At 70.2% G+C, this 40,400-nt stretch carries 32 protein-coding genes; 20 read left to right on the top strand and 12 right to left on the bottom strand.

Annotated features, from left to right (window positions below; translation table 11 throughout):
• Positions 1–177 precede the first annotated feature (177 nt).
• The 13 genes from ACFWY5_RS54060 (at position 178) to ACFWY5_RS54000 (ending at position 15,970) form a co-directional block, all read left to right on the top strand.
• Positions 178–765, top strand: a complete 588-nt coding sequence (locus tag ACFWY5_RS54060; RefSeq protein WP_379639757.1) for a hypothetical protein — start codon at positions 178–180, stop codon at positions 763–765.
• 11 nt (positions 766–776) lie between these two features.
• Entirely contained in the window at positions 777–1,853 is a 1,077-nt protein-coding gene (ychF, locus tag ACFWY5_RS54055) for a redox-regulated ATPase YchF (protein ID WP_379610664.1), read from the top strand.
• Between the two features lie 73 nt (positions 1,854–1,926).
• Entirely contained in the window at positions 1,927–2,283 is a 357-nt protein-coding gene (locus tag ACFWY5_RS54050; RefSeq protein ID WP_379610663.1) for a hypothetical protein, read from the top strand.
• A 548-nt stretch (positions 2,284–2,831) separates the two neighbouring features.
• Positions 2,832–3,656 carry a conjugal transfer protein gene (locus ACFWY5_RS54045; protein ID WP_379610662.1) on the top strand — a complete coding sequence of 275 codons (825 nt, stop codon included), beginning with the start codon at positions 2,832–2,834 and terminating at the stop codon, positions 3,654–3,656.
• 47 nt (positions 3,657–3,703) lie between these two features.
• Entirely contained in the window at positions 3,704–3,997 is a 294-nt protein-coding gene (locus ACFWY5_RS54040) for a hypothetical protein (RefSeq protein ID WP_379610661.1), read from the top strand.
• Between the two features lie 59 nt (positions 3,998–4,056).
• On the top strand, positions 4,057–6,588 hold the full coding sequence (locus ACFWY5_RS54035) for a TcpE family conjugal transfer membrane protein (protein WP_379639756.1): 2,532 nt from the start codon (positions 4,057–4,059) through the stop codon (positions 6,586–6,588).
• A 47-nt stretch (positions 6,589–6,635) separates the two neighbouring features.
• The gene (locus ACFWY5_RS54030; RefSeq protein WP_379610659.1) at positions 6,636–9,113 is read left to right on the top strand and encodes an ATP-binding protein; all 2,478 of its coding nucleotides are present in this window, start codon (positions 6,636–6,638) and stop codon (positions 9,111–9,113) included.
• Positions 9,110–11,338, top strand: a complete 2,229-nt coding sequence (locus ACFWY5_RS54025) for a type IV secretion system protein (protein WP_379639755.1) — start codon at positions 9,110–9,112, stop codon at positions 11,336–11,338. Before ACFWY5_RS54030 ends, ACFWY5_RS54025 begins: the two co-directional genes overlap by 4 nt.
• A gap of 1 nt (position 11,339) precedes the next feature.
• Positions 11,340–11,966: a hypothetical protein gene (locus ACFWY5_RS54020; RefSeq protein WP_379639753.1), complete on the top strand. Its 627-nt coding sequence runs from the start codon at positions 11,340–11,342 to the stop codon at positions 11,964–11,966.
• Complete coding sequence (locus tag ACFWY5_RS54015; RefSeq protein ID WP_379610656.1) at positions 11,963–13,060, top strand: NlpC/P60 family protein; 1,098 nt, start codon at positions 11,963–11,965, stop codon at positions 13,058–13,060. Before ACFWY5_RS54020 ends, ACFWY5_RS54015 begins: the two co-directional genes overlap by 4 nt.
• A complete protein-coding gene (locus tag ACFWY5_RS54010) occupies positions 13,057–13,446 on the top strand; it encodes a (deoxy)nucleoside triphosphate pyrophosphohydrolase (protein ID WP_379610655.1) in 390 nt (129 codons plus the stop codon). Before ACFWY5_RS54015 ends, ACFWY5_RS54010 begins: the two co-directional genes overlap by 4 nt.
• A 59-nt stretch (positions 13,447–13,505) precedes the next feature.
• Entirely contained in the window at positions 13,506–14,750 is a 1,245-nt protein-coding gene (locus ACFWY5_RS54005) for a hypothetical protein (protein WP_379639752.1), read from the top strand.
• 113 nt (positions 14,751–14,863) lie between these two features.
• On the top strand, positions 14,864–15,970 hold the full coding sequence (locus ACFWY5_RS54000; RefSeq protein WP_379610653.1) for a hypothetical protein: 1,107 nt from the start codon (positions 14,864–14,866) through the stop codon (positions 15,968–15,970).
• A gap of 364 nt (positions 15,971–16,334) precedes the next feature.
• Here ACFWY5_RS54000 and ACFWY5_RS53995 read toward each other — a convergent pair whose 3' ends face one another.
• The 7 genes from ACFWY5_RS53995 to ACFWY5_RS53965 all read right to left on the bottom strand — a co-directional run bounded on the left by ACFWY5_RS53995 (position 16,335) and on the right by ACFWY5_RS53965 (position 23,642).
• The gene (locus ACFWY5_RS53995; protein ID WP_379610652.1) at positions 16,335–17,090 is read right to left on the bottom strand and encodes a succinate dehydrogenase/fumarate reductase iron-sulfur subunit; all 756 of its coding nucleotides are present in this window, start codon (positions 17,088–17,090) and stop codon (positions 16,335–16,337) included.
• Positions 17,087–18,961 carry a fumarate reductase/succinate dehydrogenase flavoprotein subunit gene (locus ACFWY5_RS53990; RefSeq protein WP_379639751.1) on the bottom strand — a complete coding sequence of 625 codons (1,875 nt, stop codon included), beginning with the start codon at positions 18,959–18,961 and terminating at the stop codon, positions 17,087–17,089. The genes ACFWY5_RS53995 and ACFWY5_RS53990 overlap by 4 nt, the downstream gene beginning before the upstream one ends.
• Positions 18,962–18,970: 9 nt before the next feature.
• Positions 18,971–19,762 (bottom strand): hypothetical protein, encoded by a 792-nt coding sequence (locus ACFWY5_RS53985; protein ID WP_379610650.1) that lies wholly within the window; start codon positions 19,760–19,762, stop codon positions 18,971–18,973.
• Positions 19,763–19,947: 185 nt separating this feature from the next.
• Positions 19,948–20,388: a response regulator gene (locus tag ACFWY5_RS53980; RefSeq protein ID WP_379610649.1), complete on the bottom strand. Its 441-nt coding sequence runs from the start codon at positions 20,386–20,388 to the stop codon at positions 19,948–19,950.
• The gene (locus ACFWY5_RS53975) at positions 20,385–21,530 is read right to left on the bottom strand and encodes an ATP-binding protein (RefSeq protein WP_379639749.1); all 1,146 of its coding nucleotides are present in this window, start codon (positions 21,528–21,530) and stop codon (positions 20,385–20,387) included. The genes ACFWY5_RS53980 and ACFWY5_RS53975 overlap by 4 nt, the downstream gene beginning before the upstream one ends.
• A complete protein-coding gene (locus tag ACFWY5_RS53970) occupies positions 21,527–22,648 on the bottom strand; it encodes a PP2C family protein-serine/threonine phosphatase (RefSeq protein WP_379639748.1) in 1,122 nt (373 codons plus the stop codon). The genes ACFWY5_RS53975 and ACFWY5_RS53970 overlap by 4 nt, the downstream gene beginning before the upstream one ends.
• Before the next feature lie 37 nt (positions 22,649–22,685).
• A complete protein-coding gene (locus ACFWY5_RS53965) occupies positions 22,686–23,642 on the bottom strand; it encodes a LysR family transcriptional regulator (protein WP_379610646.1) in 957 nt (318 codons plus the stop codon).
• Positions 23,643–23,807: 165 nt separating this feature from the next.
• On the opposite strand from ACFWY5_RS53965, the gene ACFWY5_RS53960 reads away from it, so the two are divergent.
• The 4 genes from ACFWY5_RS53960 to ACFWY5_RS53945 all read left to right on the top strand — a co-directional run bounded on the left by ACFWY5_RS53960 (position 23,808) and on the right by ACFWY5_RS53945 (position 28,487).
• Complete coding sequence (locus ACFWY5_RS53960) at positions 23,808–24,578, top strand: succinate dehydrogenase cytochrome b subunit (protein WP_379610645.1); 771 nt, start codon at positions 23,808–23,810, stop codon at positions 24,576–24,578.
• Positions 24,575–26,500 carry a fumarate reductase/succinate dehydrogenase flavoprotein subunit gene (locus tag ACFWY5_RS53955; RefSeq protein WP_379610644.1) on the top strand — a complete coding sequence of 642 codons (1,926 nt, stop codon included), beginning with the start codon at positions 24,575–24,577 and terminating at the stop codon, positions 26,498–26,500. Before ACFWY5_RS53960 ends, ACFWY5_RS53955 begins: the two co-directional genes overlap by 4 nt.
• Position 26,501: 1 nt before the next feature.
• Positions 26,502–27,239 carry a succinate dehydrogenase/fumarate reductase iron-sulfur subunit gene (locus ACFWY5_RS53950; protein WP_379610643.1) on the top strand — a complete coding sequence of 246 codons (738 nt, stop codon included), beginning with the start codon at positions 26,502–26,504 and terminating at the stop codon, positions 27,237–27,239.
• A gap of 114 nt (positions 27,240–27,353) precedes the next feature.
• Positions 27,354–28,487 carry an NAD(P)/FAD-dependent oxidoreductase gene (locus ACFWY5_RS53945; RefSeq protein WP_379639758.1) on the top strand — a complete coding sequence of 378 codons (1,134 nt, stop codon included), beginning with the start codon at positions 27,354–27,356 and terminating at the stop codon, positions 28,485–28,487.
• On the opposite strand, the gene ACFWY5_RS53940 is transcribed toward ACFWY5_RS53945, so the two are convergent.
• Genes ACFWY5_RS53940 through ACFWY5_RS53920 form a run of 5 tightly spaced genes read right to left on the bottom strand, consistent with a single transcriptional unit; the run spans position 28,477 to position 35,465 of the window.
• Positions 28,477–29,109 carry a phosphotransferase gene (locus ACFWY5_RS53940; protein WP_379610642.1) on the bottom strand — a complete coding sequence of 211 codons (633 nt, stop codon included), beginning with the start codon at positions 29,107–29,109 and terminating at the stop codon, positions 28,477–28,479. The genes ACFWY5_RS53945 and ACFWY5_RS53940 overlap by 11 nt on opposite strands.
• Positions 29,106–29,786, bottom strand: a complete 681-nt coding sequence (narI, locus tag ACFWY5_RS53935) for a respiratory nitrate reductase subunit gamma (protein WP_379610641.1) — start codon at positions 29,784–29,786, stop codon at positions 29,106–29,108. Before narI ends, ACFWY5_RS53940 begins: the two co-directional genes overlap by 4 nt.
• On the bottom strand, positions 29,783–30,337 hold the full coding sequence (narJ, locus tag ACFWY5_RS53930) for a nitrate reductase molybdenum cofactor assembly chaperone (RefSeq protein ID WP_379610640.1): 555 nt from the start codon (positions 30,335–30,337) through the stop codon (positions 29,783–29,785). The genes narI and narJ overlap by 4 nt, the downstream gene beginning before the upstream one ends.
• Positions 30,334–31,938 carry a nitrate reductase subunit beta gene (gene narH, locus ACFWY5_RS53925; RefSeq protein ID WP_379639747.1) on the bottom strand — a complete coding sequence of 535 codons (1,605 nt, stop codon included), beginning with the start codon at positions 31,936–31,938 and terminating at the stop codon, positions 30,334–30,336. The genes narJ and narH overlap by 4 nt, the downstream gene beginning before the upstream one ends.
• On the bottom strand, positions 31,938–35,465 hold the full coding sequence (locus ACFWY5_RS53920; RefSeq protein ID WP_379639746.1) for a nitrate reductase subunit alpha: 3,528 nt from the start codon (positions 35,463–35,465) through the stop codon (positions 31,938–31,940). Before ACFWY5_RS53920 ends, narH begins: the two co-directional genes overlap by 1 nt.
• Positions 35,466–35,510: 45 nt before the next feature.
• Between ACFWY5_RS53920 and ACFWY5_RS53915 the strand changes: the two genes are divergently transcribed.
• The 3 genes from ACFWY5_RS53915 (at position 35,511) to ACFWY5_RS53905 (ending at position 40,229) form a co-directional block, all read left to right on the top strand.
• Positions 35,511–36,656: a nitrate/nitrite transporter gene (locus ACFWY5_RS53915; protein WP_379639745.1), complete on the top strand. Its 1,146-nt coding sequence runs from the start codon at positions 35,511–35,513 to the stop codon at positions 36,654–36,656.
• 39 nt (positions 36,657–36,695) lie between these two features.
• Positions 36,696–38,384, top strand: coding sequence for an ABC transporter ATP-binding protein (locus ACFWY5_RS53910; protein ID WP_379610636.1), 1,689 nt, complete (start codon positions 36,696–36,698; stop codon positions 38,382–38,384).
• Positions 38,385–38,477: 93 nt separating this feature from the next.
• The gene (locus tag ACFWY5_RS53905; protein WP_379639744.1) at positions 38,478–40,229 is read left to right on the top strand and encodes an ABC transporter ATP-binding protein; all 1,752 of its coding nucleotides are present in this window, start codon (positions 38,478–38,480) and stop codon (positions 40,227–40,229) included.
• Positions 40,230–40,400: the final 171 nt, after the last annotated feature.

Genomic DNA, 40,400 nt, shown 5'->3' with positions numbered 1-40,400 from the left:
ATTATTACCCTTTTGGCAACTGTATCGGTTTTTAGTGTCTCGCTCGCCGCAACCGGGGGGGGGGCGGCGGTCGGGCGCGCCGGGGCGAGCTGGCCATTCGGGGGCCGCTCGGGGCCCGCGCCGCCCCCACTCGCCCAGTCGCCCCGCCAGACGCTGATGTGGTCGCCCGGCGCCTGCGTGAGCCGCGACGGCGCCCGCTTCGCGCTGGCCCCGTGCGTCAGGGGCGAGGCCGAGGTCCTCACGCTCGCCGCCGACCCGCCCGGCCGCGGCCGGTGTCCCGACGACACCGACGAGGTGGTGCGGGTGGGGCGGGGCCGTACCGCCTGCGTGCGCGCGTTCCTGGAGCCCCACCCCGGCCGCGCGGGCGCGGGCGGCGGCGTGCTGCGCGCGGGCGACTGCGTGGCCTTGGACGGCCGCGAGCGTCCCTGCACAAGCTCCAGCTGGTACGGCAGAGCCGTCGCCATAACCGGCGAAGCGGACGCCTGCCCGGCGGCCACCCTCGACGCCCTGGCGCTCAGGGACGGCGTCGTCTGCCTCGGCAGGGGCGGGAACGTCCTGGCCGAAGGGATGTGCGTGGCCAAGCCGGGCAAGGGCGTGGTCATGCGGTCGGCCATCGCGGGCGTACCGTGCTCGTCGCCGCGCGCCTGGGCCCGCGTCACCTCGTTCGGGACCTCGGCCCGGGGCTGCCCCCAAGGCTCGGACCGCTATCTGCGCGCTCGCGGCGCCTTTCGCCCGGTGACCTGCTTGCACCTTGTGAGCAAGTAAACTCACCCGACGTGAGCCTCTCAATCGGCATCGTCGGCCTGCCCAACGTCGGTAAGTCCACGCTCTTCAACGCGCTGACCAAGACCGGCAACGCGCTGGCGGCCAACTACCCGTTCGCCACCATCGAGCCCAACGTGGGCATCGTGGGCGTGCCCGACGACCGGCTGCCCAAGCTGGCCGAGATCTTCGGCTCGGCCAGGATCCTCCCGGCGAAGGTCGAGTTCGTCGACATCGCGGGCCTGGTGCGGGGCGCCTCCGAGGGGCAGGGCAGGGGTAACCAGTTCCTCGCCAACATCCGCGACACCGACGCGATCTGCCAGGTCATCCGGGTCTTCGCCGATCCCGACGTGACCCACGTCGACGGCGAGATCTCTCCCAAGCGCGACATCGAGACGATCAACACCGAGCTCATCTACGCCGACCTGCAGACCGTGGAGAAGGCGATCCCGCGCCTGCAGAAGGAGGCGCGTACCAACAAGGACAAGAAGAGCGCGCTGGAGGCGGCGGAGGCCGCGGCCAAGGTGCTGGAGACCGGCAAGACCGTCTTCGAGAGCGGGCTGGACCTGGAGGGGCTGCGCGAGCTGCACCTGCTGACGGCCAAGCCGTTCCTCTACGTGTTCAACCTCGACGCCGACGAGCTCGTCGACCCCGCCCTGCGCGAGCAGCTGTCCGCGCTGGTGGCTCCGGCCGAAGCGGTCTTCCTCGACGCCAAGATCGAGTCCGAGCTGGTCGAGCTGGACGACGAGGAGGCCCTGGAGCTGCTCCAGTCGGTCGGCCAGGAGGAGTCCGGACTGTCGCAGCTCGCTCGGGTGGGCTTCGAGACGCTGGGTCTGCAGACGTACCTGACGGCCGGTCCCAAGGAGACGCGGGCCTGGACGATCAAGAAGGGCGCCACCGCCCCAGAGGCGGCCGGAGTGATCCACACCGACTTCCAGCGCGGCTTCATCAAGGCCGAGATCGTCTCCTTCGGTGACCTGGTCGGTGCGGGTTCGATCGCCAATGCCCGGTCGGCGGGGAAGGCCCGGATCGAAGGTAAGGACTACGTCATGCGCGATGGTGATGTCGTCGAGTTTCGCTTCAACGTTTGACCATCTACGTCAACCCCTCCCGGCGCTCATGCGTCGAATCGTCACGGCGTTCACGCTGACTCGGGAGGGCCTGATGATCCGTCGCATACTTCGCAAACGACGCCCCACGCCGTCGCTGACCGGCATCAGCACGGAGGAGGAGCTCGCCTTGCTCAGGGTTGAGCTCATGTACGGCCTGCGGGTCAACCGCGAGGCCTATCTGCGCAGGAAGGTCGATGAGCGGGCCGAGGCCGCCGCCCGCCTGCACGGCGCGGACGCCGCGGACATCCTTGCCGGGCTGCGCGACTCGCTGGAGCGCGCGCTGCCCCGGCACAGAGCCATCGACCGGGCCATCGACCGGGGCTCCCGGCGCAATGTCATCGACCTTCGTGGCCGCAACGTCGTCGAGTTGCACGGGCGTCGCCAGGCGGAGGATCCTGAGCCCGCCTGACCAGCGCGAAGATCGTCAGACCGCACTCCGCTCGGGGTGCGGTTTGTCGCGTCTTATACCAAATGCGCAGATCGGGACAGTCCCCGCGCCATTTGGACAGCAATCTCTGGCCGTTGGGTAATGGGCGGCGCCCATCAGGCCTGGTCGAATGCCAATTCCACAGGAAAGGGACAGGAGGCGGCACTCCGTCCTGTCATACGGACTCGGTTTGCCCCCGAGCGGCGATGCCTGCAGCATGGGCGTGGCTTTCCTGGAACAATTGGCGGGACCGGATAAGGTGACACCTTCACCACGGATGATGGGGATCGGCAACGGACGACACCGCGCCAGCCGGGGGGACGGGCGCGAGCGGAGGCGTGATGGCTCGTAGGTCAACCGTCCAGCACGGTCCTCGGACCTCTGGCGACCCTGACCTTTCCGCGCGCCCTGAAACGGCTGACTTCGGCGCGCCGGCCACCAGGCCGCGGCGTGGCCGCTGGTCGGGCGGTGGCGGACGCTGGCTGGTCTGGGCCGGCCGCGCCATTCTCTGGGCGCTTATTGTGGTTATCGTGGTGAATGGGGTTCGTGCCCTATTCGAGCGGGCCACCCAGTCGAATACCCCGGCCGCGAATGAGACCTCGCAGGTCGCGCAGGGATTCCCCAGCGACCAGGCCTCCGCCTTCGCCGCGCAGTTCGCCGGCGTTTACCTGAATTTCACCGCGGCCGAGGCGGCGAGCAGGGCGGGCAAGCTCGCGGCCTTCCTGCCCGACGGCGCCGACCCGCAGTTCGGCTGGGACAGCTATGGCCGCCTCGGCGCGGTCGGCATCCAGCCGTACACCATCGAGGTCACCGACGCGAAGAACGCGGTGGTCTCGGTGGTCTTCCAGACGGGCAACCGCAGATTGCTGCTGTCCGTGCCGGTCTACTACTCGGGTGACGACGGCGGGCGGAAGTTCGTCGTCTCCGGCAGGCCCGCCCTGCTGCCCGCTCCCGGCGCGGCCGACCTGCCTCAGGTGGCCGGGCCCGAGGGCGACGAGGCGGCGCAGACGGAGCTCAAGCCTCAGCTCGAAGCCTTCTTCAAGGCCTACGCGCAGGGCGACACCCAGTCGCTCAAGCGCTACTTCGTCGCGGGGGAGACCCTGCCCGACCTGGGCGGGGCGCTGTCCTTCGGCGAGCTCAAGAGTGTCGTGGTGCCTGTGGGGGGTGCCACCAGAGAGATCAAGGCCGAGGTGGTGTGGGTCGTGCCGACCGGTGCGACGCCGTCGGCCGAACCGACCGCCGACCCCAACGCGGTCGGCGGCCGTCTCGAGCAGGCCTATCGCCTCACTGTCGTGAAGCAGGGCGACAAGTGGTACGTCCAGGACATCCGTGGCGCCGGTCGGGCCGTTGGATAGACGCACACACTCGCGTTGCTGATCGGCACCCCCCGGGAGGACAAGAAGTGATCTTGAAGACCGTAGTGCTCAACTTGATCGACCTGGCGGCGGCGCTCACGCCCTCGCCCGCACCGACGGGCCCCGACACCTCGGGGCTCGCCAACTTCCTGCGCGGCTTCTTCGCCCCGCTCTTCCTCGTCGTCGTCTCCGTGGTCGCGCTCTTCTTCCTCTTCACCCGCGAGATCACGAGATTCGTGCAATTCCTGATCTTGGCTGTGGGGATCGGCGTGATCTTCTACGTTCCCAACATCATCGAAGTCACGGCCAAGGCGATCGCTGGGGCTCTGGGTATCAAGTAAGGGTTGAACCCGGGCCCTGGCGGTCATTGAACGAGCGAGCGGGTGGAGAGGAGGACCGCGTGGACCTGCCCACGTATACCAATATCTGGCGAATTGAGAAGCGGCTCTACAAGCTGTACGACCTACGGCTGCCGACGCCGCTCCCCATCGTCTGGATCGGGATCTTCGCCGGTGTCCTGGCCCCGTGGTCGTTCCTGCTCTACATCGTCGGCCTGCCGTTCGAGACTCCGTGGCACGTGGTCTACCTCGTGCCTCCCGGCATCGTCACCTGGCTGTCCACCCGCCCCGTCATCGAGAACAAGCGCCTGACCGAGGTCATGCAGTCGCAACTGCGCTACATGGGCGAGCCGCGCGCCTGGACCCGCATGGCTCCGGCCGCCGAGCCGGAGGCGGTGACGTTCTCCGGCCGGGTGTGGCGGGTGCTGCCCGTCCGGGCGAAGGCGCCCAAGAAGGCCCGCCACGCGATGCGCAAGCCCGCCACGGCCCCCGCGCCCTCCGTCCGTTCCGTCCGCCCCGCCGTGGCCGCGGCGGCCGCCGCCGCGACGTCCGCGCCGGTCGCCACCCCGCCCACCCGCTGGGGCGCCGCGACACCGGGCCGCCGCGGTACCGCCCCGGCCCTGGCCACCGCCCAGCTCTCTCCCGCCGAGCCGGCCGCCGACCCGCCCGTGCGGGCCGAAGAGCCCCAGCGCGCGCCCGGGTCGAGACGCGCCACCAAGCGCCCCGCCGAGATTCCGGTACGGCACGCCGACCCCTTCGAGCAACCCCACCCCGAACAGGCACACCCGGAGCCGGTACGCCCAGACATGGTGCGCCCGGAGATGGTGCGACCGGAGGCGGGACGGCTGGAACCGGTGCGCCTGGAGGGGGTCCGTCCGCAGGTGGCAGACGCCGAGACGGCCCGCGTCGACTCTGCCCACTCCGAAGCGGCCCGCCCTGATGCTGCCCATCCCGAAACGGCACGCCCTGAAGCGGCACGCCCGGAGACGGTGCGGCTGGAGGCGGTGCGGGAGGACACCACAGCGGCTGGGGCGTCTGGCCAGGATGTGGCTGGCCCCGAGGTTGCTGGGACGGGTCGCGAGGTTGCCGGGGCTGGGCGCGTACCGGAGAAGGGCGTCGCGGCGGGGAAGCCGATCGATGCCGAGGCGTTGCGCAGGTTGCGGCGGCTCGCGGCCACCGCGGACCCGGGTGCCGCACAGGGCGACGCTGTTCAAGGTCCGCCGCGGCCCGAGGCGCCGGGTGAGCAGGTTCCGGACGAGGCGCGGTTGCAGCATCGCAAGGGACAGCCGCCCAGGCCGGGCGCTCCGCTGCCGTTGCCAGGGGGCCAGCCCGCCTGGCCGTCCGCGAAGGAGCCCAAGGAGCCCAAGGAGCCCAAGCCGGTCACGAACCCTCTCACCAACCCCGTCGCCAAGCCGGTGACGAGCCCGGTCGCCAAGCCGGTCGCGAACCCCGTGTCCAAGCCGGACGCGAAGCCGGTCGGCAAGCCCGGTGCGGGGCTTCCGGCCGCCGGGCTGCCCGTCGCCGGTCACCCCGCGGGGGCCGAGCAGGTCGGCGGGCCCGGGGGGAAGCGGGCCGAGGCGGTGCGGCCGAGTGAGGGGCAGGACGAGCGGGTGCCGGGGCCCAGGACGGGTGACGGGCGGGTGCGGCGGGTCGAGTCCGTCGTCGGGCGGGACTCCGGCGGCTGGCGGCGCATCGCGCAGGTCGTGGTCGGCGGTGGCGGGCCCAGGACCGACGGGTCGGAGATCGACGAGGCGCGCGCCCGCGCCGTGTTCGGGGGCAGCCGCCGGATCGTGGTGCTCGGGTGTACGGGCGGCGCCGGGCAGAGCACGACCGCGTTGATGCTCGGCCACACCCTGGCCAAGATCCGCGACGACCGGGTGGTGGCCGTCGACGCCAACACCGGCGCCAACACCCTGACCAGCCGCATCAAGCCCGAGTCCCCCGAGACGCTGGCCAGCCTGCTGTCCGGGCTCGACCGGGTCAGCGGGTATCTGACGATGCGTGGCTACACCAGCCGTACCTCTTCGGGGCTGGAGGTGATCGGGGCGGACACCGACGCGGGGGCCGAGCAGCGGATGTCGGACCGGACGTTGTTCTCCGACCACCGGCTCGGTCAGGCGGTTCACCTGCTGGACCGCCACTACAAGCTCGCCGTGATCGATCCGGCCGCGGCGCTGGCCGCCCGCGTCCTGCCGTACGCCGACCAGCTGGTCCTCGTCGTCCCCGCGAGCGAGGAGGCGTCGGAGGCGGTGGCGATGACCTTCGAATGGCTCGACGGCCACGGCTGTGCCGATCTGCGCAGGCGCGCGGTGATCGTGGTCAACGGTGTGAGCAGGCGCTCGATGGCCGACGTCGAGCAGGCCGAGGCGGTGGCCCGTGGCAGGTGCCGGGCGATCGTCCGGGTCCCCTGGGAGGACGAGCTGGCGCCGGACGGCGTCGACGCCGTCGATCCGGGGCAGTTGCGCGCGGCCGGGCGGCGGGCCTATCTGGCCCTCGCTGGGGTCGTGGTGGCGGGCTTCGCGGCACAGACGGTCCGAGCGAGCGAAGAGGAGTTGGCGAGTGACCCCCCGGGCACGAGAATCGGTGAGCGTTAAGTGAACATGCGTGCAGGTCAGGCCCGTTCATGCGCCGAGGGGGCGGCATGAGCAGGGCGTCGCGAGCGCACCAGCGTCTTGCGGTCCGCTACTTCGACGACCGCATCCTGCTCACTGACTCCAACGCATGGGCCTATTTCCGGCTTCCGACGGTCAGCTATGAGTTCGTCACCCCCGAGGAGCGCGAGGCTCTGGCGACCAACATCACGATCGCGCTGGCGGCGATCAGGATGCCCGACGCGGAGGTGCACCTGCGCGTGGCGCACCGCACGTACCCCGCCGCCGAGTGGGCGATGGCCCTGAACGGCACCTCCGACGAGGGGGCGGGCTGGCGCGACTACCTGGAGGAGATGTACCGGCACGTCTGGGCGAAGGACTTCTGGTCGAAAGAGGTCTACATCGGGGTACGGCTGGGCTCCCGCGGCCGCCAGCTCGGGCAGGGAGTCCTGGCCCAGTTGTTCGGCTTCTACCAGCGCACCGAGAAGGTGCTCGGCCTCGACGACGACCACGTGCCGGACAGCGAGATCAGCAGATGGACCGAACAGGCGGAACGCCTGGGCAGAGCACTCGCATCCAGCGCACTCTACGCCCGGCACGCCACCTCGACCGAGGTGGCGTGGTTGTTCCAGCACGCCGCGTCCGGCTCGCTCGGCGACCCGCCGCCGTCGGCCAGCCCGCGCCGCCGCTGGGGCAGGGGCGAGATCGAGTCGCTGGTCGAGGGCGAGATCCGCAACGGCAGGTCGCTGCTGCGCATGGTGCAGCCGCAGGGTGACTCTTATGTGGCCCACCTGTCGTTCGCCCGCTTTCCCGACCTGATGCCGTTCCCGGACGGCGAGCCGTGGATGCACTTCTCCGACCAGTTGCCGTTCCCGGTCGAGATCTCCAGCAGGATGCGGCTGATCCCGCCGGTCAGGGCCTCGAAGGACGTGGCGCGCAAGCTCGCGCACGCCCGTGACATGGACATCCACATCCGCGAGGCGGGGGCAGAGGCGCCGATCGCGCTGGCCGAGCAGATCGACGCCGCCCGCATGCTGGAGCACGGGATCACCAAGGAGCGCCTGCCCTTCGTGTACGGCTGGCACCGCCTGATCATCAGCGCCCCGACCGAGGAGATCTGCGTGCAACGGGTCGAGGCGGTCGTCGAGCACTACCGCGACATGGGCATCGACGTGGTCAACTCCACCGGCGACCAGTTCTCGCTGTTCTGCGAGACGCTGCCGGGGGAGAAGGTGCGGGTCAACGCCTACGCGCAACGCCAGCCCCTGCGGACGATCGCGGGCGGCATGGCCACGGCCACGGTCGACCTGGGCGACCGGATGGAGGATCCGGTTTCCGGCTGGCTCGGGCCGTACATCGGGGAGACGGTGGGAAGGGCGCGCAGCATCGTGCACTTCGACCCGCTCGTGGCGGCGATGCGCAACCGGCCCACGGCCATCGCGATCACCGGTGAGCCCGGCGGCGGCAAGACCACGCTGGCGCTGCTGATGATCTACCAGATGGCGTTGCGCGGCGTCACGGTGGCGGTGATCGACCCCAAGGGCGACGCCGACTCGCTGGTGCAACTGCTGCAGAAGCGCGGGCGCAAGGCCCGGATGATCCCGCTGGGCTCGGCGGCGCCCGGCCTGCTCGACCCGTTCTCCTTCGGCGACGACATCGCGGCCAAGAAGACGATGGCGACCGAGACGCTGCGGCTGCTGCTGCCGCGCATGTCCGAGGAGCGTGAGTCGGCGATGATCCAGGCGGTCGCCGCGGTCTCGAACGCGCCGGACCCGTCGCTGGGCAAGGTCGTGGACTACCTGGAGCAGTCCGACGACGCCGCCTCCAAGAACCTGGGCGCGGTACTCCGTTCGATGTCGGAGATGCACCTGGCCCGGCTCTGCTTCGACCCGTCCGGCGGCGAGCAGATCGACACCGAGGGCTGGACGACGGTGTTCACGCTGGGCGGGCTGACGCTGCCCGACGTGGCCACCGGCCGCGACGACTACTCCTACGAGCAGCGGCTGTCGGTGGCCCTGCTCTACCTGGTCTCCCAGTTCGCCCGCAGGCTCATGAACAGCCTCGACAGGAGGGCGCCCAAGGCGATCTTCCTGGACGAGGCGTGGGCCATCACCTCCACGCCCGAGGGAGCCAAGCTGGTGCCCGAGGTCAGCCGTATGGGCCGCTCCCGCAACACGGCGCTGGTCCTGGTCTCGCAGAACGCCGGCGACCTGCTGAACGAGCAGGTGACCAACTGCCTCTCGTCGGTCTTCGCCTTCCGATCGACAGAACGGGTGGAGGTCGACCACGTGATGGCGCTGCTCGGTGTGGACCCCTCGGAGGAGCACAAGGCCGTGCTGCGCTCGCTGGGCAACGGCGAATGCGTATTCCGCGATCTGGATGGCAGGGCGGGACGCATTGCAGTAGACCTGATCTCTGAAGAGCTACTGCGCTGGCTCGACACGAATCCTACGCATGACAAACCCGGCGACAGCGGGAATGATCTTCAAGGGGGAGTGGGCAGCAGGGCGCAGGAGGTGCGGTCATGAAGGTCCGGCTAGCCAGGCGGCTGGCGGTTGCTCTGGCGCTGCTCGCGGGCATCATCGTGTTGCCCGCGATCGCCGGCGCCGCGTCACCCGCGGCCGCTGCTCCGTGTGATCTTTCCGGCACGCTCGCGCCGGAGCTGGTCGGCGGCGGCGTGGACGGGCTGCTCTCGCCCCCCGCGCCCAGCAGTACGGCGCCCGCCGCGCCGACGACCAACTACCAGCAGTTCGGCACCAGCGGCCAGTTCTGGCACACCTACGACATCGGCTGCGACTTCGGCTCCTTCATCGGCAACTCCTGGGCCAACCAGGTGTTCCTGTGGGCCAAGGCGATCGACCGGCTGACGATCACCACGTACCAGGCGGCCGCCACCGAGGGGCCGCTGGAGGCGATCAAGGACGTCGTCGACGACATCGTCACGAACCTGTCGGAAGCCATGTACTGGCCCTACCTGCGGCCGATCGTCATCCTCGGCGCGATCTGGCTGGCCTGGTACGGGCTGATCCGCAAGCGGGCCACCACGACCACCGAGGGCGTCATCTGGATGATCCTCGCCGTCACCGTGGCCACCTGGTTCTTCAGCCGCCCGCAGGACTTCACCGGGCTCGGCAAGGTGGTCACCGACAAGACCGGCGAGGTGGTCAACTCCGCGTTCTCCGGCCTGCCCGGCTCCGGCGGCACCTCCTGCCTGCCCGGACCAGGCCAGACGAGCCCGCAGGTCAAGGCGGGCGGCTACGCCCACACGGGCACGCCCACGGTCGACCAGAACGCCGACGCCCTCTGGTCCACGCTGGTCTGCAAGCCGTGGCTGATGGGCATGTTCGGCACCGCCGACCCCAACCAGCCGATCGTGCGCGACTACGGCCGGGCCATGCTGGAGATCCAGACGATCGACGCCGCCGAGATGGCCAGCGGCAGCCGGGACAACGGCGCCCACCAGGCCAAGTACGCCGAGTACGCCGACAAGCTCAGAGGCGACCCGCGCTACTTCGTCTTCCAGGGCAAGGAGTGGACCAGCAGGGTCGGCGTGGCCATCGGCGCGCTCATCGCCGCTCTGGTCGCCGGTCTACTGATCTTCCTGGTGGCGGTCTCGCTGCTGGTACTGAAGGTCAGCTTCCTGCTCCTGCTCATCCTTGGGCCGATCTTCCTGCTGATCGGCGTGCATCCGGGCAGCGGGCGCATCATCGCCATGCGCTGGGTGGAGATGCTGATCGGCACTCTGCTGCGGCAGGCCGTACTGGCGCTGGTGCTCGGTGTCCTGGTCTACGGCTACGCGCTGATCATGTCCTCGGCGCTGCCCTGGGGCATGCAGATCCTGTTCATGGCGCTGCTGACGCTCGCGGTCTACTTCTACCGCCGGCCGTTCCAGCACCTGTTCGCCTCCATGAACGGGCACACGCTGACCACCCGCATGCTCGGCGACGCCACGACCGCCCCGGTGCTGAACCAGGCGGCGACCGTGCTGCCTCCCGTCGCGGCCAACAAGGTCAAGAACTGGGGCGTACGCAAGGCCGAGCCGGTGCTTCAGGCGGCGGCGGCCGGATCCGCGGGCGCGGCGGCCGGAGCGGCCGCGGCACGCGCGACCGCGGGCGGCGACGGTAACGGCAACGGCACGCCGTCCGGCAACCGGATGCCCGCGACCCCCGCACCGCTCAACACCGACCAGCCAGGCAAGGGCGGAGCCCGTACGGCTCCCGCCGCCAGGACCGGCTCGGCGCCGCCGCTCAACCTGGGCGGCACGCCCACCCGCACCCCCCGCTCCGGCGGCCGTGGCGGAGGTGGCGGTGGCGGTGGCACGAGCGGCGGCGGCTCCGGAGGTTCGGCGTCCGGTGGTTCCGGTGGCGGCGGCTGGTTCGGCGGCCGGTCCGGTGGCGGCTGGGCGCCGCGCGGCGGTTCGGGCTCACGCTCCGGTGGTTCGCGTACGTCCTCGGGCGGTTCGCGCTCCGGCGGCGGCGGGCTGTTCGGCGGCGGCTCGTCCGGCAGCAGGCGTGGTTCGACCGAGCGCCGCTCTTCGGGCGGCGGCGGTTTCTTCGGCGGGTCCGGTGGTTCGTCGGGCGGCGGCATTTTCGGGGGCGGATCCGGTGGCCGGAACTCGGCCGAGGTGCCCAAGGCGCGCGGCTCGGAGCCGCCCCCGCTCTGGCTGCCGACCCGGCAGAGCGGCAGTGGCCGAGGCGGTGACGAGCCGTCGGTGCCGTTCTGGTTGAAGCCCAATAGTCCCGACAAGGATTGAGATGGCGCAGTCAGGTGACAAGCGCGGGGTGATCTTCGTCGCGATCGTGGCGGTCGTGGCCGCGGTCGGCCTCTATGTGACGATGTGGCCGGGCGACTCCGACCCGGCGCCCGTGACCGCCACGACCGGTAGCGCGGCGCCGAGCGTCCCGGTCACCGGCAAGCCGCTGGCCACCGCCAGCGACGCGCCGTTCGACATCTACGACTACCTGCCGATGAGCAGGCAGCAACTGGCCGCCGCCGCCGACCTGGCCGAGCGGTTCACCGCCAGCTACGGCTCCTTCCGCTACGACGAGGACCCGTCCGTCTACGCCGATCGGGTCAAGGTGTTCACCACCGGCGAGCTGGCCGCCTTCCTCACCAAGGCGCTCACCTCGCCGGGCACCATCGAGCAGAACAAGACCGAGCAGACGGTCGCCACCGCCACGGCGAAGATGAAGGAGATCAGGCAGGTCGGCGCGACCTCGATCATCTTCGTGGTCACCAGCACGCAGAAGCTCACCGGCAAGTCGGGCACCAGCGAGCGCGCCGAGGACCTCGCCGTCACGCTCACGCCCGTGGGCAACGACTGGCGGGTCTTCGACGTGCAGCCGGCCGGGGACGGCCAAGACGGGGACCCCGAAGGGTGAACGTCTCCTCACGCGCCCGCATCGGCCTGGCCGTCGGCCTGGCGGGCCTGCTGCTTCTCGGCGTCATCATCGTGTCGCCGATGATGATGATGCCCGGCATGCCGTCCTTCATCGGCAACTCCACGACCACCGACTGCGAGGATGACGCCCAGGTCGAGGACGTCTCCGACTCGGGCTCCTCCGACATCCCGCCCGACCTGCTGGAGCTGTACAAGAAGCACGGCAAGAAGATCGGCGTCCAGTGGAACATCCTGGCCGCCGTGGGCAAACGCGAGACCGACCACGGCCGCTCCAACCTGCAGGGCGTCAAGAGCGGCACCAACTACGCCGGCGCCGCCGGGCCGATGCAGTTCCTGATCAGCACGTGGGGCGGCAAGGCCAGGATCCCGATCCCGTCGAAGTTCAACGGCTACGCCTCCGACGGCGACGGCGACGGCATCGCCGACGTCTACAACCCCGCCGACGCCATCCTGGGCGCCGCGCGGATGCTGAAGCGCAACGGGGCTCCGGAGAACGTACGGCGGGCGCTGTTCGTCTACAACCGGGCCTGGTGGTACGTGGACCAGGTCGAGGCCATCGCCAAGAAGTACGCCAAGTCCGGTGAGGTGAAGCTGCCCCCGCAGGCCGACCCCCAGTGCGACGAGCCCCTGGTGCAGGCGGCGCCGACCGACGTGGTGGCCAAGATCCTCTCCTACGCGCTGGATCAGCGGGGCAAGCCGTACCTCTGGGGCGGGACGGGACCCGACGCCTTCGACTGCTCGGGGATCATCTTCATGGCCTACCGCAGCGTCGGCCTGACGATCCCGCGTACCACGTTCGGCCAGTGGCCGTTCGGAATCAAGATCGAACAGGGGAGCGAGCAGCCCGGCGACCTGGTCTTCTTCAACGCCGGCCCCGGAACCGGCCCCAACAACCCCGGCCACGTCGGCATGGTCGTCTCCAAGGGGAAGATGATCGAGGCGCGCTGCCGGCTGTGCGGGCCGATCAAGGTGACCAGCTACCAGACGCGGGACACGCTGATGGGCTTCACCCGGCCACTGCAGAACCCCGCCGTCCTCGATCAGCTGAAGAAGCAGGAGAATGCGGCCCTATGAGCATCGTCGTGGTGGCCGCCGTCATCGTCTCGGACGGGCGGGTGCTCGCCGCCCAGCGCGCAGAACCGCCGGCGCTGGCCGGAGGATGGGAGTTCCCCGGCGGCAAGGTGGATCCGGGGGAGGGCGAGGAGGAGGCTCTGGTCCGCGAGTGCCGGGAGGAGCTCGGGGTCGAGATCTCCGTCGGGCGCCGGGTGGGCGGTGACTGGCCGCTTTCGCCCGGGTACGTGATGCGGGTGTGGCTGGCCGCGCTGGAGGCGGGGACGCCGGTGGCCAAGGAACACCTGGCGCTGCGGTGGCTGGGACCGGAGGAGTACTTCGCCGTCGACTGGCTGGGCGCCGACCTGCCGGTGATGGAAGCTGTGGCGGATCTGCTCGGACAGGATTAGGCGACTCCGTTCTGTGACATAACCACTACTAGGTGTGTCCGCATTCGGGGGGAACCGTCATGTTCGAGCGCAGGCGATCCCGTGGGGTCGCGGTGGCGGTGGGAACCGGTGCCCTGATCCTCGGGACTCTGTCGGCCGCGTCGGCGGCTGTGGCCGGCGAGGTGGCTCTGGTCTTCGACCGCGTGGGCGACCCCGACGACATCGGCGCGTGGGTGCGGACCGGGGATGTCCTGCGTTTCCGGGTACGGCTCGCCGGCGACGCCCAGGACGCCCGCCTCGCTCTGGCCGCCAGTCCGGGCGAAGCCCTGTCCACGGTCACCTGCGCGCCCCGGAGCCCCGCCACCGGTGACCCAGGGGTGATCGCCGCACCGCCCGCACAAGCGCCTGGGGTGCCCGCCGCCGCGCCTTCAGGAGCGCCTGAGGCGCTTGGAGCCGTGTCTTCACAAGTGTCTGGGGCGCCTCTCGTGTCGTCGGGGAGCGCTCCGGCGGACGACGGCTCGGCGGACGGCAGGGCGGCGGGGGCGTTGGGCGTGCCTCAGGTGGACGGGACGCTGACGCCCGGCACCGCGCCGACGCCCGCCGTGGGCGTGGCGGCGCGTGGGGCCGAGGTGTGCAGGCTGGGGAAGGTGTCGGGGGAGCGGGCCGTGGACGTGCGTCTGACGGTGCCGCAGGGGGTGAACGAGGTCGTCCTGGCCGCGGTGGCCCAGGTGTGGGGGAGCGGCGGCGTGTCCACGCTCAGCGGGAGCGCCCGCACCCCGGTGGGGACCGGGCCGATGCCCCGGCCCGCCGCCGCGCCGCCCCCGGAAACCGTGGTGATCCCGCTGCCCACCCCGATGGCCAAGCCCGCCCAGGCCCAGCGACCCGGCAAGGGGGACGAGGCCAGGCCGCGCAGCTCGTACACCGGACCACGCGGCGCCCTCACCAACGTCGGCCCGCGCAACGCCACCCAGAACGCGGCCCCGCGCAGTGCCGGCCCTTATGTCGCCCCGCGCAACGTCAGCCCCTATGTCGGGCCGCGCCCCGCTCAGGTCGCCTCCGCCCGGCCGGAGGGGTTGTGGAACGACCCGAACATCCGGCTGCCCAAGGTCGCTCCCGCGTCCGCCGCCACGACGGAGGCCGCCGGTGTGCCGCTGCCCCGGCAGATCGCGGTGGCCGCCAAGACGTTCGAGACCACCGAGCCCATGAACCTGCTCACCGGTCACCGCGGCCTGTCCGTCGCGGCAGGCGGGATCGCGGTTCTGCTGGTCGCGCTGTGGTTCGTCGCCCGCGGGCAGCGCCGCAGGATCGCCGAAAATCAGCATTGAACCGTTCCAGCCCAGGTCACAGCGTGACAACATCGGAGAACAGGGCTTTACTGTTACTTTGACCTGACTAGTATTCCCTTGACCATGGTTCCGGGATGGCGCGGAGGGCACCGGTGGCACGCACACGAGCGACGGCCGTGTCCGCGTTGTTCCTCGCTCTCGGTCTCACCGGGGCGGCGGTCTCGCCGTTCGTCATCCAGGCGGCCAGCGCGTCCGCGTACGCCTTAGAGCCCCCGCCCATCGAGGGCTGTGACGCGGGCGAGGTGTGTGACCCCGAGGTCACCATCACGCAGACCGTGACCGAATCGCCGGAGCCTGAGCAGCCGGAGACGACGATCACCAAGACCGTCACCAAGTCCCCGACCCCCAAACCCACGAAGACGCCCAAGAGCACCCCCACGCCCAAGGCGTCCAGCCCGGCGAGCCAGCCGCAGCCGATCGTGCCCAGTTCGCCGAACGTCCCGGTCCCGACGCCCTCCGCGGAGCAGCCGACGACCGAGGCCCCGGTGCAACTGCCCACGGTGGCCGGTTCGCAGCCGCCCACGACGACGTCGCCGACCCCGCCGGTCTCGGAGGAGCCCACCGAGGAGTCGCAGCAGCTGGAGTTGCGGAACGCGGCTCCCGAGTTCGACCAGCGGACGCTGACGCAGAAGCTGAGCATTCCGGCGCTGGTTCTGGTGCTGCTGACCCTGTTCGCCGTACTGATCTTCGAGGGCAGGCTCCGCCGCATGGCCCACGCCGCCGCGGTCCGCAAGGCCGGCCCCGTCCAGGACCCCCACGGCTACCCCGCCGGCCCCGCGTACACCGCCTACCCGGGCGCCCACCCGAGCGGCCCGCATCCGCCGCAGGGCTACCCCGGATATCCGGGCGGCACGGCGTATGCGCCGATCATCAGCTTCGTGCCGGTACAGACGTACCCGACCAACCAGCCCGCCTACCAGGACCCGGGCACCTACACCCAGCCTTACCCGCAGCAGCCCCCCACCCCCGAGCCGCCGCCCGAGCCCGTGGTGCTGCACCCGGACGAGTTCGACTCCTACAGCCACGAGCCGGACGACGACAAGGTGCGCGGCGCGTTCGAGCCCCTGGTCCCGCCGGAGGCCCCACCCGCCGACATCCCGTCCGGCGGCTCCGGCCCGTACGACGCGACCCGCGAGATGCCCCTCTCCCCCGGCTCCGCCGCCGAGCCCGGCGACGAGGATCTTTTCCGCAGGGATTAGTTTTCTTTCTGTTCGTGCAGTTCCAAGGCTTTTCATAGCTTTTATCCGTTACGGCCAGCCGCCCCACCCCCACCCGCCGTACGTGGCTGAGGACATTCCAGGGTCACGGCAGGCAGGCCGCACATGGCCGCCCACCGCAACGCGCGCCCCGCTGGCCGGACAAGCCTCGAAGCCTTGACCACTTGGCGGGGCAGGGTGCGCCGTGGCGGGGGTGCGTTTGTCCGGCGTGAGAAGCGATCCCCCCGACACGTGAGCCAGCGGCGGTGGGTGGCGTGGGGGCGGCTTGCCGTAACAGATCATCGGCTTGAAGGCGCGGAAAAGCGCCCGCCGTCATGGGGCGGCGGGCGCTTTTGGAGATGAGAGATTAGGACTTCGGGCGGCGGAAGATCTTGTTGCCCAGCCACACCAGCGGGTCGTATTTGCGGTCTACGACGCGTTCCTTCATGGGGATCAGGGCGTTGTCGGTGATCTTGATGTGTTCCGGGCAGACCTCGGTGCAGCACTTGGTGATGTTGCAGTAGCCCAGGCCGTGCTGCTCCTGTGCCGAGTCCTGGCGGTCCGCCACGTCATACGGGTGCATGTCCAGCTCCGCGATCCGCATCAGGAAGCGCGGGCCGGCGAAGGCGGCCTTGTTCTCCTCGTGGTCGCGGATCACGTGGCAGACGTTGTTGCACATGAAGCACTCGATGCACTTGCGGAACTCCTGCGAGCGCTCGACGTCCACCTGCTTCATGCGGTACTCGCCCGGCCGGACGTCGGCGGGCGGGGTGAAGCTGGGGATTTCGCGGGCCTTCTGGTAGTTGAACGAGACGTCCGTCACCAGGTCCTTGATGACGGGGAAGGTCCGCATCGGGGTGACGGTGATCGTCTCGTCCTCCTCGAAGGTGGACATCCGGGTCATGCAGCCCAGGCGCGGCTTGCCGTTGATCTCCATGGAACACGAGCCGCACTTGCCGGCCTTGCAGTTCCAGCGGACGGCGAGATCGGGGGCCTGGGTGGCCTGGAGGCGGTGGATGATGTCGAGGACGACCTCGCCCTCGTTCACCTCGACGGTGAAGTCCTCGAGCTTGCCTTCACCGCCCTCACCGCGCCAGACCTTGAACTTCGCCTTGTAACTCATTCTGCGTTCCCCAGCTCTTCTTCGGTGAGGTACTTCTTCAGCTCGCCCAGGTCGAACAGGTCGAACAGGTCCTTGCGCATCGGCGGCTGGACCTTCTCCTCGACGGTGACGGCCGCGCCGTCGGGGGTGGCGCAGACGAGGAGCTTGCGGCGCCATTCGGGGTTCATGCCCGGGAAGTCGTCGCGGGTGTGGCCGCCGCGGCTCTCCTGGCGCAGCAGTGCCGCGCGGGCCACGCACTCCGAGACCAGCAGCATGTTGCGCAGGTCGAGCGCGAGGTGCCAGCCGGGGTTGTAGATGCGCGAGCCGGCGGCGCCGACGAGTCCGACGCGCTCCTTGAGCTTCTCCACGACCTCCAGCGCCTCGGAGACCTCCTCGGCCTTGCGGATGATGCCGACTAGTTCGTTCATCGTCCGCTGGAGCTCGTGGTGGACCTCGTAGGGGTTCTCGCCACTGCGCTCCAACGGGGCGAGGGCCTCGGCCTTGGCGGCGTCGACGGACTCCTGCGCGACCGCGGGGCGGGCCGGGAGCGAGTTGACGTACTCGGCCGCGCCGAGCCCGGCCCTGCGGCCGAAGACCAGCAGGTCGGACAGGGAGTTGCCGCCGAGGCGGTTGGAGCCGTGCATGCCGCCGGAGACCTCGCCGGCCGCGAACAGCCCGGGTACGGCCGCCGCCCCCGTGTCGGCGTCGACCTCGACACCGCCCATGATGTAGTGGCAGGTGGGGCCGACCTGCATGGGTTCGGCGGTGATGTCGACGTCGGCCAGCTCCTTGAACTGGTGGTGCATCGACGGCAGCCGCCGCTTGATCTCCTCGGCGGGCAGGCGGGTGGAGACGTCGAGGAAGACGCCGCCCTGGGGTGAACCGCGGCCCGCCTTCACCTCGGCGTTGATGGCGCGGGCCACCTCGTCACGGGGCAGCAGTTCCGGCGGGCGCCGGTTGTTGGTCTGGTCGGTGTACCAGCGGTCGCCCTCTTCTTCGGTGGTGGCGTACTTGTCCTTGAAGACGTCCGGGATGTAGTCGAACATGAAGCGCTTGCCCTCGGAGTTGCGCAGTACGCCGCCGTCTCCGCGGACCGACTCGGTGACCAGGATGCCGCGCACCGAGGGCGGCCAGACCATGCCGGTCGGGTGGAACTGGATGAACTCCATGTTGATGAGGTTGGCGCCGGCCAGCAGGGCCAGGGCGTGGCCGTCGCCGGTGTACTCCCAGGAGTTGGAGGTGACGACGTAGGACTTGCCGATGCCGCCGGTGGCCAGGACGACCGCGGGCGCGTCGAAGAGGATGAGGTTGCCGGTCTCGCGCCAGTAGCCGAACGCGCCCGAGATGGCGTCGCCGTCCTTGAGCAGGCGGGTGACCGTGCACTCCTGGAAGACCTTGATGTAGGCCTCGTAGTCGCCGTGGGTCTCGTGGTCCTCCTGCTGCAGGGCGACGACGCGCTGCTGCAGCGTGCGGATCAGCTCCAGGCCGGTGCGGTCGCCGACGTGGGCCAGGCGCGGGTACTCGTGGCCGCCGAAGTTGCGCTGGCTGATCTTGCCGTCCTTGGTGCGGTCGAACAGCGCGCCCCAGGCCTCCAGCTCCCAGACGCGGTCGGCGGCCTCCTTGGCGTGGAGCTCCGCCATCCGCCAGTTGTTGAGGAACTTGCCGCCGCGCATGGTGTCGCGGAAGTGCACCATCCAGTTGTCGTCGGAGTTGACGTTGCCCATCGCGGCGGCCGCGCCGCCCTCGGCCATGACCGTGTGGGCCTTGCCGAACAGGGACTTGCAGACGATCGCCGTGCGCTTGCCCTGCTGCCGGGCCTCGATCGCGGCTCGCAGCCCGGCGCCGCCCGCTCCGATGACGACGACGTCGTATTCGTGACGCTCGATTTCCACAGGTTTTCCTTATGCGAACGGGAAGTTGACGATGCCCTTGGCCACGAGCCTGACGTAGAGGTCGGCGCCCATCACCGAGAACATCGAGGCCCACGCGAGTGGCTGGTGCTTGGCGTTGAGCTTCGAGACGAATGTCCAGGCCTTGTAGCGCACCGGGTGCCGGGAGAAGTGGTTCAGGCGGCCGGCGGTGATGTGCCGGCACGAGTGGCAGGACAGCGTGTACAGGTTGATCAGCACCGCGTTGAGGATCAGGATCCAGGTGCCGAGCCCGGTCGGCGTGTGGATGAGCGCGAGGACCGCGTCGTAGGCCAGGATCAGGCCGATGGCGATCGCCGCGTAGAAGAAGTAGCGGTGGATGTTCTGGATGATCAGCGGGAACCGGGTCTCACCCGTGTACTTGCCGTGTGGCTCCTGCACCGAGCACGCCGGCGGCGAAAGCCAGAACGAGCGGTAGTAGGACTTGCGGTAGTAGTAGCAGGTGAGCCGGAAACCGCCGGGCAGGCCCAGGATCAGCAGGCCGGGCGGCAGGGTGTACCAGTCGCCGAAGGGCGCCAGCCCGAGGAAGCGGGCGCCCTCGGGACAGGATGTCGCAAAACACGGCGACGAAAACGGGGCTATGTACTCGCTCGGCGCGTAGTAGTAGCTGCCGTCGAAGATCGCCCACACGCCGTAGACAAGGAATGAGCTGAGCCCGAGAAAGGTCAGCAGCGGGGCCAGCCACCAGTTATCGGTGCGAAGCGTGCGCACTTTGATCTGCGCGCGCTGTCTCCTTACCGGGCTTTCAGGCGTCGTCTGGGTCATCGCGGACCTCTCCACCTCCCGCGGACCCTGCTCGCCTGGGGTCCGGGTTCGAGTCGCTGAGCGCGCGGCGTCTCCGCTCGGGCGCGCATTTGGTGGGGGATACGTTACGACGACGGCATCACGTTTTGTGAGAAGGGTCACTCACTTTTTCGATGGCCCTGTGTGATTCCTGTCACGTCCGCACGTCAGAGGCGGTGTCCTTGGTTCGGCAGCTTCACTACGGTCACGAAAAAATTGTCTATTTGCCGGACAACTCGGATAAATTGGTCAAAATCTACCGGTTTGGTGACATATGCGTTTGCGTGGAGCTGGTAGCTGCGGATGATGTCCTCCTCAGCCTCCGACGTCGTCAGGATCACCACCGGGATCGACCGCAACGCGGCATCCGCCTTCACCTCCTGCAACACCTCCATGCCGTCCATGCGCGGCAGGTTGAGGTCGAGCAGGACCAGGTCCGGGCGGGGCGCGTCGGCGTAGCCCTCCTCGCGGCGCAGGAAGGCGAGCGCCTGCTCGCCGTCGTTGACCACGTGCAGCCGGTTCTTGACCTTGTTCAGCTCGAAGGCCTCCCGGGTGAGCAGGATGTCGCCCTGGTCGTCCTCGACCAGCAGCACTTCGATCGGGATCATGCGTCCTCTTCCGCTTCCGGCAGGGTCCAGCGGAACGTGGCACCCGGGCCGTCACCGTCGGGGTCGAGCCAGAGCAGCCCGCCGTGGTACTCCACGATCTTCCTGCACAGGGCCAGCCCGATGCCGGTGCCCGGGTAGACGTCGCGCGCGTGCAGGCGCTGGAAGATCAGGAAGATGCGGTCAGCGTACTTGGCCTCGACGCCGATGCCGTTGTCGGAGCAGCTGAACTCCCACATGCCGTTGTCGGTGCGTCGCGCGCCGATGTGGATGCGCGGGGGGACGTCGGCGCGGAACCTGACGGAGTTTTCCACGAGGTTCTGGAACAGGCGGACCAGCTGTGACCTGTTGCCCACCACCTTCGGCATGCGGTCGGAGGTGACCACCGTCTCGGTGTCCTCGATGGCCGCCGACAGGTTCTCCAGCGCCGTGTTCAGGGCCTCGCCGGTGTCGGTGACCACACGTTCGCCGTGGACCCGGCCCACGCGGGAGAAGTCGAGCAGGTCGTTGATGAGGACCTGCATGCGCTTGGCGCCGTCCACGGCGTAGCCGATGTACTGCTTGGCGCGGTCGTCGAGCTGCGGGCCGTACCTCTGCTCCAGCATTTGCGTGAAGCTGGCCACCTTGCGCAGCGGCTCCTGCAGGTCGTGGCTGGCCACGTAGGCGAACTGCTCCAGCTCGCCGTTGGAGCGCCGCAGTTCGTCGGCCTGCTCCTCGGCGCTGCGCCAGCCCTCCAGAATGCGCCCGCGCATCGAGTCGACGTGGGAGGCCAGCTCGGCGAGCTCGGCGGGGCGGTCGACCCGCAGCCTGCGGTTGAAGTCGCCCGCCGCGACCTCGCGGACTTGTCCGGCGAGCTGGGCCATGGGTTTGAGCACGGCATAGCGGATCATGAACGTCAGCGCCACGGCGGCCACGAGGATGACGGTGAAGACCACGATGAGCATGGTGTTCAGCTGGTCCAGCCGGGCCACGACCTCGGGGCGCGGCTGGATCGTCCGGATCTGGTCCACCATCGTCAGCGTCACGCCGACTCCGGCGGCGTAGGCCAGCGCCATGACGACGCCGGCGGCGACGAACCAGCGGGCCACGGGCAGCCGGCCGACGCCGGTGGGCTCCTTGGCCGGCGGCAGCGGATGAAGGTTCACGGCGCTCTCCTCTGGACGAGGACCACGGCCAGGTCGTCGGTGAGGGTTCCGACGTGCCGGATCAGCCGGTCGAGGTCGACGTGGCCGTGCTCGCGCACCAGCTCCACGAGCCCGTCGACGCCCAGCTGGTCCTGCTCCACGGCTGCCTCGATGAGGCCGTCGGTGTAGAGCATGAGTGACCAGTCCTGGCCCAGGGGCACGTCGATGGCGTGCCATTCCGCGTCCCGGAAGATGCCCAGTGGCGGCCCCGACGGGCCCTCGCTGACGGCCTCGACCACGCCGTCGCGGATCAGCACCGGCGGCGGATGGCCGATGATCCGCATCTCCGCGTGGGCGAGATCGGGGGTGAGGGTGGCCGTGCAGAGCGTGGTGTAGATCTCCGGCGCCTTGCGCTCGACCCTGAGCAGCGCGTCCATCGCGTGCAGCATGACGTCGCCGGTCTGCCCGGCCAGCACCAGCGTGCGCCAGGCGATGCGCAGCGCGACGCCGAGCGCGGCCTCGTCGGGGCCGTGCCCGCAGACGTCGCCCACCACGATGTGCACCGAGCCGTCGGGTGTCTGGACGGTGTCGTAGAAGTCGCCGGCGAGCAGGGCGCCCTGGCTGCCGGGCAGGTAGCGGGTGGTGTGCTCGATCGTGTCGCCGTTCAGCAGCGGGACGGGCAGCAGGCCGCGTTCGAGCCGGGCGTTCTCCTGGGCGCTCACCTCCGCCTTGACCAGCATCCGCTGGGTGCGCCTGCGCTCCATGGAGTAGCGGATCGAGCGGACCAGCAGCCGGGCGGTGATGTCCTGCTTGACCAGGTAGTCCTGGGCGCCGGCCTGCACCGCGGCCACGCCGACGTGCGCCTCGCTGGTCCCGGTCAGCACCAGGACCGCGGCCTGCGGCGCGGCCGCCAGCACCTGCTCCAGGGCCTCCAGCCCGCTGGCGTCCGGCAGCGACAGGTCGACGAGCACGCACTGCACGTCGGGGGTGAGCTTGGGCAGCCCCTCGGCCAGGCTGCGTACCCAGGTGATGCGCGGGGGTGCCTCCGCCTCCTTGAGCAGCTCCTCGACCAAGAAGGCATCACCGTCGTCGTCCTCGATGAGGACGAGGGTGAGGGTCTCGGATAGTGAAGCCGTCACGCACTGCCCTCTCCACTGCCTCGTAGCGATCGCTGGTTCATTCTGCGATGAGCTCGACCCCTTGTGGAAGCGTCCCTTCGTGGGCGGCCTCGACGAGAAATGTCCGCAGAGTAGCGCGGAACGCCTGGGCCGCGCGGGTCGGTTCGACGTCCTTGCGGTTGGCCAGCGCGATCGTGCGGCTCAGGCCCGGTGGCGCCAGCGGTGTGCCGGTCAGTCCCGGGCGCCCGTCGAGCACCATTGACGGCACCACGGCCACGCCGAGACCCGCCTCCACGAACCGCAGCACCGCGTCCATCTCGCCGCCCTCGACCGCGAAGCGCGGCTCGAAGCCCGCCTGACGGCAGGCCGCGAGCGTGGCCTCGCGCAGGTCGTAGCCGCGCCGGAACATCACCATCGGCCGTCCGCGCAGGTCCTCGATCCGCACGTACGGCCGGCGGATCGCCATGTCGTCACCCACCGGCCCGGCCCGCCGGTGGCTGGGAGAGACGACGACCAGGTTCTCCCGCAGGATCTCCTCGGTCACCAGTGAGGGGTCGTCGTGCTGGAGCGGCGTGATGATCAGCGAGAGGTCGATCTGCCCGCGGGCCAGCGCCCTGACCAGGTCGCGCGAGCCGCCTTCCTCGACGTGGAGCCGGATGCCGGGATAGTCGCGGTGGAAGCGGGCCAGCGCGTCGGCCAGCAGCCCGGCGCACAGGGACGGGGTGGCGCCCAGCCGTACGCGGCCGCGGCGCAGCCCCGCCAGCTCGGCCACCTCCTGCCGGGCGGTGTCGGCGTCTGCGAGCATGCGGCGGGCCAGCGGCAGGAGCGCCTCGCCCGCGGGGGTGAGCGTGACGTTGCCGCGGGCGCGGGAGAACAGCGGCGCGCCGAGTTCGGTCTCCAGGGCCTTGATCTGCTTGCTCAGCGACGGCTGGGCCACGCGCACGCTCTCGGCGGCCTGGGTGAAGTGCCTGGTCTCGGCTACCGCGACGAAATAGGCGAGCTGCTGCAATTGCATGATCTCCATAGCTTACGGCTATCGCCGGGCTGTGATTTTGCTCGCACGCGTGCTTTGTGGAATTTGCGGCAGCCGTACGAAACCAAGGGTCATAGCCCTTGGCTATGGAAACCAGATCCATGATGACTTGGACGGATCATCCCTGGATACCTAGCGTTCCAAGATGTGACTGCCACGATTGAGCGCGGGGCCGCGACGGCGCCCGTGAGTCCCCCCAAGACGGAAGCCGGGAAGACCCCTGCTCCGCCAACGCCCAAGAAGTCCCGCGGGTTCCTGAGCTCGTCGAACGGCAGGAAAGTCATCATGGCCGTCACGGGCGCCGTGATGGTGGGCTTCCTCGCCCTGCACATGCTGGGCAACTTGAAGATCTTCTACGGCCGGGATTCGTTCAACGAGTACGCGCACTGGCTGCGGACGTTGCTGCAGCCGTTCCTGCCGTACCGGGGCGTGGTGACCCTGCTGGAGATCACCCTCTTCGTGGCCGTGGTCCTGCACCTGTGGGCGGCCATCACGCTGACCCGCCGCGCGCGCAAGGCCAGGCCGGTGAAGTACGTGGCCAAGAAGTCGCAGGCCACCGGGTACGCCACGCACATCATGCGCTGGGGCGGCGTCACCATCGCGCTCTACATCGTCTGGCACCTGCTCGACCTGACCTTCGGCGTGGTCAACCCCGCCGGGGTCAACTCCGCGCCCGCCGACCGCATGATCGAGGGCTTCCAGCCCGGCCGCTGGTGGGTCACGGCCATCTACGTGATCGCCATCCTCCTGGTCGGCCTGCACCTGCGCCACGGCATCTGGTCGGCCTTCCAGACGCTGGGCTGGGTCAAGGGAGAGCGCCGCCGGGTGGTGAAGCTGGGCGCGCTCGCGGTCTCGGCCGTGCTCGTGCTCGGGTTCCTCGCGCCGCCGCTGGCCATCATGTTCGGAGTAGTCAAGTGATCGAATACACCGAGGGCGAAGCCCTCCGGGACGCCAAGGCCCCGGAAGGCCCCATCGAGGAGCGGTGGGCCAAGCGGAAGTTCGCCGCCAAGCTCGTCAACCCCGCCAACAAGCGCAAGCTCAACGTCATCGTGGTCGGCACCGGCCTGGCCGGCGGCTCGGCCGCCGCGACCCTCGGCGAGCTGGGCTACAACGTCAAGTCGTTCTGCTACCAGGACTCGCCCCGGCGGGCGCACTCGATCGCCGCCCAGGGCGGCATCAACGCGGCGAAGAACTACCGCGGCGACGGCGACTCGATCTACCGGCTCTTCTACGACACCGTCAAGGGCGGAGACTTCCGCGCCCGGGAGTCGAACGTCTACCGCCTGGCCGAGGTCTCGGTGAACATCATCGACCAGGCCGTGGCCCAGGGCGTGCCGTTCGCCCGCGAGTACGGCGGCCTGCTCGACACCCGCTCCTTCGGCGGCGCGCAGGTCTCGCGGACCTTCTACGCCCGCGGCCAGACGGGCCAGCAGCTCCTGCTGGGCGCCTACCAGGCGCTGGAGCGGCAGGTGAAGGCCGGCACCGTCGAGATGTTCACCCGGCACGAGATGCTGGAGCTGATCGTCTCCGACGGCCGGGCGCGCGGCATCATCGTGCGTGACATGGTCACCGGCGAGATCGAGCGGCACACGGCCGACGCGGTCGTGCTGGCCACCGGCGGCTACGGCAACGTCTTCTTCCTGTCCACGAACGCCAAGGGTTGCAACACCACGGCCATCTGGCGGGCACACGAGCGCGGCGCGTACTTCGCCAACCCGTGCTACACGCAGATCCACCCGACCTGCATCCCGGTCTCCGGCGAGTACCAGTCGAAGCTGACGCTGATGTCGGAGTCCCTGCGCAACGACGGCCGGGTGTGGGTACCGGTGGCCGCCGGCGACCAGCGCGCCGCCGGCGACATCCCGGACGAGGAGCGCGACTACTACCTGGAGCGCATCTACCCGGCCTTCGGCAACCTGGTGCCGCGTGACATCGCCTCGCGCGCGGCCAAGAACGTCTGCGACGAGGGCCGCGGCGTCGGCCCCGGCGGCCTGGGCGTCTACCTCGACTTCCGCGACGCGATCGCCCGCCTCGGCCGCGACGCCGTCGAGAAGAAGTACGGCAACCTCTTCGAGATGTACGAGCGCATCACCGGCGAGGACCCCTACACCCAGCCGATGCGCATCTACCCCGCCGTGCACTACACGATGGGCGGCCTGTGGGTGGACTACGACCTGCAGTCCACGGTCCCCGGTCTGTTCGTGATCGGCGAGGCCAACTTCTCCGACCACGGCGCCAACCGCCTCGGCGCGTCGGCGCTGATGCAGGGCCTGGCCGACGGTTACTTCGTGCTGCCGACCACGCTGGGCGACTACCTGGCCAACGGCCCGTACGGCGAGGTCGACGAGGAGGCCGTCGCCGAGGCCGAGATCAAGGTACGCACCAAGATCGACCGCCTGATGGCCGTCAACGGCACCCGCACGCCGGACTCCTTCCACCGCGAGCTCGGCAAGATCATGTGGGACTACTGCGGCATGGAGCGCACCGACGAGTCGCTGCGCAAGGCCCTGGACCTGATCCCGGCCCTGCGCGCGGAGTTCTGGCGCAACGTCAAGGTCAGCGGCACGCCGGAGGAGCTCAACCAGGTGCTGGAGAAGGCCGGCCGGGTGGCCGACTTCTTCGACCTGGCCGAGCTGATGTGCCTGGACGCGCTGGTACGCACCGAGTCCTGCGGCGGCCACTTCCGCGCCGAGTCGCAGGACGCCGACGGCGAGGCGCTGCGCGACGACGACCACTTCGCGCACGTCTCGGCCTGGGAGCGCACCCCCGACGGCCCGGTGCTGCACAAGGAAGCGCTCGAGTACGACTACGTCAAGATGAGCCAGCGGAGCTACAAGTAAAATGGATCTCACCCTCAAGGTATGGCGGCAGAGCGGCCCGGACGACGCCGGGCGCATGGTCACCTACCTGGCCAAGGACGTCTCCCCGGACATGTCCTTCCTGGAGATGCTCGACGTCGTCAACGAAAAGCTGATCCTGGAGGGCGACGACCCGATCGCCTTCGACCACGACTGCCGCGAGGGCATCTGCGGCATGTGCGGCATGGTCATCAACGGCGTGGCCCACGGCGAGCAGCGCGCCACGACGACGTGCCAGCTCCACATGCGCCACTTCGAGGACGGCGCCGAGATCACCATCGAGCCGTGGCGGGCCGCTCCCTTCCCGGTCATCAAGGACCTGGTCGTGGACCGCAGCGCCTTCGACCGCATCATCCAGGCGGGCGGGTTCGTCTCGGTCCCGGCCGGCTCCGCGCCGGACGCGCACGCGGTCCCGGTCCGCAAGGAGGACGCCGACGACGCCTTCGACGCCGCCACCTGCATCGGCTGCGGCGCCTGCGTGGCGGCCTGCCCGAACGGTTCGGCGTCGCTGTTCACCGCGGCGAAGATCACCCACCTGTCGCTGCTCCCGCAGGGCCAGCCCGAGCGCCTCAGCCGCGCCAAGGCGATGGTGGACCAGATGGACGCCGAGGGCTTCGGCGGCTGCACCAACACCGGCGAGTGCACGGCGGTCTGCCCGAAGGGGATCCCGCTGGACACCATCGCCCAGATGAACACCGAGTACCTGAAGGCCAGCAGGTAGCGGTCCGGGAGAAGGCCGCACGCCGGAGGGGGGTGCGGCCTTTTTCACGCCCCTGTGTGCACGATGTACACTTTGTGACGACAGTGTTCGCTTAGTTGGGGGACGGCATTGAACGTGGTCATCGTGGGCGCCTCGATCGGTGGGCTGACCGTGGCCGAGGTGCTGCGGCGCAGGGGGTTCGACGGCACGATCACGCTCGTGGGGGAGGAGCGCCACCTGCCCTATGATCGTCCGCCGCTGTCCAAACAGGTCCTCACCGAGTCCTGGCCGGCCGAGCGCACCCGGTTGCTCGGCCGGGACGCGTTCGACGGGCTGGACGTGGAGTGGGTGCTCGGGCGGCGGGCCGTACACCTGGATCGGGGTGAACGGGTGGTAGGGCTGGACGACGGGCGGCGGCTGCCGTACGACCGGCTGGTGATCGCGACCGGGCTGAGGCCGCGGCGGCTGCCCGGCCAGCCCGTCCTGGACGGGCTGCACACCTTGCGCACGCTCGACGACGCGCTCGCGCTGCGCGGGGAGCTGAAGGACGCCGGGCGGGTGGCGGTGGTCGGCGCGGGCGTACTGGGGTGCGAGGTCGCCGCCGCCGCGCGCACGCTCGGCCTGGAGGTGACGCTGGTTGAGCCCGCGTCGGTCCTCATGGCCCGCCACCTGGGCGCCAGGCTCGGCGCGCTCGTCGCGCGCACACACCGCCGGCACGGCGTGGACGTGCGGGTCGGCACCGAGGTCAACGCCTTCACCGGTACGGCCGGCCGCGCCGACGGCCTGGAACTGACCGGAGGCGAGAAGATCCCCGCCGACCTGGTGATCGTCACCGCGGGCGCGGTTCCGGCCACCGGCTGGCTCACCGGCAGCGGCCTGGACCTGAGCGACGGCGTCACCTGCGACGCCTACGGTGAGGTGGCCCCCGGCGTCTACGCGGTCGGCGACGTGGCCCGCTTCCCGACGGGCCGCGTGGAGAGCCGGACGAACGCCACGGAACAGGCCCTGGCCGTCGCGGGCAACATCCTCGGCGACGAGCGGCCGTTCTCCTCGATCCCCTACTTCTGGACCGACCAGTACGACGTGAAGCTCCAGATCCACGGCCGGATCGGCCAAGACGACCGGATCCGGTGGATCGAGGGCGAACCCGGCGCCGACCGCTGGGTCGCTCTGGCGGAGAACGGCGACGAGGTGACCGCGGCCATCGGCTGGAAGCACGCCAGGGGCGTCCGCCTGGCCCGGGAGAAGATCTCCGCGCTCAGCCGGTGAAGGCGGCCGTCGCCGCGACCCGCTCCCGCCAGAGCTCCTCGCCCTCCGGCCCCCATTCGGCGGCGAAGGCCAGCAGCGCGCGGCAGCGCTCCAGCATCGCCGCGTGCCGCTCCGGCCACTCGGGCACCGGCCCGCCGTAGGCCTCGAAGAAGTACGGCAGCGCCTGCTCGTGCTCGGGATGGTGGGTCCTGATGATCCACTCACACCACGCCAGGTCCTCGACCGGTTCGCCGCGGTGGGCCCACTCCCAGTCGAGCACCGCCGCGGTCTCGTGCGTCATCGGATCGATGATCAGGTTGTTGGGGCCGTAGTCGCCGTGGACCAGGACGCGGCCCCGGGCCGCGGGCATGGCGTGGATGGCGGCCAGCGTCCGCCCGCAGGCGGTCATGACCTCCTTGGCCAGCCCCTCGTCGAGGAGATCCTGACCATGGATGCCCGCGACGAACCGGGTGGTCAGGCTGGTGTCGCTGACCGCCTGCACGGCGGGCACGGGCACCCGGCCGCGCAGGCGGCGCAACATCTTCCGCTCGGTTTCCAGCCGTTCCGCGGCGCCCGGACCCAGATAACACTTCACGACCAGAGCGCCGTCGCCGAAGGTGCTGTTGGTGTAGCCATGCCTCACAGGGATTGATTCTGGCGTAGTCGGCTCCGGTAGACGATGTATGGGCGGAACAAGTACCCGACGGGTGCCGACAGCGCGTGCACGAGACGGGTGAACGGGAACAGCCCGATCATCACCATCCCGGCGATGACGTGCAGCTTGAAGAAGATGGTCGCCTCGGCCATCGCCTCGGCGTCCGGACGGAACACGAAGACGCTGCGGAACCACGGCGAGACCGAATCGCGGTACTCCGCTCCAGTCAGCGTGGCCACCAGCCCGGCCACCACGGCCAGCGCGAGCGCGACGTACATGACCTTGTCGTTGACGGTCGTGGCGCGGAAGACCGGGCCGTTGCGCCGTCTGCGGTAGATGAGCAGGGCCAGCCCGGTGAGCACGGCCAGGCCGGCGAGGCCGCCGAAGACGCGGGCCAGCAGGTGGTAGGCGTGGTCGGACAGACCGATCGCCTCCGTCCACGAGGCCGGGACGAACAGGCCGATCACATGCCCGGCGATCACGAACACCAGCCCGTAGTGGAACAGCGGCGAGGCGATCCGCAGCAGGCGCGACTCGTAGAGCTGCGACGAGCGGGTCGTCCAGCCGAACTTGTCGTAGCGGTAGCGCCAGAGCAGCCCGCCGATCAGGACCACCAGCGTCACGTAGGGCGCGATCACCCAGAAGAACGTCTCGCCGTAGTTCACCGGTACACCCCCACGGACTCGGCGGGCGGGCCGTCCTGCGCCAGCCGGGCCGCCGCCGCCCGCTGTTCCGCGGTCGGCTCCGGCAGGGCGCCGCGCACGCCGTCCAGCACGATCGTGTACGGCGAGCCGTACCCGTCCAGCGCCGAACGCAGCAGCTCGATCCCCACCCGGTGCTCGGCCAGCAGCGCGGCCCCGGCGGCGTCCAGGGCGGCGAACTCCAGCATCACCGGCAGGAAGTCCGGCAGCTCGTCGTCCATCAGCTCCCACCCGGCGGCCCGGTAACGCCCCTTGAGCGCGGCCAGCGACTCGCCGCGCCGCCGCGTGTCGCCGTCGGCGTAATAGGTGAGATAGAGGCAGCAGCGCCGTTTGAGGTCGAACATGTCGACGTAGTGCGCGGCCAGCTCGCCCGGCCCCATGGCGTGGATGGCGGCGGCGAACCCGGGGAAGTACGGCGCGGCGGCCCGCTCGATCAGCGGCAGCCGTCCCCAGAACCGCTCGTCGGGGTAGGCCAGCAGGTGTGCGGCGGCCTGCCAGGTCACAGCCTTGTTCAAGATGCCTCGCCCCTCTTCGGCGGGAACAGGCCGGCGGGTTTGCCCCTGCCGTCCCAGTTGAGGAGGTTGACCCGCTCGCGGGTGGTCTCCTCGCCGGTCTGGCGCTGCTTCAGCCCGTGGAAGCTCTCGATCGACACCGGCACCGGCCGGCCCGAGCCCTCCCCGAACGGCCCCGCCATCCCGGGCCCGCCGTCGTAGTCGAGGCTGCAGCCGATCTCCTCCACGGCCCCGGGCGTCTTGGAGTAGGCGGACGGGATGACGTAGCGCTCGTCGTAGCGGGCCAGGGCCAGCAGCCGGTACATGTCGTGGATGTCCTCGGCCGACAGCCCCGAGTGCGGCAGCTCGGGCTCCTCGCCCAGGTTGACGGCGCGCATGTACGAGCGCATGGCCGCCAGCCGCCGCAGCGCCGCCGTCACCGGCACCGGGTCGCCGGCGGTGAACAGCTCGGCCAGGTACTCCACCGGGATGCGCAGCGCCTCGACGGCGGCGAACAGGTTGCCGGCGTCCTCGCCGTCGTGCCCGGAGCCGGCCAGCGCGTCCACGACGGGCGAAAGCGGCGGCACATACCAGACCATCGGCAGCGTGCGGTACTCCGGGTGCAGCGGCAGCGCGACCCGGTATCGCATGATCAGGTCGTGCACGGGCGAGCGGCGGGCCGCCTCGATCCAGTCGTCGGGCAGCCCGGAGGCGGCAACGGCCGGGTCGTCAGGGTCGACGAAGAGCGACAGCTGCGCCTCGTACAGCTCCTTGTCGTCGGCGATGCTCGCCACCTCGCCCACCCGGTCGGCGTCGTAGAGCATGACGCCCAGGTAGCGCAGGCGGCCGACGCACGTCTCCGAGCACACGGTCGGCAGCCCGACCTCCACCCTCGGGTAGCAGAACGTGCACTTCTCGGCCTTGCCGGTGCGGTGGTTGAAGTAGATCTTCTTGTACGGGCAGCCGGTCACGCACATCCGCCAGCCCCTGCAGCGGTCCTGGTCCACCAGGACGATGCCGTCCTCCTCGCGCTTGTAGAGGGCGCCGGAGGGGCAGGAGGCGACGCAGGACGGGTTCAGGCAGTGCTCGCAGATGCGCGGCAGGTAGAACATGAACGCCTGCTCGAACTCCAGTTTCACCTGGTCGCCGACCCTGCGCAGGATCGGGTCTTCCGAAGGGTCGCCGCCGAGATTGTCGTCCCAGTTGGCGCTCCAGCGGATCGCCATGGGTTCGCCGCTGATCAGCGAGCGCGGCGGCGCGACCGGGATGTCGTCGCCGAGCGGGGCGCGGGTGAGGTTCTCGTAGTCGTAGGTCCAGGGTTCGTAGTAGTCCTGGATGTTCGGCATGAGCGGGTTGGCGAAGATGCCGAGGAGCTTGCGTAGCCGGCCGCCCGCCCGCAGCCGCAGCCGGCCCTTGTTGTCCACCTCCCAGCCGCCGCGCCACCGGTCCTGGTCCTCATAACCGCGCGGATAGCCCTGGCCGGGGCGGGTCTCGACGTTGTTGAACCAGGCGTACTCGACCCCCGCCCGGTTGGTCCACGTCTGCTTGCAGGTGACCGAGCAGGTGTGGCAGCCGATGCACTTGTCGAGGTTCATCACCATCGCGAGCTGAGCCATGATCCGCATTAGTACGTCACCTCCTGCGAGCGCCTTCTGATCACGGTGATCTCGTCGCGCTGGTTGCCGGTCGGGCCGAGGTAGTTGAAGGCGTACGAGAGCTGGGCGTACCCGCCGATCATGTGGGTGGGTTTGATCAGCACGCGGGTGAGCGCGTTGTGGATGCCGCCGCGCCGTCCGGTCGCCTCCGACTTCGGCACGTCGATCACCCGGTCTTGGGCGTGGTGCATGTAGACCGTGCCCTCGGGCATCCGGTGGGAGACGATCGCCCTGGCCACGACCACGCCGTTGCGGTTGGTGGCCTCGATCCAGTCGTTGTCGGCGGCGCCGATCTTCGCGGCGTCCTGGACCGACATCCAGATCACCGGACCGCCGCGTGAGAGCGACAGCATGAGCAGGTTGTCCTGGTACTCGGAGTGGATGGACCACTTCGAGTGCGGCGTCAGATACCGCACCACCAGCATGTCCGCGCTCCCCTCGCCGAACAGGGCGGTCATGTCCAGCGGCGGCCGGTAGACCGGCAGGGCCTCGCCGTACTCGTGCATCCAGTCGTGGTCGAGGAAGAAGTGCATCCGGCCGGTCAGCGTGTGCCACGGCTTGTGGTGCTCGACGTTGATGGTGAAGGGGGAGTAGCGGCGGTCGTGCGACTCCTTGCCCGACCACTCCGGGCTGGAGGCCACGTGCGTGGGCCTGGCCTGGGTGTCGGCGAAGACGATGCGGTGGTCGCGGTGGACGAGCTCGCCGAAGTCGGTGCCGGTCCGCTCGGCGAGCTGCCCGAAGCCCTGGGCGGCCAGCCGCCCGTTGCTGACCCCCGACAGCGCCAGGATCGCCTCGCACGCCTTGGCCTCGGTGTCGAGCATCGGCCGTCCCTTGGCGACGCCGCGCGGCACCAGCCCGCACCGCTCGCCGAGCCAGACCACCTCCTCGTCGGGCATGAACACCACGCCCTTCACCGGCAGCCCCTTGCGCTCGGCCAGCGGGCCGAGCGCCGCCATCTTCTCGGCGACCGCGCCGTAGTCGCGCTCGACCACCACCAGGTTGGGCGTGACGCGGGCGGGCGCGCGTCCGCCCGGCTGGGCGATCTCGCCGGGCGTGTCGTGCTGGTACGGCAGCGCCACGACGTCCTTCCTGACCCCGAGCCGGTCCTTGGCCATGGCGCTGAAGGCTCTGGCGATCGCGTGGAAGGCGTGGAAGTCGCTCTTGGTCTCCCACGGCGGCGTGATGGCCGGGTTGAACGCGTGCACGAACGGGTGCATGTCCGTCGAGGACAGGTCGTGCTTCTCGTACCAGGTCGCCGCGGGCAGCACGATGTCGGAGAACAACGTCGAGGACGTCATCCTGAAGTCCAGCGTCAGCAGCAGGTCCAGCTTGCCCCGCGGCGCCTGCTCGTCGGGCCGCGGCAGGTTCGAGCGCGCGCCGAGCAGATGGTGCAGGAAGTACTCGTTGCCCTTGGCGCTCGACCCCAGCAGGTTGGAGCGCCAGAGCGTCAGCACCCGCGGCCAGTTGCGCGGGTCGTCCGGGTCCTCGGCGGCGTAGCGCAGGGTGCCGTTGGCGAGCTCCTCCTGGGCGTTCGCGACCGGGTCCGCCGCGTCGCCCAGCTCCAGCGGGTTGCGGTCGAAGGCGGGCGCCATCGGCATCCAGCCGTTCCTGACCGCCTCGGCCACCAGGTCGGCGGTGTGTCTGCCGCGGAAGGCCCCGGGGCCGATCGGGGAGCTCAGATCGCCGGCGTCGAAGCGGTCGTAGCGCCACTGGTCGGTGTGCAGGTACCAGAACGGCGTGCCCGGCGTCTGCCGGGGCGGGCGCGACCAGTCCAGGCCGCCGGCCAGCTGCGCCCATCCGGTCTGCGGGCGGCACTTCTCCTGGCCCACGTAGTGCGCCCAGCCGCCGCCGTTGCGTCCCTGGCAGCCGGTCAGCATCAGCAGCGCCAGGAAGGCCCGGTAGATAGTGTCGCCGTGGAACCACTGGGTGGTCCCCGCGCCCAGGATGATCATGCAGCGGCCGCGGGTCTGCTCGGCCGTCGTGGCGAACTCCCTCACGATCTTGATCGCGCGGGCCGCCGGGACCTTCGTGATGGGCTCCTGCCAGGCCGGCGTGTACGGCTCCGACGCGTCGCCGTACCCGTGGGGCCAGCGGCCCGGCAGCCCGCGCCGGTGCACGCCGTACTGGGCCAGCATGAGGTCGAAGACGGTCGTGACCAGATGCCCGCCGATCCGCCTGGCCGGGACGCCGCGGGTCAGCGGGCCGCCGCCGTCGAAGCGGGGCAGAGCAATCTCAACCGGCTCCGCGCCGTACAGCGTGAGCAGGGGCTCGGTGTCGAGCTTGAGGTTCCAGCGGCCCTTTCCGCGCTCGCCCCACCGGAAGCCGACCGAGCCGTTGGGCACGACCGGCTCGCCGTCCGCGCCCAGGAAGACGGTCTTCCACTCCGCCGACTCCTCCTGCGAGCCCAGGTCGGCGGCGGTCAGAAACTTGTCCGGCACGTGGTGGCCGTCGCGTTCGGTCAGCGTGACGAGGAAGGGCAGGTCGGTGAACCGGCTGACGTACTCGGTGAAGTACGGCACCTGCCGTTCGACGAAGCACTCCCTCAGCAGCACGTGGCCCATCGCCATGGCCAGCGCGCCGTCCGTGCCCGGGTTCACCGCCAGGAACTCGTCGGCGAACTTGGCCGCGTCGTTGTAGTCGGGGGCGACCACCACCACCTTCTGGCCCCGGTAGCGGGCCTCGGCCATCCAGTGGGCGTCGGGCGTGCGGGTCACCGGGACGTTGGCGCCCCACAACATCAGGTACGCCGCGTCCCACCAGTCGGCCGACTCGGGTACGTCGGTCTGGTCGCCGAAGACCTGGGGGGAGGCGACCGGCAGGTCGGCGTACCAGTCGTAGAAGCTGAGCATGGTCCCGCCGATCAGCGAGACGAACCGGGCGCCGATGGCGTGACTGACCATGGACATGGCGGGGATGGGGGAGAAGCCGGCCACGCGGTCGGGGCCGTAGGTCGCGATGGTGTGGACGTGGGCGGCGGCGATCATCTCGGTGGCGAGGTCCCAGGTGATCCTGACGAGGCCGCCTTGGCCGCGGGCGCGTTGGTAGGTCTCCCGCTTTTCCGGATTTGTCGTGATTTCGGCCCAGGCGGCTACCGGGTCGAGGCCGCTGCCGCGGGCTTCGCCGTACATCCTGACCAGGACGCCCCGCGCGTACGGGTAGCGGATCCGCGTCGGCGAGTAGGTGTACCAGGAGAAGGCGGCGCCGCGCGGGCAGCCGCGCGGCTCGTACTCGGGGCGGTCGGGGCCGACGCTCGGGTAGTCGGTCTGCTGGGTCTCCCAGGTGATGATGCCGTCCTTGACGTAGACCTTCCACGAGCACGAGCCCGTGCAGTTCACGCCGTGCGTCGAGCGGACCACCTTGTCGTGGCTCCACCGGTCGCGGTAGAAGGCGTCGCCCTCCCGGCCGCCGGACAGGTAGACGGTCCGCAGGTCCTGGCCCGTGACCGATCTGCGGAAGAACCGGCCGGTCTTCAGGAGGATGTCCTCCGCCTCACTCATACCCCCACTTCATCACACTCTGTAGCGACCTGTTACACAGGGTGCATGCGTGTGCGAAATCTTGTGCTGGCGACGGCGGCCTTCACCATCACGTTCTGGGCGTGGAACCTCATCGGCCCGCTGTCCGGCAGCTACAGCAAGGCACTGCACCTGTCGCCGACCGAGACGTCGATGCTGGTCGCGATCCCCGTGCTGGTCGGGTCGCTGGGGCGGATCCCGGTCGGGATGCTGGCCGACAAGTTCGGCGGGCGGCTGATGTTCGCGATCATCTGCTTCGTCTCGATCGTGCCGGTCCTGTTCGTGGGCTGGTCGAACTCCTACGGCTCGCTGCTGTTGTGGGGGTTTCTGCTGGGCATCCCGGGCACCTCGTTCGCGATCGGCATCCCGTTCGTCAACTCCTGGTACGAGCCGGCGCGGCGCGGGTTCGCCACCGGCGTGTTCGGGGCCGGGATGGGCGGCACCGCCTTGTCCGCATTTTTCACGCCACGGCTGGTCGAATCGCTGGGCCGTTCCACGACACACCTGATCATGGGCGCCGCGCTCGCCGTCATGGGCGTGATCATGCTGCTCGCCAGCCGCAACTCGCCCGCCTGGCAGCCCAGCACCGAGCCCGCACTGCCCCGCATGAAGGACGCGATGAAGATCAAGGCCACCTGGCAGTGCGCCTTCCTGTACGCGGTCGCGTTCGGCGGTTTCGTCGCGTTCTCCACCTACCTGCCCACGCTGCTGCAGAACGTCTACGAGTTCGCCCAGACCGAGGCGGGCCTGCGTACCGCCGGGTTCTCCATCGCCGCCGTGATCGCCCGCCCCCTCGGCGGCATCTCCTCCGACCGGATCGGCCCGATCAGGGTGCTGACGATCTCCTTCGCCGGCGCCGTCGCCATGGCCGTCGTCCTCGCCTTCAACCCGCCGCTGGAGATCCCCGCCGGGGTCAGCTTCGTGCTCATGGCCTTCTTTCTCGGCCTCGGCGCCGGCGGCGTCTTCGCGCTCGTCGCCAAGCTGGTCGAGGCCTCGCGGGTCGGCACCGTCACCGGCCTCGTGGGGGCCGCCGGAGGGCTCGGCGGATACTTCCCGCCGCTGGTCATGGGCGCTGTCTACACCGCGACCGGCGCGTACACGATCGGCTACCTGCTCCTCGCGCTGACCGCGCTGACGGCCCTGCTCTACACCCTCCGGGGGTTCGGAAAATGATTTGCCTGGTCAGGGCGGCTTTGACAGCCTAGTCAGGCTATGCGCTCCCTGCCTGAAGCCGATCCCGGCACCCCTGACATACGCACGCCCTTCCGCTACCTGCTGTGGAACGCGCTGCGGCAGAAGACCGCGCTCGCGATCGGCATCGGCTTCGCCACCCTCTGGTGGCTGGGACAGGCGCTCGTCCCCGCCGTCCTCGGCAAGGGCGTCGACGCCGTCACCGCCAAGGACACCCGAGCGCTGCTGATCTGGTCGGCGGTGATGCTCGCGCTGGGCCTGCTGCAGGCCTTCGCCGGCATCATGCGCCACCGCTTCGCCGTCTACAACTGGCTGGCCGCCGCGTACCGCACCGTCCAGCTCACCACCCGCCACGCCACCCGCCTCGGCGCCACGCTCCCCAAGCGGCTGTCGACCGGCGAGGTCATCAGCGTCGGCAACTCCGACATCGCGCACATCGGCAGCTCGATGGACATCCTGCTGCGCGGCACCGGCTCGGTCGTGGCGATCGTCACCGTCACGATCTACCTCATCTCCACCTCCCTGCCGCTCGGCCTGCTCGTGCTCTTCGGCGTCCCGCTCATGGCCATCGCCGTCGGCCCGCTGCTCAAGCCGCTGCACAAACGCCAGAAGGCCCACCGCGACCTGCAGGGCGAACTGTCCACGCGCTCGGCCGACATCGTCTCCGGCCTGCGCGTCCTGCGCGGCATCGGCGGCGAGCAGGTCTTCTCCGGGCGCTACCAGGAGGAGTCGCAGCGCGTACGCCACGCCGGCGTCCGCGTGGCCGGCATCGAGTCGCTGCTCGAAGGCGCCCAGATCCTCCTGCCCGGCGTGCTCATCGCCGTCGTCACCGGCATCGGCGCCTCCTTCGCGCTCGGCGGCCAGATCACCGCAGGACAGCTCGTCGCCTTCTACGGCTACGCCGTCTTCCTCATCGGCCCCATGCGCACCCTCACCGAGGCCGCCGACAAGCTGACCAAGGGGCACGTGGCCGCACGCCGCGTGGTCCGGATCCTGTCGATGGAACCCGAGGTCGACGGCGGCACCGGTACCTCCGAGGGCGGCGTCCTGCGCGACTCCTACAGCGGTGTCACCCTCCAGCCCGGCACCATGACCGCGCTGGCCGCCCCCACGCCCGAACAGGCCATCGAGGTCGCCGACCGCCTCGGCCGCTACGCCCACGGCGACGTCACCTTCGGCGGCGTCGACCTGGCCGAGCTGCCGATCCCCGAGGTCCGCGAGCGCATCCTGGTCGCCGACAACGCCGCCCGCCTGTTCTCCGGCCGCCTGCGCGACGAGCTCGACGTGCGCGGCAACGCCTCCATCGACGAGGTACGCCACGCGCTGCGGGCCGCCTGCGCCGAGGACATCGTGGACGCGCTGCCCGAAGGCCTCGACACCGTGGTCGCCGAGAGCGGCCGCGAGTTCTCCGGCGGCCAGCAGCAGCGGCTGCGCCTGGCCCGCGCCCTGGTGGCCGACCCCGAGGTGCTCATCCTCGTCGAACCCACCAGCGCCGTCGACGCCCACAGCGAGGCCCGCATCGCCGAACGGCTCGCCAAGGCACGCGCCGGCAAGACCACGCTGATCTGCACCACCAGCCCGCTCGTGCTCGACCGCACCGAGCACGTCGTCTACCTGGAGGACGGCCGCGTCCACGCCGAAGGCCCGCACCGCGAACTGCTCGCCACGTCCAGCGCCTACTCGGCGACCGTCACGAGAGGAGAGGACTGAACATGGCTGCGGAGCGAACCCGACGCAGCGAGCGGAGTGGAGGGCCGAGGTACGAGGCACTCCGCGGAGTGAGTGAGGAGTGGTGAACGACAAATGAGCAGGGAAATCCTGCCGGTTGCCGATCAGAAGCAGGTTCGTGCCTACGCTCGCCGGCTGACGCTCAAATACCCGCGTCAGCTGTCCGTCGCGCTCGCGCTGCACGGGCTGGCCGCCGTGTCGGGCCTCGCCGTGCCGTGGCAGCTCGGCAACCTGGTCCAGGACGTACAGGACGGCGCCCGCGTCAACGTGTGGTTCGTCGGCCTGGCCATCGGCGGCTTCCTGCTCATGCAGGCATTGCTGGTACGTTTCGCCGTGCTCGCCTCCTCCCGGCTGGGCGAGCGGGTGCTGGCCGAGCTGCGCGAGGAGTTCGTCGACCGGGTGCTCGGGCTGCCGCTGTCCACCGTCGAGCGGGCGGGCTCCGGTGACCTGATCACCCGTACGTCGCGGGACGTCGACTCGCTGTCCAGGACGGTGCGGCACGCCGTACCGGAGACACTGATCGCGGTCGTCACCTTCACCATCACCGTCGGCGCGCTGCTGCTGGTCAGCCCGCTGCTCACGCTGCCCATGCTGATCGCCGCGCCCATCCTGTGGATCGCCACCCGCTGGTACCTGCGGCGGGCGCGTGACGGTTACCTGCGCGAGAACGCGGCCTACGCCGACATGACCGAGGGCCTGGCCGAGACCGTGGAAGGCGCCCGTGCCGTGGAGGCTCTGGGCCTGCAGCGCCGGCGCGCCGACCGTACCGACCGGGACATCACCGCCTCCTACGCCGCCGAGCGCTACACCCTCGGGCTGCGCACGGTCTGGTTCCCCGCCGTGGAGCTCGGCTACGTGCTGCCCGTCGTCATCAGCCTGCTGATCGGCGGCCTCTTCTACATCAACGACTGGGTCACGCTCGCCCAGGTCACCGCCGCCACCCTCTACGCGCAGCAGCTCATCGACCCGCTCGACCGCTTCCTCATGTGGATCGACGAGCTCCAGGTCGGCGGCGCCGCCATGTCCCGCCTGCTGGGCGTGGCGAACGTGCCCGACGACCGCACCGCCACCGGCGCCCGCCCCTCCGGCGAAGACCTGAAGGCCGACGACGTCCGCTACGCCTACCGGGCCGGCCGGGACGTCCTGCACGGCGTCTCGCTGACCGTCGCGCCCGGCGAACGCCTGGCCATGGTCGGCCCGTCCGGCGCCGGCAAGTCGACGCTTGGCAGGTTGCTGGCCGGGATCCACGGCCCGCGCACCGGCGCCGTGACCGTCGGCGACGTCCCGCTGGTCGACCTCCCCCTGGACGACCTGCGCGGCCACGTCGCCCTCGTCACCCAGGAACACCACGTCTTCAAGGGCACGCTCCGCGACAACCTGCTCATCGCCCGTCCCGACGCCACCGACGATCGGGTACGGCAGGCGCTGGCGGCCGTCGACGCCCTCGACTGGGCGCTGGCCCTGGACGACGGCCTCGACACGGAAGTCGGCTCCGGCGGCCTCGCCGTCTCCCCCGCCCAGGCGCAACAGCTCGCACTGGCCCGCCTCGTGCTGGCCGACCCGCACACGCTGGTACTCGACGAGGCGACCTCCCTCATCGACCCGCGCGCGGCCAGAAACCTGGAACGCTCGCTGGCCGCCGTCCTGGAGGGCCGGACCGTCATCGCCATCGCCCACCGCCTGTACACGGCCCACGACGCCGACCGGGTCGCGGTGGTGGAGGACGGGACGATCAGTGAGCTGGGCAGCCATGACGAGCTGGTGGCACAGGGCGGCTCTTACGCGGCCTTGTGGTCCAGCTGGCACGGCACCCCCGCCCCCCGCTAACCCCCACCCCCACCCCCACCCCCACCCCCACCCCAACCCCCACCCCAACCCCAACCCCCACCCCAACCCCCACCCCAACCCCCCAGCCCCCAGCCCAGCCCCCCAGCCCCCAGCCCAGCCCCCCAGCCCCCAGCCCAGCCCCCCAGCCCCCAGCCCAGCCCAGCCCCCAGC

It is taken from the genome of Nonomuraea sp. NPDC059007, assembly GCF_042740555.1.
In the GTDB taxonomy this organism is placed as follows: domain Bacteria; phylum Actinomycetota; class Actinomycetes; order Streptosporangiales; family Streptosporangiaceae; genus Nonomuraea.
This window is presented reverse-complemented; position numbering and strand designations above follow the sequence as displayed.

Bases quoted from the DNA above. Each gene is read 5' to 3' on its own strand.
- ACFWY5_RS54050 (WP_379610663.1), top strand. From the start codon at position 1,927: ATGATCCGTCGCATACTTCGCAAACGACGCCCCACGCCGTCGCTGACC.
- ACFWY5_RS54030 (WP_379610659.1), top strand. From the start codon at position 6,636: ATGAGCAGGGCGTCGCGAGCGCACCAGCGTCTTGCGGTCCGCTACTTC.
- ACFWY5_RS54025 (WP_379639755.1), top strand. From the start codon at position 9,110: ATGAAGGTCCGGCTAGCCAGGCGGCTGGCGGTTGCTCTGGCGCTGCTC.
- ACFWY5_RS54020 (WP_379639753.1), top strand. From the start codon at position 11,340: ATGGCGCAGTCAGGTGACAAGCGCGGGGTGATCTTCGTCGCGATCGTG.
- ACFWY5_RS54010 (WP_379610655.1), top strand. From the start codon at position 13,057: ATGAGCATCGTCGTGGTGGCCGCCGTCATCGTCTCGGACGGGCGGGTG.
- ACFWY5_RS54005 (WP_379639752.1), top strand. From the start codon at position 13,506: ATGTTCGAGCGCAGGCGATCCCGTGGGGTCGCGGTGGCGGTGGGAACC.
- ACFWY5_RS53995 (WP_379610652.1), bottom strand. From the start codon at position 17,090: ATGAGTTACAAGGCGAAGTTCAAGGTCTGGCGCGGTGAGGGCGGTGAA.
- ACFWY5_RS53985 (WP_379610650.1), bottom strand. From the start codon at position 19,762: ATGACCCAGACGACGCCTGAAAGCCCGGTAAGGAGACAGCGCGCGCAG.
- ACFWY5_RS53980 (WP_379610649.1), bottom strand. From the start codon at position 20,388: ATGATCCCGATCGAAGTGCTGCTGGTCGAGGACGACCAGGGCGACATC.
- ACFWY5_RS53965 (WP_379610646.1), bottom strand. From the start codon at position 23,642: ATGCAATTGCAGCAGCTCGCCTATTTCGTCGCGGTAGCCGAGACCAGG.
- ACFWY5_RS53950 (WP_379610643.1), top strand. From the start codon at position 26,502: ATGGATCTCACCCTCAAGGTATGGCGGCAGAGCGGCCCGGACGACGCC.
- narH (WP_379639747.1), bottom strand. From the start codon at position 31,938: ATGCGGATCATGGCTCAGCTCGCGATGGTGATGAACCTCGACAAGTGC.
- ACFWY5_RS53920 (WP_379639746.1), bottom strand. From the start codon at position 35,465: ATGAGTGAGGCGGAGGACATCCTCCTGAAGACCGGCCGGTTCTTCCGC.
- ACFWY5_RS53915 (WP_379639745.1), top strand. From the start codon at position 35,511: ATGCGTGTGCGAAATCTTGTGCTGGCGACGGCGGCCTTCACCATCACG.
- ACFWY5_RS53910 (WP_379610636.1), top strand. From the start codon at position 36,696: ATGCGCTCCCTGCCTGAAGCCGATCCCGGCACCCCTGACATACGCACG.
- ACFWY5_RS53905 (WP_379639744.1), top strand. From the start codon at position 38,478: ATGAGCAGGGAAATCCTGCCGGTTGCCGATCAGAAGCAGGTTCGTGCC.